The sequence below is a fragment of the Pseudoalteromonas sp. SR43-2 genome, from assembly GCF_014163885.1.
In the GTDB taxonomy this organism is placed as follows: Bacteria; Pseudomonadota; Gammaproteobacteria; order Enterobacterales; family Alteromonadaceae; genus Pseudoalteromonas; species Pseudoalteromonas distincta.
The window spans coordinates 57672-115342 of record NZ_JACJED010000008.1 but is presented as its reverse complement, the minus strand read 5'-3'; the positions used below and the strand labels follow the sequence as shown (position 1 = coordinate 115342).

At 38.6% G+C, this 57671-nt stretch carries 49 protein-coding genes and 1 pseudogene (2 of these 50 cut by a window edge); 35 read left to right on the top strand and 15 right to left on the bottom strand.

Annotated elements, in window-relative coordinates; genetic code table 11:
• On the top strand, positions 1-1496 hold the 3' portion of the coding sequence (locus tag H5120_RS09065; RefSeq protein ID WP_024596305.1) for an EAL domain-containing protein. Its footprint begins 169 nt before the window's first position; 1496 of the gene's 1665 nt are visible here — the last part of the coding sequence; its start codon lies off the left edge, out of view; the stop codon is at positions 1494-1496.
• Here H5120_RS09065 and H5120_RS09060 read toward each other — a convergent pair.
• On the bottom strand, positions 1493-2542 hold the full coding sequence (locus H5120_RS09060) for a formimidoylglutamase (RefSeq protein WP_182674145.1): 1050 nt from the start codon (positions 2540-2542) through the stop codon (positions 1493-1495). The two genes, H5120_RS09065 and H5120_RS09060, sit on opposite strands and share 4 nt — an antisense overlap.
• 1 nt (position 2543) lies before the next feature.
• On the bottom strand, positions 2544-3041 hold the full coding sequence (gene rraA, locus H5120_RS09055; RefSeq protein ID WP_002959955.1) for a ribonuclease E activity regulator RraA: 498 nt from the start codon (positions 3039-3041) through the stop codon (positions 2544-2546).
• Positions 3042-3242: 201 nt separating this feature from the next.
• On the opposite strand from rraA, the gene H5120_RS09050 reads away from it, so the two are divergent.
• The 3 genes from H5120_RS09050 (at position 3243) to H5120_RS09040 (ending at position 6800) form a co-directional block, all read left to right on the top strand.
• Entirely contained in the window at positions 3243-3782 is a 540-nt protein-coding gene (locus H5120_RS09050) for a phosphatase PAP2 family protein (RefSeq protein WP_024596307.1), read from the top strand.
• The gene (locus H5120_RS09045; protein WP_182674144.1) at positions 3779-4810 is read left to right on the top strand and encodes an MJ1255/VC2487 family glycosyltransferase; all 1032 of its coding nucleotides are present in this window, start codon (positions 3779-3781) and stop codon (positions 4808-4810) included. Before H5120_RS09050 ends, H5120_RS09045 begins: the two co-directional genes overlap by 4 nt.
• A gap of 109 nt (positions 4811-4919) precedes the next feature.
• Positions 4920-6800: a methyl-accepting chemotaxis protein gene (locus H5120_RS09040; protein WP_182674143.1), complete on the top strand. Its 1881-nt coding sequence runs from the start codon at positions 4920-4922 to the stop codon at positions 6798-6800.
• 29 nt (positions 6801-6829) lie between these two features.
• Here the strand turns inward: H5120_RS09040 and H5120_RS09035 are convergent, their stop codons facing one another.
• The 5 genes from H5120_RS09035 to priA all read right to left on the bottom strand — a co-directional run bounded on the left by H5120_RS09035 (position 6830) and on the right by priA (position 11939).
• The gene (locus H5120_RS09035) at positions 6830-7204 is read right to left on the bottom strand and encodes a gamma-butyrobetaine hydroxylase-like domain-containing protein (protein WP_024596309.1); all 375 of its coding nucleotides are present in this window, start codon (positions 7202-7204) and stop codon (positions 6830-6832) included.
• A 62-nt stretch (positions 7205-7266) separates the two neighbouring features.
• Complete coding sequence (gene hslU / locus H5120_RS09030; RefSeq protein ID WP_024596310.1) at positions 7267-8595, bottom strand: HslU--HslV peptidase ATPase subunit; 1329 nt, start codon at positions 8593-8595, stop codon at positions 7267-7269.
• An 11-nt stretch (positions 8596-8606) separates the two neighbouring features.
• Positions 8607-9125, bottom strand: a complete 519-nt coding sequence (gene hslV, locus H5120_RS09025; protein ID WP_002958366.1) for an ATP-dependent protease subunit HslV — start codon at positions 9123-9125, stop codon at positions 8607-8609.
• Between the two features lie 79 nt (positions 9126-9204).
• Entirely contained in the window at positions 9205-9732 is a 528-nt protein-coding gene (locus H5120_RS09020) for an SPOR domain-containing protein (RefSeq protein ID WP_182674142.1), read from the bottom strand.
• 20 nt (positions 9733-9752) lie between these two features.
• Positions 9753-11939 carry a primosomal protein N' gene (priA, locus tag H5120_RS09015; RefSeq protein ID WP_182674141.1) on the bottom strand — a complete coding sequence of 729 codons (2187 nt, stop codon included), beginning with the start codon at positions 11937-11939 and terminating at the stop codon, positions 9753-9755.
• A 230-nt stretch (positions 11940-12169) separates the two neighbouring features.
• On the opposite strand from priA, the gene rpmE reads away from it, so the two are divergent.
• Together rpmE and H5120_RS09005 are read left to right on the top strand one after the other, a co-directional pair.
• Positions 12170-12385, top strand: coding sequence for a 50S ribosomal protein L31 (gene rpmE / locus H5120_RS09010; RefSeq protein WP_002958369.1), 216 nt, complete (start codon positions 12170-12172; stop codon positions 12383-12385).
• A gap of 526 nt (positions 12386-12911) precedes the next feature.
• The gene (locus H5120_RS09005; protein WP_182674140.1) at positions 12912-14153 is read left to right on the top strand and encodes a malic enzyme-like NAD(P)-binding protein; all 1242 of its coding nucleotides are present in this window, start codon (positions 12912-12914) and stop codon (positions 14151-14153) included.
• A 63-nt stretch (positions 14154-14216) separates the two neighbouring features.
• On the opposite strand, the gene metJ is transcribed toward H5120_RS09005, so the two are convergent.
• The gene (metJ, locus tag H5120_RS09000) at positions 14217-14537 is read right to left on the bottom strand and encodes a met regulon transcriptional regulator MetJ (protein ID WP_002958371.1); all 321 of its coding nucleotides are present in this window, start codon (positions 14535-14537) and stop codon (positions 14217-14219) included.
• Positions 14538-14826: 289 nt separating this feature from the next.
• Here metJ and metB point away from each other — a divergent pair, with 289 nt between their 5' ends.
• Both metB and metL read left to right on the top strand, forming a co-directional pair.
• Entirely contained in the window at positions 14827-16074 is a 1248-nt protein-coding gene (metB, locus tag H5120_RS08995) for a cystathionine gamma-synthase (protein ID WP_039485856.1), read from the top strand.
• Positions 16075-16509: 435 nt separating this feature from the next.
• Entirely contained in the window at positions 16510-18855 is a 2346-nt protein-coding gene (gene metL / locus H5120_RS08990; RefSeq protein ID WP_182674139.1) for a bifunctional aspartate kinase/homoserine dehydrogenase II, read from the top strand.
• A gap of 63 nt (positions 18856-18918) precedes the next feature.
• Here the strand turns inward: metL and H5120_RS08985 are convergent, their stop codons facing one another.
• Positions 18919-21411 carry a penicillin-binding protein 1A gene (locus H5120_RS08985; protein WP_182674138.1) on the bottom strand — a complete coding sequence of 831 codons (2493 nt, stop codon included), beginning with the start codon at positions 21409-21411 and terminating at the stop codon, positions 18919-18921.
• Between the two features lie 130 nt (positions 21412-21541).
• Here H5120_RS08985 and H5120_RS08980 point away from each other — a divergent pair, with 130 nt between their 5' ends.
• From H5120_RS08980 to H5120_RS08940, 9 genes are all read left to right on the top strand, one after another.
• Positions 21542-22621, top strand: a complete 1080-nt coding sequence (locus H5120_RS08980) for a pilus assembly protein PilM (RefSeq protein ID WP_024596029.1) — start codon at positions 21542-21544, stop codon at positions 22619-22621.
• Positions 22609-23181 (top strand): PilN domain-containing protein, encoded by a 573-nt coding sequence (locus H5120_RS08975; RefSeq protein WP_002958376.1) that lies wholly within the window; start codon positions 22609-22611, stop codon positions 23179-23181. The genes H5120_RS08980 and H5120_RS08975 overlap by 13 nt, the downstream gene beginning before the upstream one ends.
• Positions 23171-23776, top strand: a complete 606-nt coding sequence (locus H5120_RS08970; RefSeq protein WP_024596028.1) for a type 4a pilus biogenesis protein PilO — start codon at positions 23171-23173, stop codon at positions 23774-23776. Before H5120_RS08975 ends, H5120_RS08970 begins: the two co-directional genes overlap by 11 nt.
• Positions 23773-24312, top strand: coding sequence for a pilus assembly protein PilP (locus H5120_RS08965; protein WP_039485843.1), 540 nt, complete (start codon positions 23773-23775; stop codon positions 24310-24312). Before H5120_RS08970 ends, H5120_RS08965 begins: the two co-directional genes overlap by 4 nt.
• Complete coding sequence (locus H5120_RS08960; protein WP_182674137.1) at positions 24299-26404, top strand: type IV pilus secretin PilQ; 2106 nt, start codon at positions 24299-24301, stop codon at positions 26402-26404. The genes H5120_RS08965 and H5120_RS08960 overlap by 14 nt, the downstream gene beginning before the upstream one ends.
• A gap of 184 nt (positions 26405-26588) precedes the next feature.
• Complete coding sequence (aroK, locus tag H5120_RS08955; RefSeq protein WP_004589350.1) at positions 26589-27107, top strand: shikimate kinase AroK; 519 nt, start codon at positions 26589-26591, stop codon at positions 27105-27107.
• Positions 27108-27134: 27 nt separating this feature from the next.
• On the top strand, positions 27135-28205 hold the full coding sequence (aroB, locus tag H5120_RS08950; RefSeq protein ID WP_024596026.1) for a 3-dehydroquinate synthase: 1071 nt from the start codon (positions 27135-27137) through the stop codon (positions 28203-28205).
• Positions 28206-29558: an SPOR domain-containing protein gene (locus H5120_RS08945; RefSeq protein WP_182674136.1), complete on the top strand. Its 1353-nt coding sequence runs from the start codon at positions 28206-28208 to the stop codon at positions 29556-29558.
• A 53-nt stretch (positions 29559-29611) separates the two neighbouring features.
• Positions 29612-30469 carry a Dam family site-specific DNA-(adenine-N6)-methyltransferase gene (locus H5120_RS08940; protein WP_002958383.1) on the top strand — a complete coding sequence of 286 codons (858 nt, stop codon included), beginning with the start codon at positions 29612-29614 and terminating at the stop codon, positions 30467-30469.
• Here H5120_RS08940 and H5120_RS08935 read toward each other — a convergent pair.
• Complete coding sequence (locus tag H5120_RS08935; RefSeq protein WP_002958384.1) at positions 30426-30611, bottom strand: DUF2970 domain-containing protein; 186 nt, start codon at positions 30609-30611, stop codon at positions 30426-30428. The genes H5120_RS08940 and H5120_RS08935 overlap by 44 nt on opposite strands.
• A 3-nt stretch (positions 30612-30614) precedes the next feature.
• Entirely contained in the window at positions 30615-30911 is a 297-nt protein-coding gene (locus H5120_RS08930; RefSeq protein ID WP_002958385.1) for a hypothetical protein, read from the bottom strand.
• Positions 30912-31071: 160 nt separating this feature from the next.
• Here H5120_RS08930 and rpe point away from each other — a divergent pair, with 160 nt between their 5' ends.
• Genes rpe through trpS form a run of 3 tightly spaced genes read left to right on the top strand, consistent with a single transcriptional unit; the run spans position 31072 to position 33457 of the window.
• Positions 31072-31755, top strand: a complete 684-nt coding sequence (rpe, locus tag H5120_RS08925) for a ribulose-phosphate 3-epimerase (protein ID WP_182674135.1) — start codon at positions 31072-31074, stop codon at positions 31753-31755.
• Positions 31755-32420, top strand: coding sequence for a phosphoglycolate phosphatase (locus H5120_RS08920; protein WP_024606487.1), 666 nt, complete (start codon positions 31755-31757; stop codon positions 32418-32420). The genes rpe and H5120_RS08920 overlap by 1 nt, the downstream gene beginning before the upstream one ends.
• 32 nt (positions 32421-32452) lie before the next feature.
• The gene (gene trpS / locus H5120_RS08915; protein ID WP_002958388.1) at positions 32453-33457 is read left to right on the top strand and encodes a tryptophan--tRNA ligase; all 1005 of its coding nucleotides are present in this window, start codon (positions 32453-32455) and stop codon (positions 33455-33457) included.
• A 115-nt stretch (positions 33458-33572) separates the two neighbouring features.
• Here the strand turns inward: trpS and H5120_RS08910 are convergent, their stop codons facing one another.
• Positions 33573-34493, bottom strand: a complete 921-nt coding sequence (locus H5120_RS08910; protein WP_182674134.1) for a TraB/GumN family protein — start codon at positions 34491-34493, stop codon at positions 33573-33575.
• A gap of 36 nt (positions 34494-34529) precedes the next feature.
• Positions 34530-34895 carry a hypothetical protein gene (locus H5120_RS08905; protein ID WP_182671047.1) on the bottom strand — a complete coding sequence of 122 codons (366 nt, stop codon included), beginning with the start codon at positions 34893-34895 and terminating at the stop codon, positions 34530-34532.
• A 282-nt stretch (positions 34896-35177) separates the two neighbouring features.
• Between H5120_RS08905 and H5120_RS08900 the strand changes: the two genes are divergently transcribed.
• A complete protein-coding gene (locus H5120_RS08900) occupies positions 35178-37319 on the top strand; it encodes a transcriptional regulator (RefSeq protein WP_182674133.1) in 2142 nt (713 codons plus the stop codon).
• A gap of 405 nt (positions 37320-37724) precedes the next feature.
• On the opposite strand, the gene uvrA is transcribed toward H5120_RS08900, so the two are convergent.
• Positions 37725-40550, bottom strand: coding sequence for an excinuclease ABC subunit UvrA (gene uvrA / locus H5120_RS08895; RefSeq protein ID WP_182674132.1), 2826 nt, complete (start codon positions 40548-40550; stop codon positions 37725-37727).
• Positions 40551-40712: 162 nt separating this feature from the next.
• Between uvrA and H5120_RS08890 the strand changes: the two genes are divergently transcribed.
• The 5 genes and pseudogenes from H5120_RS08890 to H5120_RS08870 all read left to right on the top strand — a co-directional run bounded on the left by H5120_RS08890 (position 40713) and on the right by H5120_RS08870 (position 48150).
• Positions 40713-42080, top strand: a complete 1368-nt coding sequence (locus H5120_RS08890; protein WP_182674131.1) for an MFS transporter — start codon at positions 40713-40715, stop codon at positions 42078-42080.
• Between the two features lie 20 nt (positions 42081-42100).
• On the top strand, positions 42101-42826 hold the full coding sequence (gene ssb / locus H5120_RS08885; RefSeq protein WP_182674130.1) for a single-stranded DNA-binding protein: 726 nt from the start codon (positions 42101-42103) through the stop codon (positions 42824-42826).
• Positions 42827-43086: 260 nt separating this feature from the next.
• The gene (locus H5120_RS08880; RefSeq protein ID WP_182674129.1) at positions 43087-45816 is read left to right on the top strand and encodes a response regulator; all 2730 of its coding nucleotides are present in this window, start codon (positions 43087-43089) and stop codon (positions 45814-45816) included.
• 183 nt (positions 45817-45999) lie between these two features.
• Positions 46000-46281 (top strand): annotated as a pseudogene (locus H5120_RS08875) (NADPH-dependent FMN reductase); the annotation flags it as partial.
• Positions 46282-46461: 180 nt separating this feature from the next.
• Positions 46462-48150 (top strand): EAL domain-containing protein, encoded by a 1689-nt coding sequence (locus H5120_RS08870; protein ID WP_182674128.1) that lies wholly within the window; start codon positions 46462-46464, stop codon positions 48148-48150.
• 3 nt (positions 48151-48153) lie between these two features.
• Here the strand turns inward: H5120_RS08870 and H5120_RS08865 are convergent, their stop codons facing one another.
• On the bottom strand, positions 48154-49062 hold the full coding sequence (locus H5120_RS08865; RefSeq protein WP_182674127.1) for a 1-aminocyclopropane-1-carboxylate deaminase/D-cysteine desulfhydrase: 909 nt from the start codon (positions 49060-49062) through the stop codon (positions 48154-48156).
• Between the two features lie 77 nt (positions 49063-49139).
• On the opposite strand from H5120_RS08865, the gene H5120_RS08860 reads away from it, so the two are divergent.
• The 9 genes in view from H5120_RS08860 to H5120_RS08820 are tightly spaced (at most 2 nt apart) and all read left to right on the top strand, a layout consistent with a single transcriptional unit that may run on beyond the window.
• The gene (locus tag H5120_RS08860; protein WP_182674126.1) at positions 49140-50063 is read left to right on the top strand and encodes an MSHA biogenesis protein MshI; all 924 of its coding nucleotides are present in this window, start codon (positions 49140-49142) and stop codon (positions 50061-50063) included.
• Positions 50060-50659 (top strand): PilN domain-containing protein, encoded by a 600-nt coding sequence (locus H5120_RS08855; protein WP_223231636.1) that lies wholly within the window; start codon positions 50060-50062, stop codon positions 50657-50659. Before H5120_RS08860 ends, H5120_RS08855 begins: the two co-directional genes overlap by 4 nt.
• Positions 50656-51351: an agglutinin biogenesis protein MshJ gene (locus tag H5120_RS08850; protein ID WP_154904142.1), complete on the top strand. Its 696-nt coding sequence runs from the start codon at positions 50656-50658 to the stop codon at positions 51349-51351. Before H5120_RS08855 ends, H5120_RS08850 begins: the two co-directional genes overlap by 4 nt.
• Positions 51329-51652 carry an agglutinin biogenesis protein MshK gene (locus tag H5120_RS08845; RefSeq protein ID WP_182671040.1) on the top strand — a complete coding sequence of 108 codons (324 nt, stop codon included), beginning with the start codon at positions 51329-51331 and terminating at the stop codon, positions 51650-51652. Before H5120_RS08850 ends, H5120_RS08845 begins: the two co-directional genes overlap by 23 nt.
• A complete protein-coding gene (mshL, locus tag H5120_RS08840) occupies positions 51636-53294 on the top strand; it encodes a pilus (MSHA type) biogenesis protein MshL (RefSeq protein ID WP_182671061.1) in 1659 nt (552 codons plus the stop codon). Before H5120_RS08845 ends, mshL begins: the two co-directional genes overlap by 17 nt.
• Before the next feature lie 2 nt (positions 53295-53296).
• The gene (locus H5120_RS08835; RefSeq protein ID WP_154904144.1) at positions 53297-54199 is read left to right on the top strand and encodes an ExeA family protein; all 903 of its coding nucleotides are present in this window, start codon (positions 53297-53299) and stop codon (positions 54197-54199) included.
• On the top strand, positions 54196-55338 hold the full coding sequence (locus H5120_RS08830; protein ID WP_182671039.1) for a tetratricopeptide repeat protein: 1143 nt from the start codon (positions 54196-54198) through the stop codon (positions 55336-55338). Before H5120_RS08835 ends, H5120_RS08830 begins: the two co-directional genes overlap by 4 nt.
• Positions 55335-57062 (top strand): GspE/PulE family protein, encoded by a 1728-nt coding sequence (locus H5120_RS08825; RefSeq protein ID WP_182671038.1) that lies wholly within the window; start codon positions 55335-55337, stop codon positions 57060-57062. The genes H5120_RS08830 and H5120_RS08825 overlap by 4 nt, the downstream gene beginning before the upstream one ends.
• Positions 57049-57671 carry the 5' portion of a type II secretion system F family protein gene (locus tag H5120_RS08820; RefSeq protein WP_039485775.1) on the top strand. It continues 598 nt past the right edge of the window, so 623 of the gene's 1221 nt are visible here — the first part of the coding sequence; the start codon lies at positions 57049-57051; its stop codon lies off the right edge, out of view. Before H5120_RS08825 ends, H5120_RS08820 begins: the two co-directional genes overlap by 14 nt.

The window sequence follows — 57671 nt, the reverse complement described above, 5'->3', positions numbered from 1 at the left end:
ATTGGAGCATGATAATTACCAGCTCAATGGCTGGTCTTTTATTTGTTGTTCTATTTTCAGCTCATTTATTATTGGAAGTTCCGCTATTTTGGGTTGTGTTAGCAATATTATTATTAGCTATTGTTGGCTTTTTAAATGATGAAAGTGCTGAAATAGAAGTCGTTATAGAGCCAGAACCTGAAGGTGATGCATTTATTGAAGAGTCTCCGCTTTCAGTTTTTGCAGATAGAAAACAGTTACGACAAGGTTACTATGCATGGTGCGACAACAAACAAATAAGCGCAGCGTTAATCGTTATTCGCCTTGAAGGCTTTGAGCAAGTTAACCAGCATATTGGACGCGACTTTGGCGATATACTGTTAGCGCAATCGGCTAATCGAATAAAAGAGCTACTTTCAAGTGACGAAATAGTGACTTTAACTGGACAAGAAAAGCTAGCCCACTTAGGGGGTCTTAACTTTGCATTTATTTGTAGTTTCGCGAATCAAAAACACTTACATGAATTAGTTATTGACCAAATACTGGGTGCAACGCTTAAGCCATTTAATGTTGCTAACTGCACTGTAGAAGTAAAAGCGAGAGCGAGTTATGTTGATTGTAATGAGCAAGATAACAACTTTGATAATTTAATATCGTACGCATATCTGGCACTCGATAGCCACCCAGATCGCAAGGTTGTGCCTTATCATCAACAAATGATGATTGAATTGCGAGAGCAACAAGCGCGACTAAAGGAATTAGCAAATATTGATTTTTCGAGCGAGTTAGAGCTTTATTTTCAGCCTATTATTTGTAACGAAAACGGTCAAATTGAGTTTTTAGAATTACTACTGCGTTGGCAGCACCCTAAGCAAGGGATTTTATCCGCTAACAGGTTTATCGACGACATTAGAATTGCAGGGCTTGGTTATCCACTCGCTAAATTTGTAATAGAGAGAGCTGCTGAGCTTGCAATGGCGCTTAGAATAGAAGGTATTTCTATACCGCTTAGCATTAACGTATTTGGTCCTGAAATGCTTAACGAAGAGTTTATTGAATTTGTTGATGTTGTTTTAAGTGAGCATCACTTGGAAGCTGGCGATTTAATTGTTGAATGCCCTTTGCATATTTTTACGGGACTAGATGATAAAGGCAGAGGCATGATCGCAAGGCTTAATAACATAGGCTTAAAAGTATGTGTTGATGGACTTGGTGATAACCCGGTACTACTTTCTAAGTTACCAAGCTTAGCGGTAGAGTATATTAAGGTTTCACCTTCACTCACTGCTGACTTTAGTAATCAAAACAATATACGCAGTTTAGTTAGCGGAATGGTTGAAATGCATAACCAACAAAAAACAAAAGTGATTTTTGAAGGGGTAGAAACACTTGAGCAACTTAAGTTTGTAAAAAGCTTAAAAGGTTATGCTGCCCAAGGTTATTACTTTGGTCACCCGCTAAGTAGTATTGGTTTAATGAGCTGGCTAAAAGAGTGGCGATTAGTTCAACAGCGCTAAGTGTTTTCTTTGGCTTGTAGATAGCTATTCACAAGTGCACTGATCACTTGCCCTACATGGGCAGCACCGGCCTCAACTCCGCTAGGGTGCTGGCTAGGCGCTGCTTCACATAAATGTAAGTACTTAGAGTGGCGATGGTTTGCTGCTAAATGCACAAAGTGCTCAGTGTCATTCACACTAAATCCGCAACATGTGTACGCACTAACCGGCATGTAAGTAATACTATCTAAATCAACTTCAATACCCAGTGGTAAATCGTTAAAATTACTTAATGCGTTTTCAATTGCCTGAGTGAGTGTAATTTTTTGCTTAACTTGTATTGATTGATAGCTATCAAACGTAAAGTTAGCTTCACTCATTGCATCTATAATTGCTTGATTGTTTTTTATCTCATGTAAGCCAATAACGTGGTAATTACTTAGATGTTGCTCGTTATAAGCGTAGCGAAAGCCATTGCCGCTATGGCGACCTTCACATTCTCTAAAGTCGGCATGAGGGTCAAAGTTGATAGCATTAATAGGTGTATTTTTTGACTTACTCAGGGCACGGATAATTCCCAAGCAATTGTTATGACCTCCGCCAATAACGATTGGCTCAAGCCCCGCTTTAAAAATAAGGCTCAATACCGACTCTACGCGTTCATCAAGCTGTTGGCATAAATCTCGTAATTGAGTTAATTGCTGGCCTTGCTGATTATTAAGCTGGTTGCTTTGCGCCATTAAATCATCAGTATTAACTTCACCCAATAAAAGCACTTTTTGAGTGGCAATAAATTGATTGTGAGGTTGGTTTAAAAAGCGTTTTAAAAAAGCAGGCCATGCTTCGTTTGCACCACCATTTCCTAAGTTTGCTTTTGGGCCGATATCTTCGCAAATACCCAGAAGTACATAGCGGATACCAAATTGAGCAGCGTCAACAAGTGCTTGTTGCAGGTTTACTTGGGTGTCGAGCAAGGCCATTGATTGCCATGCTTTTTTCTCATTTGCGCGAGTAGAGCAAAGTGTTCTAACCGCGCTTTCATCATATACTTTTAAATGGGAGGTCACGTTATACTTCTACAACTTCCAACTCTAATTCTTCTGCAGATAAAACAATGCCTGTGCTATCAGCATAAATAAAGTCGTCATCAAAAAATGATACCCCAGCAAAGTTAACGCCTATAGCATCTTCACCAGCACCTTCGCTGTCGGCTGCAACAGGGATTGAAGCAATTGCTTGAATGCCTAAATCAAGCTCTTCAAGCTCATCAACGTGGCGTACTGCGCCGTAAACAACAATACCATTCCAGTTGTTTTCAAGTGCTAGTTCAGCCAGTTCAATGTCGATTAGTGCGCGACGAGTTGAGCCGCCACCATCAATAAGAAGTACTAGGTCTGTACCATCTTGAGAAAGTAATTCGCGGATGAGTTCATTATTTTCAAAACATTTAACCGTTTTAATGCGGCCACCAAAGCTGTGTCGACCACCAAAGTTGATGAACATAGGCTCTAGCACGTCAACCACGTCAGCAAAGTGGTCGCATAAATCAGAAGTGCTGTAATCCATTATTTTATCCTCAAAAGGTACATTAATTTATATCTCAGTATACCCTCCTTATAAGCAATAACAACGACTTAATCGCAGTAAATTTAGGCAAAACAAGCGCTAAATCATTAATCGCAATAATAGTGTATTAAAAGCGTCACTCAATTGTTATTTACAACACATAAGCTAAACCGGTGTTCATATGTTATGCAATGAGGGATGGTGATGAATAATAATATGCTTAAAAAGGTAACTCAGATAGATGAGCAATTATTTTTAACTTTGTTTAATTGCAATTCACCGAGGTGGTTTAAAACAATGGCCTTTGGTTTGTCTAAAAGCGGTGATGGTGGGCTTTATATATTAATATGCTTAGCAGTGTGGTGGCTTAGTAATAATGAACAGCACCAATTATTGCCTGTCACTATATTAATTGGTTTTGCTATAGAAAGACCTATTTACCTACTAGCTAAAAATAGATTTGCTCGGATCCGTCCATGCGACTGCTTAGTAACAAATGCCTATATAGTACCGAGCGATAAATTTAGTTTACCATCGGGCCACAGTGCTGCTGCCTTTTTAGTGGCAATTATATTAAGCCATTTTTTTCCAGAATATGCATTACTACTATTTAGTTGGGCTACCGGCGTTGCTATGTCTCGTGTGGTATTGGGTGTGCACTTTCCTGCTGATATTATAATAGGCGCAACGATTGGTAGTTTTTGTGGTTTATTTGCGTTAGCACTTGTGGTGCCTGCATGAAAATATTGTATGGAGTGCAAGGTACCGGTAATGGTCATATAACGCGCGCTCGGGTTATGGCAAGCTGCTTTAATAAGCTCGGTATTGATGTTGATTATGTGTTTTCAGGGCGCGCAAATAAAGATTACTTTGATATGCACGAATTCTCAGATTATAAAGCGTATCGCGGTTTGTCGTTTAGCACTGAAAATGGGCAAGTTAAAAATTTAAAAACACTTAAAAACATGCGAATTTGTAAGTTGGTGAGTGATATAAAATCGCTTGAGATAAAACAGTACGATTTTGTACTTAACGATTTTGAGCCTGTGACAGCATGGGCTGCAAAACGGGCAGGTATACCCGTTATTGGCATTAGTCACCAAGCAGCATTTTTGTCAGATAACGTACCTATGTTTGGTCGTGGCGTCCTGAGAAAATCACTTATCAAGCATTATGCACCAGCGACTACCTACTTAGGCGTGCACTGGCAACCATTTGCAAATAATATAATACCGCCTTTTATTGCTCATCATAATCACGACAACCCTGTAGCAGTAATGAACAAGGTATTGGTATATTTACCTTTCGAAAACTTAGATAGCGTTGTTGATTATTTAAAAGACTTTCCCGAAAAAGAATTTTATTGCTATCACCCAAATGCCACCAATCAATCTTTTGGACATATACATTTACGAGCCCCTTCACGCTCTGGTTTTTTAAACGACTTAGCAAACACAAGTGGCGTTATTGGTAATGCGGGATTTGAGCTTGCCAGTGAAGCGCTTAAGTTAGGTAAAAAGTTACTATTAAAGCCTTTAGATGGTCAGTTTGAGCAAGCAGCAAATGCACAAACTTTATTTTCCATGGGCATGGCGCATGTTATGAACTATTTAAACCCTCAAGCCCTTGATGATTGGAATAGCGCGCCGCAAAACAAGCAAATAAATTACCCCAGCGATCCCGCGCCTTTAATTGATTGGTTGGTTAAACAACAATGGAATAACACACAATCGTTACATAAAGGTTTGTGGGATAGTGTCGCCTTATAGCCATCACATTTAAACTGTTTAGAATTACCAATAATAAAAAGTTAAATTAATTAGTCGCTTTTGATCTATTAGCTATAATAAAAATGCATATTCAAAAAAGGCGTTAGCGATGAATTTTTTACAAAACCTAACAATTAAACGACGTTTACAACTAAACGCAGTCGTTGTTGGTTTAGCAATGGTGGTCCTTTTATGCGTGATTATTTTTGAATCACGTACAACCTTGAGCTTAAACAAGACTATTCAATTAGCAGAAGAGCTCAACGTACATGCATTAGCATTGCGTAAACATGAAAAAAACTTTTTGTTTTATAAACAAGAAGACGCGTTAACTGCATTTGAAACGGATTTTGAGCAGTTAAGTGATAAAGTAAAAAAGTTACAACAGTTAATGGCTAACCAAGGTATTGCACAGGAGCAGGTCCAGCGCTTTGAGCAACTAATAAATAGCTATAATAATGATTTTGAAACTGTTGTTAAGCTTCAAAAAGAGATTGGTTTAACCCCGACCGACGGGTTATATGGCAAGCTTAGAAGCTCGGTTCATGAAGTTGAGCAACTATTAAAAGAGCAGCAAAATTACCAACTGCTGTCGTCAATGCTGCAACTAAGACGCTCAGAAAAAGATTTCATGCTGAGATTTGATATTAAGTACCTAGGGCGTTTTAATGAGGGAATTAATACATTTAAGCAGCAGATAGTTGCAGCACAGCTGCCAAGCGACTATAAAGCACAAATTAATCCTTTGATTGATATATACCAAAGCGAATTTCAAACACTTGTGCAGGCCCAAACTAAGCTAGGGCTAGATCTTGAGTCAGGCGCACTTGGAGTAATGCGTGACAGTGTAGATAAAAGCGACGCCATTGTTTCTAAAATCGTTAAAGACACTAAGTTACAAGTAGAGCAAAGTGTAGAGCAGGCTCAATTTTTAGCTATTTTGGTATTTGTGATTGCAGGTGTGGTTGTATTAGCGCTAGTTTATTTTACAAGCCACTCCATTATTGTACCTATTGAGCGGGTTTATCACACTATTAATGATATTCGTCGTAATAATGATTTGAGCGTAATGATAGAGCAAACAGGTAAAGACGAAATTACCACCATGACTGTCGACTTTAATAGCTTAATAGGCGATTTTAAGAACTTAATTAACGAAGTTAATGGTGCTTTAAACACCCTTAATGTAGCAACCGAGCATTTATCACAAAGTACCGCAGCAACAAGCTCTGGTATGCAAGAGCAACTACATGAAGCAGACATGGTAGCGACAGCTGCAACGCAAATGCAGGCAACTATTCAAGATATCTCTCATAATACTGAAGCCGCAGCTAAAAAAGCAGAATCAACCAACTTAAGCGCACAGCAAGGGCGCAGTGAAGTTGACTCAACGGTTAAACATATTAGAGATTTGTCTAGTTCGTTAGGTAATGCATCAAGTGTTGTATCGCAATTAGAAAAAGACGGCGAAACCATTGGCTCAGTGCTTGATGTAATTCGAGGGATTGCAGATCAAACCAACTTATTAGCGCTTAACGCTGCAATTGAAGCGGCTAGAGCTGGAGAGCAAGGGCGTGGTTTTGCAGTAGTGGCAGATGAAGTTCGCTCACTTGCTCAGCGCACGCAAGAATCGACTAGTGAAATAGAGGGGATTATTAATACCCTGCAACAACGCACTCAAGAGGTGGTTAGTATTATGCACCAGTGCCGCTCGCAAGGAGATGAAAGTGCATCGCAGGCTATTAAAGCCGGTGAGCTACTCGGTGATATAACCGAAGATGTACAAACTATCATGGAGATGAGTACTCAAATAGCAGTTGCGATTGATGAGCAAAGTCAGGTAGCGTCTGAGGTAAATAAAAACGTAGTACGTATAAGAGATATTGCACAAGATGCTTCGGGACATGCTGCTAATAATGCGCAGACAAGTGAAGAAGTCTCTGAGCAGGCTCGTGTTCTATTCACTGCAATTGATAAGTTTAAGGTGTAATAACCCCTAATAGTGCGGGTCTATAAAGTTTAAGGAACAAACTTTATAGGCACGCTATCTTTACTTTTTTCGTGTTCAGTTACCCGCACTAAATATTCACTCCACAATGTATCTTGTTGCTGTTGTAGTTTTTCAAAGTAGCGCCAGCTAAATAGTCCGCTGTTATGGCCATCGTCAAAATCTAAACGAAGTGCGTAATGCCCAACAGGTACAATACTTTTAATTCCTACAGCTTGCTTATTAAGTACTAGCTTCATTGGGCCAGAGCCATGGCCCTGCACTTCAGCTGAAGGGGAGTGTACACGTAAAAACTCACAGCTAAATACAGCTTTACTGTCATCATCAAAGTAAACATCTAGATTTTTACTTACACTGTGGTAATGCACTTTTGTTACGTGTTTCATTTAATATATCCCATTAAAAAGCCCCCAATCTGGAGGCTTTTAGTATAACGTTTATATTCGTTTTATAGAATAAAGCGGCTTAAGTCTTCATCTTCAACAAGTGCACCTAAGTGTTTTTCAACATAAGCGGCGTCGATTACTAATGACGAGCCTGCTTTTTCAGAAGCATCGTATGAAATTTCTTCCATCAATCTTTCCATTACAGTGTGTAGACGACGGGCACCGATGTTTTCGGTTTTCTCGTTAACTTGCCAAGCTGCTTTGGCAATACGTTCAATTGCATCGTCGCTAAACTCAATCGATACCTGCTCAGTTTTAAGCAGCTCTCGTTGTTGCTCGGTAAGCGATGCATGAGGCTCTGTAAGGATGCGTTTAAAGTCATCTGCAGTAAGTGCTTCAAGTTCTACTCGAATCGGTAAGCGGCCCTGTAGCTCTGGGATCATATCTGATGGCTTTGCCATCTGAAACGCACCAGAGGCAATAAACAGCATATGGTCAGTTTTAACCATTCCGTGCTTAGTATTTACAGTTGAACCTTCAATTAGCGGTAGTAAGTCGCGCTGAACACCTTCTCGGCTCACATCTGGACCTGAAGAATCGCCGCGCTTACAAATTTTGTCTATTTCATCAATAAACACAATACCGTTTTGCTCTACTGCAAAAATAGCTTGCTCTTTTAGCTCTTCAGGATTTACTAATTTAGCGGCTTCTTCTTCCGTTAATAGTTTGAAGGCTTCTTTGATTTTTAGTTTACGCTTAGTGCGCTTATCGCCGCCCATGTTTTGAAACATGCTTTGTAGCTGGTTGGTCATATCTTCCATACCAGGAGGCGCCATAATTTCTACGTTTGGTTGTGCTTGTGCTAAATCGATTTCAATTTCTTTATCATCTAGCTGACCTTCACGTAGCTTTTTACGGAACGTTTGGCGAGTTGATGAGTTATCATCACGCTGCGTTTCGCCGTATTGATCTTTCGCTGGTGGTAAAAGGGCATCTAAAATGCGCTCTTCTGCTGCTTCTTCGGCGCGATGTTTAAATTTCTTAGTCTGCTGTTCGCGAGTCATTTTAATTGATACATCGACTAAATCGCGGATGATAGTCTCAACTTCTTTACCAACATAGCCAACTTCCGTGAACTTAGTCGCTTCTACTTTAATAAAGGGTGCGTTAGCAAGTTTTGCTAATCGGCGGGCAATTTCTGTTTTACCTACACCGGTTGGACCAATCATTAAAATGTTTTTTGGTGTTACTTCGCTGCGTAAATCTTCTTTGAGTTGCATGCGGCGCCAGCGGTTACGAAGTGCAATAGCCACTGCTTTTTTTGCTTTAGCCTGACCTATAATGTGCTGATCTAGCTCGTGAACAATTTCTCTTGGGGTCATATCAGACATGATAGTTCCTATTATAATTCTTCGATTGTTTGGAAGTTATTAGTAAATACGCAGATGTTGCCTGCAATAGTTAAGCTTTTCTCTACTATTTCACGAGCGCTTAAATCTGTATTTTCTAAAAGGGCGGTTGCAGCTGATTGTGCAAAGTTACCACCACTGCCAATTGCAATTAGGTCGTTTTCAGGTTGAACCACATCGCCATTACCGGTAATAATTAAAGAGGCTGTTTCGTCTGCAACAGCGAGCAGCGCTTCGAGTTTTCGAAGTGCACGGTCGCTGCGCCAATCTTTAGCCATTTCTACTGCGGCTTTAGTTAGGTTTCCTTGGTGCATTTCTAATTTGCTTTCAAAGCGTTCGAAAAGAGTGAAGGCATCAGCAGTACCACCGGCAAAACCAGCGATTACTTTGCCATTATAAAGACGTCGAACTTTACGGGCGTTGCCCTTCATTACGGTATTACCAAGAGACACTTGGCCATCGCCGCCAATTACAACCTTGTCGCCACGGCGTACACTTACGATAGTAGTCATGTTATTCCTCATCATCGAGCTGCAGAGGCAACTCGTAAAAAACGATTATGAAGAGGTTATATGGGTGAATGGTTTATTTTCAAGTCCAGCCCCAAATTCCGCAGCCGACTATTTTTACACGTTTAAGTTTGTTTTTATCACTTTCGGCTTGGCGTTTGGTTTTATAAGGGCCTAAGCGCACTTTATACCAAGTACCATTGCTGCCTTCAGCCTGTTTTATTTCAGAAATGAGGCCTGCAAATGCTATTTTAGCTTTTAGCGATTCCGCTTGTGCGTGGGTTTTAAACGAACCACACTGCATAACGTAAGGGCCTTTTTGCTCAAGTTCTTTCACTTCAACTTGAATCTCGTGTTCTCTTATTTCTTTAATAAACTCTGGTGTGCGTGGAATAACCACTTCTACTTTTGCGGGCGCAGTGGGGTTTGCTTGTTTTTCGACAAGTTTTGGATCTGCATTACTTTTAATAAACCATAATGTATAAGCAAAACCACCGACGAGTAAGATGGCTATGACAGCTAAAAGAATAGGAAATGGTTTTTTAGCGGGTGCGTTTTTTTTACTGTTTCTGCCTGCAGGCTTTTTGTTAATATAATCGTGCTGTGCCATGGTGTTATTTTGGCCTTAACCTAAATCATGTCTATAGGGTCTACGTCTAAGCTCCAGCGTACTTTTTGTGCAAGTTTACTTGAACTTAAATAATCAACCATTTGCGCAAGGTACTGATGTAATATGCGGCGATCTTGCGCTTGAATATGTAATTGAAAACGATACATACCTGCGACTTTTTCAAGTGGAGCAGGGATCGGACCGAGCAATTGTATACCAGATACCCCATTCACAGGAACCAAATCCGTCAAAAAATCGACGACTAGCTTAATGCTGTGTCCTTGTGCACGGACAATAGCCATATTTGTAATGGGTGGTAAGTCTGCATCATCGCGTTCACTCAGTGCAAAGCGAGCAAAATCTTGGTAACCATTATTAACTAAGTCTTGTAAAAGTGGGTGTTCTGGAAAGTGTGTTTGTAATAACACTTGGCCAGGTTCCCCTGAACGCCCAGCTCGCCCCGCGACCTGAGTAACTAACTGTGCTAAATGCTCTGTCGCCCTAAAGTCGCATGAGTATAAGCCGCTATCTACGTCTAAAATTATAACAAGGCTTACATCTGCAAAGTGATGGCCTTTGGCAAGCATTTGTGTGCCTACTAAAATGCGTGCACCGCCTAGGTTTATTTCATCTAGTGCTTTTTCAAGGCTGCCTTTACGGCGAGTTGAATCGCGGTCTATGCGAGTAACGGGTGTATCTGGAAACTCGGTCGATAAAAACTCTTCAATTTGCTCTGTACCTTTGCCATTTGGAAATATTTGCGTACTTCCACAATCAGGACATTGGTGAGGAACAGGGTATTGATCGCCACAGTGGTGACAAATCATTTGCCCAATCGCTTTATGAAATGTGGCGCTGGTACTGCAGCGTTTACATTCACTTAGCCAGCCACATTCATGGCAAATAAGAGTGGGTGAGAAACCTCGACGATTTAAAAACACCATAACCTGTTTACCGCGGTTTAAGTGTTGGCGCATAGTGGCAAGGCTTGCATGTGCAATACCTGCTTGGTCGGGTTGGCCTTTCATATCGAGTAACTTAAATTGGTTATCTGTCGCAGTTTGCGCGCGCTCGGTTAAACTTAGTAGCTGATATTTGTTATTAATTGCTTTGTGAAGTGTTTCAAGTGCGGGTGTAGCACTGCCTAATATAAGTGGTATTTTATGCTGAAAAGCTCTGTATGCGGCCAAATCACGAGCATGGTAACGAAGGGTATCTTGTTGCTTAAATGATGAATCGTGCTCTTCATCGACAACTATCATACCGAGTTTTAAAAATGGCAGAAAAATACTCGAACGTGTGCCTATAACTATTGCACAACTGCCTTTTTCGCAAAAGCGCCATGTTTGCAATCGCTCGTTGTCGGTAAGGGCTGAATGCCAAAGCATAATGGGTGTATCAGGAAAGCGGCGACGAAAACGGTTTACAGTTTGTGGCGTTAAGCCTATTTCTGGCACTAATACTAATGCTTGCTCGCCACGTTTTAATACTTCTTCTAGGCACTGTAAATACACTTCTGTTTTACCACTGCCAGTTACGCCTTCTAATAAAAAGCTGCTAAATCCACTACTTTGATTTATTGCTGTACAAGCAACCGCTTGTTCTTTATTAAGTACAGGTTTACTACCGACAGTTGGTGCAACGCTTTGCCATTGGTTATCATGTTCAATAGTTTGCGTAATGAGTTCTTTATCTATTAGGCTATCTATTGTTTTTTTGCTAAAGCCAAGAGCTTTTAATTCGGTTAACGATGATTTCCCCGATTGCGATAACTGCTTTAATAAATTGAGCTGTGTTTTGGCTTTTAATGGCGGTACTTTTGCGCCTTTTTCTGTCAGAGCAACCATGTTAATACTGGTTTTATCTGGCGATTCACCTTGGCGAAGTGCACTCGGTAGCGCTATGTGAATAGTTTCGCCTAAGGGATAGCAATAATAGCGGGCAGTAAAGCTAAGGAGTTCTAAATGTTGGGCGCTTAAAATAGGGGTATCGTCTATTACCTCTATAATATTCTTAATTTTATCTAAAGGGACGTCGGTACTGTTTTTAATACCCAGAACAACAGCCACTTTTTTTTGATTACCAAAAGGTACTAAAACCCGCATGCCCGGTAGTATGGGTGTTGATAAGCCACTGAGCTGCTCTTCTATTTTATAATCAAAGGTGCGTGGAAGCGGGACTTTAATAGCAACTTCAACAAAACTCATAACAACTCAACCCGTAAAATTAATGCTGTAATGTACTAAAAATACCGCTAAAAACCTACTAGCAATAGTACTTGAGAAAGAGATTGTTCACTTTTTTAGCGAAAAGATAAATAAATACTTGTGCAGGGGAGGGTTGTTGGATAAAATCCGCCACCAACAAATTTGTTTTAACGACGTATGGTGCCAGACTTCGGGTTTGGAGAGCGATGCGGCCTTAACTAGAGGTTCCTATGAAAGAAGGTATTCACCCTAAGTACGAAGTAATTTCTGCAACATGTTCATGCGGAAACAAATTCGAAACTAGCTCAACTCTTTGTAAAGACATTCACTTAGACGTATGTTCTGCGTGTCACCCGTTTTACACTGGTAAGCAAAAGATTTTAGACACTGGCGGCCGTGTTGATCGCTTCAACAAGCGCTTCGGTGCACTTAGCAGCAAGAAGTAATTATTGCTGTTTAGTTAAAAAAAGCACCTTAGGGTGCTTTTTTTGTGTCTAAAATTTACTACTTCTTATCTTATTTAGCTTGCTCGAGCTACATCACACCTTGCATAACTATTTCCTATTCTTATTCTGAGTATGCATAAACCTTTACAGACAAATCGATAGATATTCTCTATATTTTAAATAGTACAAATTTTAACTAGGTTGATAAAAGTAGCTAACGTGGGCTTATCTGTTTTTAAAGTAGTGTAGTAGGCTGTTATTTTAAGTTTGTGATGATGTGTTAAACATACATTTTTTTAATATTTTAATAGACATAAACACACCTCAAAACTTACTTTTTTGGTGAATTTTTATTTATCAAATGTTTATATAATCCTGCAAAGTTACTGAAAAACCTCTTAAAATTAAAGGATATAGCATATAACAGGATAGACCTGATATTGCTTGGAATTTAAAAATAATAAGGGTATCGTACCCCAAGACTCCACCTCTCACTTTAACTTAAATTGCAGGATACCATCGCGTTATGTCTGACTTTCGTGAACAAGCACTACATTATCACTCACATCCCGTACCTGGTAAAATTAGCATTGAGCTAACAAAACCAGCTAAAACAGTTCAAGACTTAGCCCTAGCTTATAGCCCAGGTGTCGCTGAGCCTGTACGTGAAATTGCCGCAGATCCTGCAAATGCATATAAATATACCGGTAAAGGTAACATGGTTGCGGTTATCACTAATGGTACTGCAATTTTGGGCTTGGGTAATTTAGGTCCTTTAGCGTCTAAGCCCGTAATGGAAGGCAAGGCGTTATTGTTTAAACGTTTTGCAGGGCTTGATTCTATTGATATTGAAGTAAAGCACAAAACAACAGAAGACTTTATTAACACGGTTGCCAATATTGCTGACACATTTGGTGGTATTAACCTTGAAGATATTAAAGCACCAGAGTGTTTTGAAATTGAAAAAGCATTAATAGAGCGTTGTAGCATTCCTGTTTTTCATGACGACCAACACGGCACCGCCATTGTGACGGCTGCCGGCATGTTAAATGCGCTAGAAGTACAAGGTAAATCAATTGAAGATGCAATAATTGTATGTTTAGGTGCAGGCGCTGCTGCAGTTGCGTGTATGGAACTGTTAATTAAGTGTGGTGCACTGCGTGAACACATTTATATGCTTGACCGTAAAGGTGTTATTCATACTCGTCGCGATGATTTAAATGAATATAAACAGCTTTTTGCTAACAATACCGATAAACGCACATTGCAAGATGTAATTGCAGATGCTGATGTGTTTGTTGGTGTTTCGGGTCCTAACTTGTTAGCTGCCGAAGATTTAAAACTAATGGCAGAAAAACCGGTCGTGTTTGCATGTTCAAACCCAGATCCAGAGATCGATCCTGCACTTGCTCACGGCGCACGCAACGATTTAATTATGGCAACAGGGCGCTCTGATTACCCTAACCAGGTTAACAATGTTTTATGTTTCCCGTTTATTTTCCGTGGTGCACTTGATGTACGTGCAAGCGCGATTAACGATGAAATGAAAATTGCTGCAGTTGAGGCTATTCGTAGTATTGCCAAAGAGCCTGTACCTGCAGAAGTTTTAAAAGCCGCAGGCGTAGATAAACTAGAGTTTGGTGCGCAGTATATTATTCCAAAACCAATGGATCCGCGTTTACTACCGCGTATAGCTAAAGCTGTAGCACTTGCTGCGGTAGAGTCGGGTGTTGCGCAAATTGATTTGCCTGAAAATTATATGGCGTAATATATAACGCTTAAACAAAAAACCTCAGCAATGCTGAGGTTTTTTGATTAAAAAGGTAACGATTTATTCTTCGTTTAAAATAGGCACTTCTAAACCCATTTCTTGCATTATCTTTTTAACTTCTTCTGGTACTTTTTCTGCGTTGTCTTTACGTAGGTCATCGTCATTTGGTAAAGGTTGACCAGTAAATGCATGCAAAAACGCCTCACATAGCAATTCACTATTTGTTGCATGGCGAAGGTTGTTGATTTGACGACGCGTACGCTCATCCGTTAAAACTTTTAATACATTTAGCGGGATCGAAACGGTGATCTTTTTAACTTGCTCTGATTTTTTCCCGTGTTCTGCGTATGGGTGAATATACTCACCATTCCATTTAGCCATAAGATGTATCGTTGCCTCAGATTATTAATTTCTCACACGGTATAAAAAGCGTGTAAATATGCGTGAAATTCTATCGATTTAAAAAAGATAGTCAAATAATAGATACCGATCTATCTTAATAAGCCTATTTGGGATGTAAAAATAAGCTCACTTTTGTGAGCTAAAATGTGATACTAGCAAACGCCTTTCCTAACTTTAGCCATCTAGAGCTTTAAAATCCTTTGACTTATTAAAACGGATAACTTACTCTTTTAGACGTCTAAACATCCAAATTAATCAGGTGACGAATATGAGCGAAAAAAACAAAGCGACCATTGCTGTACGTAACGGCGTTGATGCTGATAAACATCATGGTGCAGTGGTGCCGCCAATTTATTTATCAACGACTTATTCGTTTGCCGACTTTGATACTAAGCGTGAGTATGATTATGGCCGCAGTGGTAACCCTAATCGTGATATTTTAGCAGAGACGCTTGCTAAGCTTGAAGGCGGCGCTCGTGGCATAATTACGGCCACAGGTATGGCTGCCGTGCATTTAGCTACTCAGCTACTTAACAGTGACGACACGTTAGTAATTCCACATGATTGTTATGGTGGTAGCTATCGTTTATTTACATCGTTACAAAAACGCGGATTATTGAAGCTTGAAGTATTAGATTTAACAAAAGAAGAAAGCCTTCAACAAATTTTAGCAATTAAGCCTAAGCTTATTTGGATAGAGACTCCAAGTAACCCAGTACTTCGTTTAACCGATATTAAAGCGGTTACCGATGTTGCTAAGCAATGCGGTGCATTGGTTGCCGCAGATAACACGTTTTTGTCTCCTGCCTTACAAAACCCTATTAAGTTTGGTGTAGATATTGTGGTGCATTCAACTACTAAATATATTAACGGGCACTCAGATGTAGTGGGCGGCGCTGTTATTGCTGCAACACAAGAGCTTGGTGATGAGCTTGCTTGGTGGGCAAATAATATTGGTATTACGGGCGCGCCTTTTGATAGTTATTTAACGCTTCGTGGTCTACGTACTCTAAATGTGCGTTTAAGGCAGCACCAAGAAAATGCGCTAGCAATAGCTAAGTACCTTGAAAGTTCCAATTTTGTAAGCCAAGTTTACTATCCAGGACTTGAATCGCATCCTCAACATGAGCTTGCTAAAGCACAACAACTTGGCTTTGGTGGCATGGTTAGTTTTGATATTAAAGGCGATATAAACGACGCTGCAGCATTTTTAACTAGTCTTAAAACGTTTAGTTTAGCTGAGTCACTAGGTGGCGTAGAGAGTTTAATTTGTCACCCCGCAACTATGACGCACGCAGGCATGGAGGCAAAGGCACGTTTAGAGGCGGGTGTGGGCGATACGCTTATTCGTATTTCGGTTGGGATTGAAGATATACACGATTTAATAGCTGACTTTGAACGAGTATTTGAACTTGTAAAACCAGGGCAAAATAAAAATGTTGGCCGTGTAGGCAAAGGTGCTGGCACTTCTGGTGGAAACGTTAAATTAAGTGCAGCCCGTCCAGCGCTTTGGTAAGTAATACCAATCCGCAATAATACCTAGGGCGTGTTGATCTTTGGTGGGTGAATTTGCAGTAGTATGTTTGGTTTTTAGGCAAGGCGGAGCCTATGTAGTGTGGTTATTCCCCATGAATAGGCGATAACGCAGCATAAATACCAAACATGCGCTGCCCTTTGGGTTCTTTCTAGGGACGATTAACTCTTTGTTGCTCGGTTTTTACTTAGCCCACTAGGTTACAAACCTCGCGCCGCGATTTAATCGCCCCTAGATTGAACAAATTTCAATCCACAAAGAACAACACGCCCTAATCAATTTGAGGGATTAAACCGCACGATAAAATCGTTAAAAATTCCTAATATAGAACAACTAAATAACGAAATTTTTGCCTTGTTATCGATACGGTTTTCTTTCCTCAAAATAGACAACTTAATTAAGCGAATTGGTATAAATATGGTCAATTGTGTACATAAATTTGGTGGTTCAAGCTTAAGCTCTAGTGAGCGCTATCAAAGCGTAGCTAAAATAATTATTGGGCATACTCAGCCGGGTGACTGTATTGTGGTATCTGCTGCAGGTAAGACTACAGATACACTTGTGTCGTTGTGGCAAAGTTATCAGCTGCAAGACACGCAAGCTGTCGCTGATATTTTACTGCAGTTAAATAACCATCAAAGCGATTTAATTGAGCAGTTATTACAAGCTGATTTAAAGTGCTGCGCACTTAAAACACTAAATACCGAGCTTAGTAATATTGCAGAACTTGCTCAAGCTGAGCAGCTAAAAGAGGCTGCGTTACTTGCGCATGGGGAACTGTGGTCAGCACGTTTACTCGCTACTTATTTACAGCAGCTAAATATTGAGGCGTGTGCTCAAGATGCCCGTAGTCTTTTTACCTTAAACGATGGTGAATTAATGCATGCGCAAAATGCGCAGCAATGTCGACAGTCAATTTTACCTAATAAGATAAATGTTGTTACTGGGTTTATTGCCGCCGATACGAAAGGTGAGACCGTAACACTTGGACGCAACGGTAGCGATTATAGTGCAACACTACTTGCAAATTACTGTAATGCTAAGCAAGTATGTATTTGGACCGATACACAGGGAGTGTTTAGCACTGATCCTCGTAAGGTTAAAAAAGCGATTAAATACGGCAAAATTTGTCGCGGGCAAGCTAATTTATTAGCTCGTTTGGGTAACCCTGTATTACACGCAAAAACACTATCGCCACTTAAAAACAGCGATATTAAGCTAGCTGTTCGTAGTAGTTTTGATGTGCAAGCAAGCCCAACAGATATAGTAAAAGAAGGTTCAGCAAAGAAAAAGCGCTTTATAACCACGCTGCAAAATGTTGATTTGTTAATGGTTGAAGGATTAAGTGAAGGTGAGGTCGCAAGCGTTAGTCAGCTTATTCAGCATAGCCTTCATCATTTTAACCATAATGGTGAAGTGTATTTAGTAGTACCGGCTGCACAAACATATCAAGTTATTAATTACTTTGCTGGTAGAGCTAATATTAGTGAGTCAAATTTAAATGGCTGTGCAATTATTGCCCCTGAGCAAGACGTTAGCGTACTAAAACTGCAAGCTTTAGAGGTATTAGCTGAGCAGACTATAAAGCCGCGTTTTGTGCATCAAGATAATGGTTATGTTTTATTACTAACAGACCAATTTATAGATAGCGATATACAAAGCGCCTTACACGATAAGCTAATCAATAAAGGCCAAGAAATAGCCGTTATAGTTGCGGGCCTTGGCAATGTAGGCGATGCTTTTATTGAGCAGTTATCGGCACAATTTGAGCGTTTATCAGACGACTTTAGTATTAAATTGGTAGCGCTGGTTCGCTCTAAACATATGTTATTTAATGCAAGTGGCATAAATATATCGCAATGGAAAACTCAATGGCAGCATGAGGCGAATAGCTATGAAGCTGCGGATTTACTTAATGCGATAAGCGAGCTTGACTACGAACATAAAGTTTTAATTGATATTACTGCAAGTGAGCAGTTTAGCTTTTTATATACAGATTTTGTAGACCGAGATTGTCATTTAATTAGTGCTAACAAATATGCAGGTACAGCACCTACTTCTTGGTATAAAGCACTTCGTAGTAACCTTGGCGAACGTAATTTACATTGGCGATATAATACAAGTGTAGGTGCAGGCTTACCTATCAATTTTGCTTTGGCTGATTTGCAAAATAGTGGTGATAAAATTACGCGTATTGAAGGCGTGTTCTCGGGTACACTTTCGTGGTTATGTAGTAAGTATGATGGTACCACTGCTTTTTCTGAGTTGGTATTAGAAGCACAGAAAATGGGGTTCACAGAGCCTGACCCTCGCGAGGATTTATCTGGACGAGATATGCAGCGTAAGTTACTTATTTTAGCCCGAGAGTTAGGTATAGAGCTTGAGCTTGATGATATTAGCTTATCGGCATTAATGCCCGGTGAGCTTGCGCTAGGAAGTTGGGAAGACTTTCTAAACAATAAAGCCCAGCTAGATGCGTTCATTGAAGAGCATGCTGATACAGCAAAAGCTAATAACTCAGTACTGAGATACACAGGCCTATTAGATATAACAAAAACTGAAGTTATCGCTAAAGTAGGAATTACGTATGTGCCCAATGGGGATGCGTTAGCAAACCTTACACCTGGCGATAATATTTTTGTAATTAATAGCAAATGGTATAGTGATAACGCGCTTGTGATTCAGGGGCCAGGGGCTGGGAAAGAAGTAACCGCTGCGGGTGTACACTCTGACTTATATTGGCTTGTTCAAAACTTAAAATAAGCGATTATTTAAATTAAAACGGCAGCTTAAATAAGCTGCCGTTTTTGTATTACAGAGGTATTATTAAAATAGCTCTTCTTCGGTTTTTGTGTCTTCTTCAAATATATCGTTTGGCTGAGATAGCACATACTTTGTCGGTGCAGTGCCTTTTTCGAAGTATTCAAAGCGGCTGGTGTAGTCATTTTTGTGGCTTAGCAAACCAGTGGCTAAATCAATACGAATCGAAACAAGCCCTTCAGGTGGCTCAATTGGCGCTTCAGGTGTTCCCTCAAGTGCGGCTTTCATAAATTCAATCCATGCAGGCTGCGCTGTTTTAGCCCCCGATTCAGCACCAGATATTTGGCTGCTATCTAAGTTGTTATTGTACGTAGAACGACCAAGAGCGTTACCTGGGTTATCAAAGCCCACCCACACAGAAGTCATTACTTTACTGTTAAAACCACTAAACCAGGTGTCTACAGAATCGTTAGTTGTGCCTGTTTTACCCGAAAGATCACGACGTTCTAAAGCTTGTGCGCGCCAACCTGTACCACTCCAACCCGTTTTATGGGCCCAACTACCGCCGCCCCAAATACCACTGTGCATTGCATCAGCAATTAAAAAAGCATTCTGCTTAGAAATAATTCTCGGTGCACATTTTTTTGTTGGCTCCACTTCATCACTACTATTATGAAGTGAGAATTCATTATGTGTTGGTAAAGACTCTTCATCACAGGCTAGGGCAGGGTTTGCTTTGAACAATACATTACCGTAAGCATCTTGAATTTCTGAAATAAAGTAAGGTTCAATTAAGTGGCCACCATTGGCAAATGCACTCATGCCACGGGCAAGTTCAAGTGGAGTAATGGAAGCACTACCCAGTGCTAGTGATTCACTGCGATTAATGTCTGAATCTTTAAAGCCAAACTTTAATAAATGATCAGCTGTACGTTGTAATCCAACGCCGCGTAGTAAGCGCACCGAAATAACGTTTTTAGATTGTGCTAAAGCACGGCGAATTCTTATCGGACCATTATATACAGCAGGGCTGTTTTTAGGGCGCCATGCTACGCCTTGGCTTTTATCCCATTGGTTTATAGGAGCATCGTTTAATATAGACGCAAGCGTGTAACCTTTTTCAAGTGCTGCTGAATATATAAAAGGTTTTATATTAGAACCTACTTGACGCTTTGCTTGTACCGCTCGGTTATATTGACTTTGCTCAAAGCTGTAACCACCTACAATAGCTTTAATTCTTCCATCTTGTGGGTCGAGTGACACAATAGCACTTGATGCTTCTGGTATTTGGCTTAGTAAGTAGCTGTCATCTTCATTTTTACGCACCCATATTTGCATTCCTGACGTTAAAATATCTGTAGCTGCTTTTGGAGCAAAACTTTGGCGGTAACGAGTAATATATTTACGCGCCCATTTTAAGTTATCCCAAGTAAGAGTTGTGCGCTCGCCACTTTTAAGTAATACCGACGCTGTTTTATCATTAACACTAAGCACGGCTGCTGCTTTCAAAGTACCCAACTCATTTACGCTTTGTAATTTATTGAGTATTTGTTGCTCAGTTAAAGCTGGTTGTGTTTCAGGGTCCCATAAAACATCTGTTGGTCCTCTAAAACCATGGCGCATATCATAATTATGTAAGTTGTTTACAAGTGCGTTTTGCGCTGCTTTTTGAACTTTAGACTCTACCGAGGTGAAAATTTTAAAACCTGAGTTGTAAGCTTTATCTATTCCATAACGCGAGACCATTTCAGCGCGCACCATTTCAGAAATATACGGGGCGTATAAATTTATTTCAGCACCATGAAAATAAGCGGTGATAGGTTGGCTCGTTGCTTCGTTATATTCTTCTTGAGTAATATAATTTTCAGTTAATAAACGCCCTAAAACAACATTTCGGCGTGCTTTTGCACGCGTTGGGTTACGAATTGGGTTTAAAGCTGAAGGGGCCTTGGGTAAACCTGCAATCATCGCCATTTGTGCAAGTGTTAAATCTTTTAACTCCTTACCGTAATAAACTTGTGCTGCAGCACCAATACCAAAAGCGCGATTACCTAATTCTATTTTATTAAGGTAAAGCTCTAAAATTTCGTCTTTTGTTAATACACCTTCGATATGTAGCGCTATAAATATTTCTTTAACTTTACGAATATATGCTTTTTCGCGAGTTAAAAAGAAATTACGAGCAAGCTGCATAGTAATAGTACTTGCGCCTTGTTTTTTCTCGCCGGTAGATATAAGAACAATAGCCGAACGTACAATACCTATAGGATCTATGCCTATATGATCGTAAAATCGATTATCTTCTGTCGCTAAAAATGCATTAATGAGGGTTTGAGGAATTTCATCAATAGTCACTGGAATACGACGCTTTTCACCAAATTGATTGATTAAAAGCCCATCTTTTGTGAATACTTGCATAGGAGTTTGTAATTGCACGTCTTTTAAAACTTGCACACTGGGGATATCAGGTTTAACGTAGTAATAAAGACTGACCAAAGTGATCAGACCAATTAACACACAAATGATAAAAAATTGTAAAGTTCGTTTTAATAAAATCACTTATATTTCCCTAAATGGACTCCCAATTGCGAGTTTTGACTGCTAGTATATATTGATTAAAAAATGAATAATATTTTTTCAGATAAAAATTATAACTTGTTTATTATTAAAACAAAGGCCAAGTTGAAACATGCTAAGTCAACTATTTCAAAAACCGTCCCCGATGATGGTAGGAATTGATATTGGATCGCACTCTATCAAAGCGGTGCTTTTACGTGAAATTGAAACTGGATTTCGACTAGAAGCACTTGCAATTGAGCCGATGCCAAAAGGTGCGATGAGTGAGCGCACAATTCAAGATATTGAAGCGATTGGTAACGTTATTACAAAATTAAGAAAAAAATTACCGAAGTCGTTAAAATCTGCTGCAGTGGCTGTTTCTGGCCAAACAGTTATTACAAAAGTGATCTTCATGGATGTATCGTTAACAGATGCTGAACTTGAATCGCAAATTGAAATTGAAGCTGATAGTTTAATCCCTTACCCACTTGATGAAGTGAGCCTCGATTTTGAGAAGCTTTCGACGAATGAGGCCGATCCTAGCAAAATGAATGTTTTGCTTTCGGCTGCTCGTACAGAGAGTGTTGAAGCACGGGTGGGCGCTTTAGAAGCCGCAAATTTAGAAGCCAAAATAGTAGATGTAGAAAGCTACGCATTGAGCCGTGCTATGGACGTTTACTATCAACAATTACCTAGCGATGCATTTAATAAGTGTGTGGCTGTGGTCGATATTGGCGCAGTTTTAATGCTTGTGAGTGTTGTGCAAGCTGGGGAAACCATTTATACCCGTGACCAAGTTTTTGGTGGCGATCAATATACAAATAGTATTGTTGCTTATTATAATAAAGGCTTTGATGAAGCCGAAATAGGCAAAACATCAGGTGATTTACCGCCAAACTATACCTTTGAAGTATTAGCCCCTTTTCAAACTTCGTTACTTCAACAAGTTCGCAGAGCTGTGCAAATGTTTTTAACAACCAGCGGTAAAGAGCAAATAGATTATATTGTATTAACGGGCGGTACATCGATGATAAAAGGTATCGACCGATTGCTTATTGAAGAACTCGGTATCCACTCAGTTGTTGCAGAGCCTTTTGTAAATATGGAAATTTCCCCAAAGGTAGACCGTAATATAATGCAGCGTCACAAAACGCAGTTTGCAATTGCAACAGGGTTGGCATTAAGGAGCTTTTCAACATGCCACATATAAATCTACTGCCTTGGCGTGAATCACAACGCGAAGAATCGAAAAAGAAATTTGTAACTATACTTGTTGGTGTCGTTATACTTTGTTTTGCAAGTATGTATTTATTAAGCTCTTTTTATAGTGCTTTAAAAGACGGTCAAAACTTAAAGAATAATTATTTAAGCTCAGAAATTAGCATGCTAGATAAAAAAATAAGTGAAATACGAAGCTTAGATAAAAGAAAGGAAAATTTACAACAGCGTATGAGGCTCATTGAAGAATTGCAAAGCAGCCGTAACTTGGGTACGCAAATAATGGATGAAGTTGCCAAAATAGTGCCTGGCGGTGTTTATTTAACAAAACTGGAGCGCAAAGGCAGCCAAATACATGTTTTAGGACGTAGTGAATCTAATAACCGCCTATCAACAATGCTCCGCCAAGTACAAAGCTCATATTTACTAGAGAATCCTTCAATGCAGGGCATTGTTGCAGGCGATCAATCTTCGCGTTTACTTAGTGATTTTAATATGGAATTTTATGTAAAACCATTTGATAAAATTGGTGAGGTTAGCGATGAACCTTGATTTTAAAGCACTGAGTGAAATTGATTGGAATGAAATAGAGCTTGATAACATTGGTGATTGGCCAATTGCTGTTAAAGCAATTTGCTGCACATTTGTTGCGGGCCTTGTATTGTTTTTTAGTTATAGCCTATTAGTTTCTGATGAAATTGACAGCTACCATAGTGCCGTGGCAAAAGAAGTTGAACTACGAACAACTTATCGAACTAAGTATGCAGTAGCGAGCAAGCTTGAAATATATCGTCAACAAATGATTGAAATGGAAGATAAGTTTTCACAGCTATTAAAGCGTCTACCCACTTCGAACGAAACTCCTGGTTTACTTGATGATTTATCATATGTTGGGACAACGAGTGGTCTGACTTTTTTAAAAATAGGTTGGCTGCCAGAAGTTGAGAAAGAATTTTATACCGAGCTGCCGATTAAAATCGAAGTAATAGGTAGCTACCATGAGTTTGGTGAGTTTGTAGGTAAAGTGGCCCAGTTACCCCGGATTGTAAGCTTACATGACTTTTCTATTTTATCATCGGGCGATAAACAGTTAACATTCAGTGTTGTTGCAAAAACATATCGTTATGAAGAAGGGGTTAAAAAATGAAACTCCTTCGCGTAGTACCTTTAGCTATAGCATTTGTTTTAGCGGGTTGTAATGATGACACTTCTGAGCAAAAAGAATTTATTGATCAGGTAAAAGCAAGCACAACTCCAAGGGTTGAGTCGATCCCTGAGCTGACAAAGTTTGAAATATTTGAGTACAGTGCTGGTCAGCTACGCAGCCCGTTTGTAGCGCCTCAGCCTGAGATTATTCAAAATAAACTAACGCAAGTAAAAAACTGTTTGCACCCAGATCAAGAGCGTCGCCGCGAACCGTTAGAGAAATACCCGCTAGATAATTTAGCAATGAAAGGCACAATTGGCTCTAGTGGACAAATATGGGCATTAATTACAGCAACAGATGACACTTTGCACCGCGTAACGGTAGGGAATTATCTTGGAAGTTATGATGGCAAAGTAAAAAGAGTAAGCAACGACTATATAGAATTAGTGGAATTAATCCCTGATGGGTCTGGCTGTTGGAAAGAGCGCCTGACGAAATTAGAAATGTTAGAGGCGGCAACAGATGGCGCAAATTAATAATAAAAAAGGTAAAAATAGGATGCATAAGGATGTACTTTGGCTTCATCGTATTTCACGGACATTACTGGCTGCTGTTGCTTTAGTCACTGTAAACTCAGCCATAGCTGGGCCATTGCTTTATGATGTTCGTTATAATCCATTACTTAAAGGCGAAACTGAATTACAGCTTGTTTTTGATGAAGAGTTAACCTTTGAACCAAAAGTTCAAGTGTTTAATAGCCCAGCCCGAATCGAAATGTTTTTTGATACTGCAGAGTTAGAGGTTGGTTTAAATGATGTTGAAGTTAATCAAGCAGGAATTAGCAGTGTTACTAATGTTTTAACTAACAGTGGTTTAAAGGTAACGGTAAACTTAGATAGATTAAAAATTTATGAGACTGAAGTTCATAACAATTTAGTATCGATACGTGTCTCTGATAACCCTCTTACAGAATCTGAAAATGAAGATGTAGTGATGGACTCAGGTGATGTAAGTGGAAATTACATTAACCGTATCCAGTCCATTGATTTTAGACGTGGTGAGAAGGGTGAAGCAAAAGTACTTGTATTTTTACAAGACACTCAAGCTGCAATTGAAGTCCATGAAAGTGGCGGGAAAATTTACGCTGACTTTCATCACACCGATATTTTAGACGATCTACTTTATGAATTAGATGTATTAGATTTTGGAACTGTTGTCAGTAATATCGAGACTTTTAAAGAAGATGGTTTAAGTCGTGTTGTTATCGAACCTAATGCTCAGTTCACGTTTACGTATCAGCAAATAGATAATATTTTAACGTTGACAGTAGAAAAAGATGAAACGCAAAATGCGTACTTAGATGGTGGGGTTGAGTATCAAGGTCGCCCTATGACCTTAAATTTTCAAGATATCTCTGTGCGTGCAGCACTGCAAATTATCGCGGGTTACAACGACTTTAACTTAGTAACCAGTGATTCAGTAACGGGCAATATAACGCTGCGTCTAGATGGTGTACCGTGGGATCAAGCGCTTGACGTAGTACTACGTATTAAAGGGCTAGATAAGCGCATGGATGGCTCTATATTAATGGTAGCGCCTGCAGAAGAACTTGCAGCACGTGAAGCCAAAGATTTAAAAGCTAAACAGCAAGTTGAAGACTTAGAGCCTCTATATAGTGAATACATCCGATTAAACTATGCTAAAGCCGAAAATTTTGCTGACTTATTAAAAACAGATACTAACAGTATTATAACTGCCCGTGGTAGTGTATCTGTTGATCAACGTACAAATACTTTGTTAGTAAAAGATACTGTTAAGAGTATAGAAAATATTCGTCGCATGATTGAAACGCTCGATATTCCAGTGCAGCAGGTTGTAATAGAATCTCGAATGGTAACGGTACGCGATAACGTTACTGAAGACTTAGGCGTACGTTGGGGCTTTAGTGACCAAGGCAGTAGTGTTGGTATTTCAGGCTCTCTTGAAGGCGCAGAAGGTATTTATAATGCGACATCTACTTCAAATGCACCAAGTATTTCAGACCGATTAAATGTAAATTTACCTATCACTAACCCTGCGGCTAGCATTGGCTTACACATAGCAAAACTGGCTAACGGTACGCTGATTGATTTAGAACTAAGTGCGCTTGAAGAAGAGAATAAAGGCGAGATTATTGCTAGCCCACGTATCATAGCGGCAAATCAGCAAAAAGCGCGAATAGAGCAAGGTACTGAAATTCCTTATACAGAGTCAGCTTCAAGCGGTGCTACTACCATAAGCTTTAAAAAAGCGGTACTGAGCTTAGAAGTTACACCTCATATCACACCTGATAATAAAGTAATTCTAGATTTAATTATTACTCAAGATACACGTGGTGATACTGTTCAAACAGGTACTGGTGAAGCGGTGTCTATTGATACTCAAGAAATTCAAACACAAGTGTTAGTCGAGAATGGCCAAACCGTAGTACTCGGTGGTATTTTCCAACAGCAGATCATTAATACTACGAGTAAAGTGCCAATTTTAGGTGACATTCCTTACGTAGGAAGACTATTTAAAACCACAAGTGAGTTTAATGAAAAGCGTGAATTACTTATTTTCGTGACACCGAAAATACAAATTGATTAAAATACAGTGGTTTTATGTTAACCAACGGGTGATTATTTAGATTAATTGCTCGTTATATGGCTTTTTATTCTAATTGACTTGAAATACCCCTGCAATTACTGAGATAATCCCCTCCTTAATTTTGGGGCCAGGTCGTTAGGCGGGGTTTTATTTCAAATTTTAGAGTTTGTTTGTACTAAAAGATATGGCTGAGAAACGTAATATATTTCTAGTTGGCCCCATGGGGGCTGGCAAAAGCACGATTGGTCGTCACATCGCTGACCAATTACACCTTGAATTTGTTGATTCTGATCAAGAAATCGAACGCCGCACAGGTGCAGATATTGCATGGGTATTCGATCTTGAAGGTGAAGAAGGCTTTAGACTTCGAGAAGAGTCTGTTATTGGCGATTTAACCGAGATGCAAGGTATTGTACTTGCTACCGGTGGTGGTTCAGTAATGAGCAAAGAAGTTCGAAACAAGCTTTCGGCTCGAGGTATCGTTGTATACCTAGAGACACCTATAGAAAAGCAAGTTGCACGCACGCAACGCGACAAGCGTCGCCCATTACTGCAAACTGAAGAAGCACCTCGTAACGTACTAGAGCGCTTAGCAGAAGAACGCGAGCCCCTATACAAAGAAGTTGCCGATTTTGTTGTACGTACCGATGAGCAAAGCGCTAAAGTTGTTGCTAACCAAATCATCGAGAAATTAGATTTTTAAAAACCAATAATAAGGAAATAACTAAGCATGCTTAAATTAACAGTTAATTTGGACGAGCGAAGTTATCCTATTTATATTGGGCAATCTGCACTTCAAGATAATGGCCGCCTGGTTCACCACATTGGTGATTGTCGGCCTATCATCATTACTAATGACACAATAGCGCCTTTATATTTACAAGCGTTACTTGACTCATTAGCAGATCAAAATCCGCTATCTTTTATTATTCCTGACGGTGAACAATATAAATCACTTGAATGGTTTGAAAAAATATCAGCATTTTTACTCCAAAATAACTGTGGCCGAGATACGTGCTTAATTGCGTTAGGTGGCGGTGTTATAGGTGATCTAACTGGTTTTGTAGCGGCGTGTTATCAGCGCGGCGTACCGTTTATTCAAATACCAACGACAGTGCTTTCACAGGTTGACTCATCGGTAGGTGGTAAAACGGCAGTAAATCATCCTTTAGGTAAAAATATGATAGGGGCATTTTATCAGCCTCAAGCGGTTTTTATTGATACACAAACATTACACACCCTACCAGCAAGAGAGTTTGCAGCAGGTATGGCTGAAGTAATTAAGTATGGTCTGATTTACGATACCGAATTATTTGCATACTTAGAGCGAAACGTAGCTAATTTGCAGCAACTAGATGAAACATGTTTACAGCATATTATTTTTAGATGTTGTGAAATAAAAGCACTTATAGTTGCGCAAGATGAAAAAGAGCATGGTTTACGTGCTTTATTAAACTTAGGTCATACATTTGCCCATGCAATTGAGGCAGAAATGGGCTACGGCGTTTGGTTACATGGCGAAGCTGTTGCAACAGGCATGGTATTAGCAGCTAAACTTGCCAAGACACGCCAAGATTTAAGCGCAAGTGAAGTTGATCGAATTATTAAGCTGCTTGAGCTATATAATTTACCAACAGAAATTCCAAAGCAAATGACTAGCGAGCAGTTCCTAACGCATATGCGTAAAGACAAAAAGAATAAAAGAGGCACTATACGCTTTATTCTACCTACCCAATTTGGCCAGTGTGCATTAGTTGATGATGTTTCTGATGACCAAGTTAGAGACTTAATCGAGCAGTAAATGCAGTCACAAATTTTACCAAGCCGTGCGGCTTTGGTGGATAGAATCGCACTGCAATTTGAGTACGGACAAAATTTAATAGTTTTACTTGGCACATCGGGGCTAGGTAAAAGTTATATGCTCGAAACCTTCATTACAGATAAATACAATGACTTTAATAAAGCGTTTGTGCAAGTAAGTGCACAAATGACTGACGCTCAGCTAATGAGCGATTTATTAGAGCAAAGCTTTAATTCCCCTTTGGTTGATCATAATTTAAGTTTACCTGAAAACTATTACCAGCTGCTTGAGCAACAGCAGTGCGGACCTTGTTTATGGGTGCTTGATGGCGGTAGGCAACTATCTGAAGAGATACTAATTGAGCTTGAGTTACTTTCTAAAAATAGCCCTAATACGTTGTATATCATAATTGCATCACAGTCTAAACTTGCTTTAAATGACGCTGTCGAAATTTACTTGGAGCCACTGACGCTTCGAGAAAGCAAGATGTTATTGCAGTGGTACTTTACTGATTTACCTTATGATGAAGACCCTGTTTTTAGTACTTTTTTAGCTGAGGCTCATGGTAACCCCAGTTTATTGCTTGCTTGGCAACCTAGCGAGCACATAGCCGATATTATCGTTAAAGATAAAGTATCTTGGCGATTGCACTTATTGATTTTGATGTTGTTAATTATGCTTTTAATTATTGGTCTGCTTTATAAGTCTGATATGACGCAGTGGTGGCAACAATATTATCAGCAGGAAGAAACACAAGTCCTAAATACAGCAATATCTGTAGAGCAAGTAAGTGAGCCGGTTATAAAGCAAAATGACTCAGTAGTTACCTTAAATGACCCTGAAGGAGTTGAGCCAGATATTGAGCCAAAGAGCGTACACATTAATGATGTGCCTGCTATCATGCAAAGTCTTAGCGAACCTGCAAATACCGTTAAGGTATTAGACAATGCTATTAATAATAGCGCTAAAAACAAAAGCAGTGAAGCAGGTGACGTTGTATCTAAAGCTCTAGAAGTAGAGAAAGTAAATACAGCAGAGCAAGCTCAGAGTAGCCAAGATAATATTTGGTACATGCAGCAAACAGATACAAATAGTGTTATTCAATTATTAGCGGTAACTCAGCAGGAGGTTCGCGATAATTTCATTGCTCAATTCAATCTACAGCAGCAAACTCATACTTACCAAACGAAGAGAAATAATCAAATATGGTGGGTTGTCACATTTGGCAGCTTTGAGAGTATAAACGAGGCAAAATCAGCAATGGGTACTTTACCCCCTGGGGTTAGAAAAAATAAACCTTTCTATAAAAAAATTAGTAAAATAAAGCAAGAAATAGCAGTCGTTGATCAGTAAAACACACTGCTTTAGTGTAAAATCGCGCAACACCAGATTGAAGTAAAGAGCCAATGCAGCAAAAAAGTAGAGCCTTCCTTAAATGGGCCGGCGGAAAATACAGCCTAGTTGAAAACATTAATGCGCGATTAAACCAAGCTAGCAAGCATGCTGATACTTTGGTTGAACCTTTTGTTGGTGCAGGCTCTGTGTTTTTAAATAGTGACTTTAAGCACTATATCCTCAACGATATCAATGCAGACTTAATTAACTTATATAAAGAGCTTAAAAGCTCTCCAGATGAGCTTATTAGTGACGCTAAAAAGCTATTTGTTGATTTGAATAATCACGCAGATGCGTATTACGAATATCGTGTGCAGTTTAATCAAAGCCGTGATGTATACGAACGTTCAATCTTGTTTTTATACATGAACCGCCATGGTTACAACGGACTGTGTAGGTATAATTTAAAAGGCATTTTTAATGTGCCTTTTGGTAAGTATAAAAAGCCTTACTTTCCTGAAAAAGAAATGTATTTTTTTGCTGAAAAAGCACAAAAAGCAACGTTCACTTGTTTAGATTACGATGACGTTTTTAAGTTAGTACCTAACAATGCTGTTATTTATTGCGACCCACCTTATGTGCCATTAAGTAAAACGGCTTCTTTTACGTCATACGCAAAAGGGGGGTTTAATTTAGATGATCAGGCTAACTTAGCTAATTTGGCAGAACAAGCCGCATTTGAAAATAACACGCCTGTGCTTATTTCAAACCACGATACCGTGTGGACGCGTAAAATTTATAGCCAAGCATCGCTTGAGCAAATTCAAGTAAAGCGCACTATTAGCCCCAAAGGTGGCTCTAGAAATAAAGTTGACGAGTTGATGGCTATGTATTTAGCACCCAAGCAACCACTGCGTAAATTGCGATAACAAAAGCAACAAATAGTACAATCGCAATTAAAATGATGGATAAAGGGGAATGTTGTTTAAAATCGACTTGGCGTTTATTTTCAGATTGAACACCAAAAAATGCAGCTAGCACACTTTGCAACGCGCTAAAAAATTGTAGCATTATTTAAAATAAAGGTTTTAAAGAAGGAGCGTTTTTAGAATCTTCAGAACTAGTAAGTAGTTCCAGTAAATCAAGGTAATGAAACTGAGCACTACGGCTATCGCCAGTTAACCACGAAAACCATGATGACTCTTCTTCAGCTTTAATACACGCAGTTAAAGTGTTTTGAGCACTTACCACTTGTGTATTATGACAATTACTCACTGAGCTTAATTCTTGCTCAGAGCTTGAACCAAAGCTAAACGCCCCGATAAGCAGTAATGCCGACGCAATTAATATCCCAATTTTAAAAGCACGCATGATGAAATCCAATAATTTGTTACTTTTTTAATCATAGCAAATATTGGTTAAATATCAAACTTAAAGTTACCTAAAATGGGGGCTATTACGCCATATTACTTGGGTAACATCTTCAATTAAGTTACATTAACGCAATCACTATTTATTGATGGAGTTAATCATGTTTAACCCAGAGCAAAAATATTTAATAGCCCCTTCTATTTTGTCTGCTGATTTTGCAAAGCTAGGCGAAGATGTTGATAAAGTTCTCGAAGCGGGTGCTGACGTGGTTCACTTTGATGTAATGGATAATCACTATGTACCTAATCTCACAATTGGTCCTATGGTGTGTAAAGCACTAAGAGATTACGGTATTACAGCACCTATCGACGTACATTTAATGGTTAAGCCTGTAGATAGCATAATACCTTTATTTGCTGAGGCTGGTGCTTCTATTATTACTTTTCATCCTGAAGCCAGCGAGCACGTCGATCGTACAATACAGTTAATTAAAGATCACGGCTGTAAAGCAGGATTAGTGTTTAACCCAGCAACAAGCCTAAGTTATTTAGACCATGTTATTGATAAGCTAGATACCATTTTACTAATGTCGGTAAATCCTGGGTTTGGCGGGCAAAGCTTTATCCCTCATACGCTTGAAAAATTACGCCAAGCAAAACAGCGTATTATTGAATCAGGCCGAAATATTCGCTTAGAGGTTGATGGTGGTATTAAAGTCGATAATATTGCAGCAGCGGCTCGAGCGGGTGCTGATATGTTTGTTGCAGGTTCAGCTATTTTTAATCAACCTGATTACAAAGTGGTGATTGATCAAATGCGTGAGCAGCTTGGAAGTGTTAAGTAATGAAGTACGATGTCGCCTTATTTGATTTAGATGGTACTTTGGTTGATAGCGTTTACGACTTGTATATCGCTATTAATTTAACCTTGAGCGATTTTGCTTTTCCTATTGTTAGTCAACGCTTGGTTGAAAGTTGGATTGGTAATGGGGTTGAAGTCCTTGTTAAACGCGCTTTGAGTGGCGATATGCAAGTGAGTGAAAATTTAGATGAGTCACTTAGTGGCAAAGCAATATTACAGTTCTATAAGTATTATGAACAGCAAGTTGGTGAGTATAGTGTTTTGTACCAACATGTAGAAACAGGGCTTGCAGCACTTCGCGGTATGCCTAAAGCATTAATCACTAATAAGTCTCGAATTTTTACAGAGAAACTACTCGAAAAATTGGCACTAACGAGTCATTTTGATGTGGTTGTATGCGGTGACGACATGGCAAAAAAACCATCGCCAGAACCTTTGCTATTTGCCTGCAAAAAACTAAATGCGGAGCCTAATAAAGCAATAATGATAGGTGATTCTAAAAGCGATATACTTGCAGCTAAAGCCGCTAATATAGACGTAATTGCACTTAGTTATGGCTATAACCAAGGTGAAAGTCTTGAGGATTATAATCCGCAGTACCTATGCGATAACTTCTTAGATATAATACCTGTTCTAACGCAGCGTTAAATATTATTCATTAAGCAAAATAAAGGAAAATCATGAGTAAACCAGTAGTTTTAAGCGGCATTCAGCCAACCGGTGGTATGACAATAGGCAACTATGTTGGCGCTATTAACCAGTGGCTAAAGTTACAGGAAGACCACGAAAGTTTCTTTATGTTAGTAGACTTACACGCTATTACGGTTCGCCAAGAGCCTGAACTACTGCGCTCTCGAGTGTTAGATGGTATTGCTCTTTATGCGGCATGTGGCATTGATCCAGAAAAATCTGCGTTATTTGTACAATCGCAAGTACCTGAGCATGCACAATTAGCGTGGGTATTAAATTGTTACGCGCAAATGGGTGAGCTTAATCGAATGACTCAGTTTAAAGACAAGTCATCTAAGCACGCAAATAACGTAAACGTGGGCTTATTTTCATATCCGGTATTGCAAGCTGCAGATATTTTATTATACCAAGCTGATCAAGTACCAGTAGGGGATGATCAAAAGCAACACTTAGAGCTGACTCGCGATATAGCCACACGCTTTAATAATTTATATGGCGACGTATTTAAATTACCAGAGCCGTACATCCCTGAGTTTGGTGCACGCGTAATGAGCTTGCAAGATCCACTTAAAAAAATGTCTAAGTCTGACGAAAACCCAAATGGTTACATCATGTTATTAGATGAGCCTAAGCAAATTGTGAAAAAGCTTAAAAAAGCAGTAACTGATTCAGATGAACAAGCACGTATTTATTTTGATCGCACAGAAAAGCCTGGCGTATCAAACTTGCTTACTTTATTGAGTGTTGCAACTAAGCGCTCAATTGAAGACCTAGTTCCTGAGTATGAAGATAAAATGTATGGCCATTTAAAGAAAGATACAGCAGATGCAGTTGTAAATATGATTGAGCCTATTCAAGCACGCTTTAAAGAGATCAGAGAAGATCAAAACCTACTTGATGGCATAATGAAGTCAGGTGCTGAAAAAGCAAGTGTACGTGCTGAGAAAACATTGAAATCGGTATACGATGCGCTTGGTTTTATTCCTCGCGGGTAAGTTTATTAAAATAAAAAAATGCCGCTTGTTAGCGGCATTTTTTATATAGCACATATCAACATGATGGACCCAAATAGAAACAGTAGCGATATAGCTAGTTTGTCTGTTTTATCCATTATTCAGCCCCTCTTACTGTTATATCTGCCGTGCTATCAATATCAACTAAAGAAACTTTATAGCCCTTATTTTCAAGTAAGGTAAGTAAACTATCTTGTCCTGCAAGATGGGCAACTCCAACAAGTACAAACTCATTTTTGTCGTTGTTAAACATGGCTTCTACTTTTGGTAACCAATCATTATTTCTATCTGTAATGATTTGTTTGTAGCTATTCGGATCATTTTGCTGCATATCTTCAAGTGCTACTTTATTTAGGGTGTCTGTATCACCTTTGCGCCAGGCAGCTAAAAGTCCTTTAAACATATCGCCATAGTTGTGAAGCTCGGCTAAGTTACGTTTAATGAAATCGTTTTCGTTGCCTTGACCCATTGTTTTAAAAAGCTCTAACTGAAATTCGATTGTTTCTAAGTAATTTTTTGTTTTGTTATCTTCAGTCGCTTTTTTAGTAAAGTAAGCATCAACCCCTTCACCCATTAAATTTTGCTTTTGAAGCTCCATCGACATTAAGACAATACTAACCATAGCAGGGCGAAAACCATCTAACTTAGCGAGGTTAGCGCCAAACTCGCTAAGCTTATTTTCAAGTGATGCCTTAATCTCGGGTTCAAGTTTTTGACTTAACGTTTCGTTATTTGTATACGATAGTGCGCCTAACATTTGCATTTGTGCATTAGTATCGGCTGGGTCAGTTATCGGTGCTTCTAAAATAATTGTATCCGCTTGTTCATAAGCATGGTTAAACTCAGCGGGTAGTGGCATTTCAGCTTTAGGTAGTATGTGAACTGTACCGCCAATAAATAGTGAGTCATTACCATTGCTTACTTGCCATACAGAGCTTTGGGCCTGTGCTGTATTTGCTAAAAGACTACAACTAAGTAATACGCTGGCAGATACTAATTTTTTTGTGAATTTTTTCATGATAATTCCTTTATGTAACTTTTAATTTTATTGTTTTTAGTTCGATAACACAGTGCTGAAATATGCAGTGATTGAGGATGTTACCTTTGAAAGGTTTTTATCAATTTGCGAGTTTATTTTGCTCATTGAAGAGTCAAGCTCAGCTGATATTTTTTCATCTATCGAAGAAAGTAACGTTTGTGTATCAACATTACTTTTTAAAGACTCAGTGGCGTCTATGTTGTTTGTTTCTTGCTGCTTTTTATTAGCTGGGTTAATCGCCTCTACGCTTTCACCAATTATGCATTGATTAAAATTACTTTGAACGGTGTGTTGTTTAGCGTCAGCTGCAATAACTGAAGTTGTATTAAAAGCAGTTGCTAGTAGTAAAGCCGGTAGTACTTTTTTCATTGTGCTATTCATAATTAAACCTTTTATATTTTTAATTGCAGCCAATTTAGAATCACAAATGTTTTTTTACTAAGCTGCTTGTTGATGACGGTTTAAAGAATATCGCTGAATTTATTGAGAGTCGCTTATCTAGTTATGAGCAATTAATAGATAAGGTTTTTAAATTAAATAATTGTTTTAATTTAGAGGGTTAGCCTTAAACCTTATAATGCTAATATAAGGTTTAAAATGCTTTTTCTATAAAAGAAAGTGTAGATGTGATACGGTTTATAAAAATAAAAATACGTAAAGACTATGAATTATCAAATCGGACCTTGGCAATTTATTAGTAATCGCTGTGTGATTACTTCAAACCATTTAGAAAGGGAATTAGATCCACTTTTAGTAAAGCTATTACTTCACTTTATAGACAAGCCTCAACAAATTGTTTCCCGCCAAGAGCTTATTGAGAGTGTGTGGCAACAGAGCTTTGTTGATGATAATGCGATTAACCGTGCAATCTCAGAGTTAAGAAAGCAGCTTGCCCATCCAATTGAAAAAGCGCCGCTTTTAAAAACGCATTACCGTAAAGGATATAGCCTAACAGTAATACCTGAGCGTTTAACACAAGCAAACATTTTGAAAGAGCCTGCAAACATTCTGCCTGACTCACCAGGTATTTCTGCCAAAAATGAAGAGATAGCTACTGCAACTACTTCTCAACCAGTTCAAAAAAAGAACAGTAAAAAGTTTTTGATTTATTCTTTACTCGTCATTATTTGCCTGTGCTCTTTAGTATGGTTTGGGTTGTTTTTTATTAATGCACCTTCTAGTGAAAAGATTAAACAGATCACGGTTAATAAAGTAGCAAGCACGTGGAATATAGGCAGTGAGGTTCACCCTGAGATGTCCTCAGATAAACAATATTTAGCTTATACAAATGTTGAACCTGAAAATGACATAATGCATGCATTTGTAAAGCGACTGTCTGATCAAAGGGAGGTTGAAATTACCTATCCTGGCTTTCAAGTATCTATTTTATCGTGGCAGTTAAATCAGCACGCAGTGCTTATACAAGCTACAAACTTAAAACAACAGCAGTGCGAAATGGTACTGGTTGATTTAAGCCAGTTTCCTATTGTTGGTGAGGCTACATTAATTAAAAAGTGTGACCTTAGATACACCGGCTACGCACAAGTAGACGAAAATAGTGAATATATTTATTACACTGAATATAAAAATGAGCAAGATGGCTCAGGTTTATATAAATTTGATTTAGAGTTACAAAAAGAGTCCATTGTTATTCCACCACCAGGTGTAATGTATGGCGTAATAATGCCGCGCTTATCTTCTTCAGGTAATAAAATAGCATATATACTTAGTCAAAAAGGTCAGCCTTTTTCGGTGTTCAGCTACGACTTTTCTACGCGTGAGACTAAGCGGTTATTTAAAGCAAACAAAAGTATAATTAGCTTCGCGTTTGACTGGCTTGCAGACGATAAAGGCGTGATTGTTTTTGAAGACTCTGACCTTTCAACCATTGTGTTTGATGAAAATAATATTATTAAACGCACACTAACGGTTACCCCAGCAATTTCACCTTATTATATTGCAGTTCAATCTGCTAATAGCCTCTTTTACTCAGCAAATAAAACACAAGCATTTTCGTTAATTAAAGCGACTAATCTTTTTAGCGATGTTCCTGAGTATGAAGCACTCTACAAAAGTGATGAAGACGACTACCACATTGTAGAAGTCATTAATGAGAAAGGGCCAGCGCATATTTTTGTATCCGAGCGCTCTGGCAGCAGTCAGTTGTGGTTATCTCAAAATGGACTTACAAAGCAACTTAGTAACTTTACTTATGAAGGGAAATCTACCTTTGCTATTGGCGGGCTAAGAGTATCGAGTAAGCAAGATCGTGTTTTATTAAGAGTTAATAGCGATATTGCATTTTTTGACGTTATGTCGAACAAACTCTATACCATAGCTGAGTTTAAAGGGCGAAAAATACTAAACTATGTATGGTCTAAAGATAATGAAAGTATAATTTATTTAGAGCGAAGTGGTTCAGAAAACCTATTTGCTCAGTTTAATTTATTAACGCGAGACACAACTATATTAGAGGATATTAAAGCCAACAAATTAATTTCAGGCGCTGACGGTACTAATTATGCAATTACTAATAATCAGTTAATTAAACTATCAAATAAACAGAGTTGGGAATTACCCAAAGACGCGCGACAAGCACAACTTTTTGCTATTAATGGTAATTACCTCTACTACTCTGATGCTATTTCAAGAGTTGCTCGGCTTAATTTAGAAGATAAAACAGTAAAAGATGTGCACGTGGATTTTAAACCTGTCGCATTTTTTATTAGTGATAACAATCAAATTTTCTTTACAGAATCAAAATATAAAGACATGCAAATAATACAGATAAGTTGGAATGACTAGGGTCTGTTTATCTTTCAAGGTTAAATTTGCAGCAGTGTGTTGTTTTTCTTTAATAACATTTTCGATTGTTATACCAATTCGCTTAATTAAATAAGCTATTTTGAGGCTGGAAAAACGTGTTGGTAGCTAGGCAAAAAATTCGCTATTTAGTTGTTCTCGGCAATAGCTCCTGCATTGCTCTACCTTCTGCATCCATGCAGTCGCAAATGAGAATTTTTTAACACAGGTAGCGACACGTTTAGCCCCGCAAAATGATTAAGTATTATTGCGGATTGGTATTATGTTGATAAAAGAAAAATTAGAGCCAAAAAATAGCGAGAAATGAATCTTCTCGCCATTTTTAATTAAGTGCAATCTCGACAGTTAAATAACCTCAAAGCCGATTAATTTGTCACAACTGAACCTCTATTTATTTAATAGAGGTTTTAAGTAATGCCCAGTATGTGAACGCTCACACTCAGCTACTTCTTCTGGCGTACCTGCAATGAGTATTTCACCACCGCCAGCTCCGCCTTCAGGTCCTAAATCGATCACCCAATCTGCTGTTTTAATTACATCGAGGTTGTGCTCAATAACCACAATGGTGTTACCGTGATCGCGCAGGCGATGTAATACAACAAGCAGTTGTTCAATATCGGCAAAATGTAGGCCGGTTGTGGGCTCATCTAATATGTAGAGTGTTTTACCTGTATCACGTTTAGAAAGCTCACGGGCAAGTTTTACACGCTGAGCTTCACCACCTGAAAGCGTGGTAGCGGCTTGACCTAAGCGGACATACGATAAACCAACGTCCATTAGGGTTTTAAGCTTGCGGGCAATAGCCGGTATTTTGTCAAAATACTCATGCGCGTCTTCAACAGTCATCTCAAGTACTTGGTGTATGTTTTTACCTTTGTATTGGACTTCGAGCGTTTCACGGTTATAGCGTTTGCTCTTACACACATCACACGGTACATACACATCAGGTAAAAAGTGCATTTCAACTTTAATTAAGCCGTCACCTTGGCACGCTTCACAGCGTCCGCCTTTAACGTTAAAGCTAAAGCGACCTACTTTGTAGCCACGTGAGCGCGCTTCTTGTGTACCTGCAAATAATTCACGAATGCCGGTAAATATACCTGTGTAGGTTGCCGGATTTGAACGAGGAGTACGACCAATTGGGCTTTGATCAATATCGATCACTTTATCAAAATGATCTAAACCGCTAATTGATTTATACGGTGCCGCTTCGGCAGTGGTTGCGCCATTTAGCTCTGTATGAGCAAGTTTAAATAAAGTATCGTTTATTAGCGTTGATTTACCCGAGCCAGATACACCTGTCACACAGGTCATTAAACCAAATGGGATTTTTAAATCCACATTTTTAAGGTTATTACCCGTTGCGCCAAATAGCTCTAGCCATTTGTCGTTCGTTGGGTGACGCTCTTTTGGTATTTCTATTTTACGTACGCCTGATAAAAATTGGCCCGTAACAGACTCTTTACTTGCTAAAATATCGTCGCGCGTACCTTGAGCAATAATATGCCCACCATGAACACCCGCACCTGGGCCAATATCAATAATATGATCTGCAGCACGAATAGCATCTTCATCGTGCTCTACCACAATAACGGTGTTACCTAAGTCGCGCAAATGGACCAATGTTTGTAATAAACGGTCGTTATCGCGTTGATGCAGCCCAATAGATGGCTCATCTAGTACGTACATTACACCTACAAGACCGGCACCAATTTGACTGGCTAAGCGGATACGCTGCGCCTCACCACCTGATAATGTATCGGCACTACGTTCAAGTGATAAGTAATTTAGGCCAACGTTAATTAAAAACGATAAACGGTCGCGAATTTCTTTTAATATTTTTTCAGCTATTTGGCCTTTTTGTCCGGTTAACTCTAAACCTTCAAAAAATTCCATGGCTTCACCAATACTCATGCATGTGATTGCAGGTAAGTTGGTTTGTCCAATAAATACATTTCGAGACTCTTCGCGTAAGCGCGAGCCATGACAGCTAGGACACGCTTGGCTTGTTTGGTATTTAGCAAGTTCTTCGCGTACAGAGTTTGACTCGGTCTCGCGGTAGCGGCGATTCATGTTATTTAAAACGCCTTCAAACTCATGGTTACGCGTAATTAAATCGCCACGGTCGTTACGGTAATTAAACGCAATTTTAGTGCTACCAGAGCCATCTAAAATAATTTTTTTCGATTCGCTGTCTAAATCTTGATAAGGCACGTCTAAATCAAAATTGTAATGATCTGCAACCGCTTGCAGCATTTGATAGTAATAAAAGCTGCGTTTATCCCAGCCTTTAATTGCACCGCCAGCAAGGCTTAACTCTGGGTTATGCACTACGCGATTAGGATCAAAATATTGACGAATACCTAAGCCATCACAGGTTTGACAAGCACCAGCTGGGTTATTAAACGAAAACAAACGCGGTTCAAGTTCAGTCATTGCATAGCCACAAGTAGGGCAGGCAAAATTTGCTGAAAATAGAATTTCTTCAGCGCTGCTATCGTCCATGTATGCTACATGTGCAACGCCATTAGACATTTCAAGTGCAGTTTCGAATGATTCTGCTAAGCGTTGTTGTAAGCCATCTTTTACTTTAAATCTGTCTACAACAACTTCTATTGTATGTTTTTTATGAAGCTCAAGTGTTGGTGGATCAGACAAGTCACATACTTCACCGTCTATACGGGCGCGAATATAACCTTGGCTAGATAGCTGTTCTAATAACTTAACATGCTCACCTTTACGCTCTTTTACTATTGGCGCAAGCAGCATTAATTTACTGCCCTCAGGTAGAGCCAAAACAGTATCTACCATTTGGCTAACGGTTTGCGCAGCAAGAGGTAAATCATGTGTAGGACATCGTGGTTCGCCAACGCGGGCAAACATAAGTCGTAAGTAATCGTAAATTTCGGTAATAGTACCTACGGTTGAACGCGGGTTATGAGACGTTGACTTTTGCTCAATAGAAATGGCAGGAGAGAGGCCTTCGATGTGATCCACATCAGGCTTTTCCATGAGCGATAAAAATTGTCTTGCGTACGCAGAGAGTGATTCAACATATCGGCGTTGTCCTTCTGCATAAAGCGTATCAAATGCAAGTGATGACTTCCCCGAACCAGATAGACCCGTAATAACTATTAATTTATCACGTGGGATGGTTAGGCTGATGTCTTTTAAATTGTGCGTTCGGGCGCCTCGGACTTCAATGTTTTCCATGCTATCTCGTTTGTTACCAAAATTATTTACTCAGTATCGCATAATACGAAGCAATATTAATCCTTGATCAATGAAAAATCCTTACTTATAGGCGATTAATTATTGCCAAGCTTATGGTAGAATCCCAACCTCAATTTTTCATAGAGTAAGATCACGCAGATAATGACCGCATCTTCACTTAATTCACGAGAAAAACGCGCCGCTGTATCACTGGCGAGTGTGTTTGCATTTAGAATGCTCGGCTTGTTTATGCTGATGCCTGTATTGGCTATTTATGGACAATCGCTTGAAGGTTTTTCGCCTATTTGGATTGGTTTTGCCATTGGTGCGTATGGTTTAACGCAAGCTCTACTACAAATACCTATGGGTCGATTATCCGATAAGATTGGTCGTAAAAAGGTTATTGTTGGTGGCTTAGTTGTATTTGCTATTGGCTCTGTAGTTGCTGCATTAGCTGACTCTATCCAAATGGTTACCGTAGGCCGTGCTTTACAAGGTATGGGCGCAATAGCCAGTGCGCTACTCGCGTTTGCTTCAGATTTAAGCCGCGATGAGCAACGACCAAAAGTAATGGCCGTTATTGGTATGAGCATAGGAATGAGCTTTGCCTTTGCTATGTTACTTGGGCCAATTGTTGCAGCTTCATGGGGTATTGCAGGTGTATTTTGGTTGACTGCTATTTTAGCTGTCTTTGGTATATTTATAGTGACCATGCTAGTGCCAAATGCGGTAAATAAAGCGCCCAAAGGCGATACATTAGCAAGCTTCAGCGACATTAAAAAATTAATTAAACACCCTCAGTTAGCACGATTAAATGCAGGTGTATTGTTATTGCATTTAACGCTAACCACAATTTTTGTGGTACTGCCGAGTCAATTAATTAAAGATGGCTTAGTTGCCGACCATCACTGGTATTTGTATATTCCAGTGCTATTTTTAGCATTTTTATTAATGGTACCAATAATGATTGTGGCCATTAAAAAAGAGAAAGAAAAACAAGCATTTATTGGCTCGGTAGCCTTGTTAACTATTAGTATGTTAGCAATGTCGGTATGGGTTAATAGTGTAGTAGGCATTGCTGTGTGTATGCTGCTTTATTTTGTGGCGTTTAACTTTTTAGAAGCCACTATGCCTGCGCTTGTATCGCGAATAGCACCTGCAAGCCAAAAAGGTTCAGCAATGGGAGGCTACTCATCTAGTCAGTTTTTAGGCGCCTTTTTAGGCGGTATGTTAGGTGGCTATGTAGCACAAACTACAACGACGCAAGCTGTGTTTGCGGCAGCGGCACTTGTTGGGTTAATATGGCTTATTATTGCGTGGAAAATGCAAGTCCCACCCAAAAGTAAAGTTATTAGTTTAATGACCAAATTAGATTCTGAAGAGCATGCTCAAGTACTTGCTTCTCAGTTAGTTGCTTTACCAGGTGTAATAGAAGCAACTGTAGTTCGCGATGAAAGTCGCAGCTATTTAAAGATTAATGATAAAGAATTTGACCTAGACCAAGCGCGTAAAGTCGCTGGTTTAATCTAACATTTATAGGAGATGGTTCCATGGCACGCGGTGTGAACAAAGTAATTTTGGTTGGTAATTTAGGGCAAGATCCTGAAGTTCGTTATATGCCTAACGGTAACGGTGTAGCAAATATTACCCTAGCAACTTCGGATAGCTATAAAGATAAGAACACTGGCCAAATGGTTGATAAAACTGAGTGGCACCGTGTTGTATTTTTTGGCAAGTTAGCTGAAATTGTTGGTGAATATTGTCGTAAAGGTTCACAAATTTATGTTGAAGGTAAACTTCAAACTCGTAAGTGGACCGATCAACAAGGCCAAGAAAAATACACTACAGAAATAGTTGTAGATGGCTTTACTGGTCAAATGCAAATGTTAGGCGCACGTGGTGGCGATCAACAAAGTGGTGGTTACCAAGGTAATCAATCACAAGGTGGGCAACAAGGTGGTGGTTACCAAGGTAATCAAGCGCAAAGTGCTCAACAAAGCGGTGGTTACGGTCAAAATAATCAAGGCCAAAATAACCAGCAACAAGGTGGTTATGCTCCACAACAGCAAGCAGCACCTGCAGCGCAGCCAAAACCGGCTCCAGCACCACAGCAGCAAAGTAATCAATACCAGCCGCAAGGCGGCTTTGCACCACAACAAAATAGTGCACCGCAGCAGCAAGGTGGTTTCGCTCCTAAACCACAAAGTGCTCCGCAAGGTGGTGCATCAAACCCAATGGAACCAACCATTGATTTTGATGACGATATCCCATTTTAGTTTTCCAAATTTTACAGTGTAAAGATAATTGATTCTTTACACTTTTTACTCTAAACCCAGTATTCGTACTGGGTTTTTTATGCGTATTGCGCTGTGATGATAATCCAAAAACTATCAATACAAGACCTCATTAGGCTGTAAAGTGAAATAGTTTTGTTGGTAATGTTAAATTGCAGTAAATTTTATCTTGTATTTAATTGATATATATATCGTTAATACTTACCATTAAACTACTTTCCCCTGATTACACAATGAGAAACATGAAAACTAATATCTTATTTTTATTTCTTGTTTTTCAATTCTTGAGCCCTAGTTCACACGCTCAAACTCCTTCAGACGTTACTCATATTTTATTTATAAATTCAACAAATCAAGATATGCCTTGGTATAAAAGTGTTGAGCTTGGACTGCGTACAGAGCTTAAAAAACGTTCTTTTAGTTATGAACTATTTGTCGAAAATATGGATGTAAATCGCTTTGATGAAGTTAATCAAAAGCAGTTAATGAAAGACTACCTCAAACAAAAATATAAAAATAAGCACATCGATATCATCGTTACTCAGTCGCCTTCTGCAGCGACGTTACTATCTCAATTAGACGATTTTTTTATAAATGCTCCACGAATATACTTAGAGCCAGGCGCCCAGTTTAATCTACCAAAAAAGACCAGCGGAGCTGTGATCCAAGCTAAATTAGATTACGCGCAAGCAACAGCAAATGCTGTTAATTTAATGAAACCTAAAAAATTGATCGTAATTTTAGATACAAAAAACGATATTGGTATGAGCTTTCATCGAGGACTCTTTCCGGTTATTAACCGTGATTTTTCGTATTTAAATGTAGAAAAGTGGTTTGATCTTCCATTACCAGAATTACTCACCAGAGTAAGAAATGCCCCAGCGGATTCGATTATTTTATTTACCCCCATTTTTAGGCGTTACGATAATAAATCACTTAGTCCTTATCAGCTAGTAGAGCGATTAACAAAAGAAAGTCCGGCGCCAGTGTTTAGCTATTGGGAAGTACTATTAGGCTCAGGTGTTGTTGGTGGGTATGTATTGTCGGGTGAAAAAATAGGTAAACGTATTGCCGATTCAATAGTTTTTTATAATGAAAATAAAGCTTTAAATGAAATTAGTGGTGAAGGGCTTAGTACATACTCATATGATTGGCGACAATTAAGTAAGTTTAACATTGCTCCGCAGAGCTTGCCAGAAGAGTCAATTATCTCTTATTACGAGCCAACTTACTTTGAGAAAAATAAAATATTAATTTACAGCGCTACTGCAATTATTTTTATTCTTAGCAGTTTTTTAGTTTTTGTTTTATTTTTAAACCAACGCCGCATTCAACTTTTAAAAGAGCTTGATGAAGAAAAGCAAAGATTAGAGTCGCGCGTTGAAGAGCGCACTGAAGAGCTTTTGCACGCCAAGGAGGAAGCTGAGCATCTGACATCCGCTAAGTCTGAGTTTTTAGCAAATATGAGTCATGAAATTAGAACCCCTATGAGTGGGATTATTGGTTTGACTAATATTTTGCTCGAAAAAGGTTTACCTGGTGAGTATGAGTATTATTTAGATAAAATTAAATACTCCTCAGATCAACTTCTGGTGGTTATTAACGATATTTTAGACTTTTCAAAAATTGAGTCTGGAAACATTAACCTTGAAGAATTTCCTTTTTCTGTAAATTCGGTTGTTGATTATATCAAAGCAACCTTCAATGAATTGGCCCAAAGTAAAGGAGTCACATTTGATATTGTCATTGATGAGACAGTTAAGCTGGACTTAATCGGCGATGTAGTGCGAATAAATCAGGTGCTGTTAAATTTATGCTCTAACGCAATTAAATTCACCCCTCACGGCACTGTATCGGTTTTAATTGAGTCAAGAAAGTTATTAGACGATCCGCAAAGTGTTTGCTTATATTTTACAGTTAAAGACTCAGGTATTGGCATTGCTGAGGATAATCTTAGCAATTTATTTGAATCATTTACTCAGGCAGATAGTTCTACAACTAGGAAGTTTGGTGGTACAGGGTTAGGTTTAACAATTAGTAAGCGTTTATGCCAATTGATGGGTGGTGATATAACGGTACACAGCACTCAAGGTGTGGGTAGTGAGTTTGTTGCTTCGGTGGAAGTTAAATTGAACAACCAAGCGTTGATTGATGATACGCCTAACCTAATCTTTACTGATCCGTTTGATGTATTAATTATAGATGATAATGAAGAGGACCTTAAAGTAATTGAAAATCAGCTTACAGCTATGGGTTTAGCATGTACTGCGTGCTCGTCTGCTAAGCAAGCTATTGATATTATTGAACAGAATAAAGAAAAATTTAAAGTCATTATTGTCGATTGGATAATGCCAGCGATGAGTAGTGAAACATTTTTAACGCGTATTTATAATATTAATCCCCAGCTTTGCAATAATATAATTGTACTTACAAGGGATCATGAGGTTTTACTTAATGATGTGGCTAACAAAATAAATATAAACACAATTTTGCAAAAACCTGTTCATTCGAGTGTCTTGTATGAGGAGGTGAAAAGTAGAGTAGTCGGCTCTTTTCATGAAGTGCCTAAAGTAAATGCTGTGAGTGAACAGTCGCTGGCGGGTATTAGAGTATTAGTTGTGGAAGACAATTCAATCAATCGACTCATAGTTACCAACATACTAGAAAATAGCGACGCTCAGGTTTACTTAGTTGATAATGGATTAGAGTGTATCCAAACAGTAAAATTAGAGCCGTTTGATATAATTTTAATGGATATTCATATGCCTATCATGGACGGTGTTGAGGCGACTCAAATTATTCGTAATGATAGTGATGAAACTATCGCAAATATTCCAATAATTGCCTTAACAGCTAATGTTATGAAAGATGATATTACACGATACTTATCCATTGGCATGAATGCCCATGTTGCAAAACCCATTAAAACGCAAAAACTACGTGAAACTATAATTCGCTGTTTAAATAAATAGTTGCGCTATACATATAATTTAATATTTTTATCAAATGCCTACCGCAATCCCTTCCATTCGCTTGAGCCGATTTTTTAATAACTTAAAAAAATTTATAAAATAGAATTTGACTAACGTGTTTTATATGTGAAATTTCATATGTTCGATTTTTCGTATATTCACTTGGCAAAGGTTGAGTTATAAATGTTAGAAGTTAATGGGTTACCAAGTACAAATAAAACACACAGTGTTGTTCCATACACTAAAAATTTTAATGTTAGTTTTTCTGAGCACAAACCTAAAATTTTATTGTTATATGGATCATTAAGAGCGCGTTCTTATAGCAAGTTGGTAATAGAGGAGAGTGCACGTTTATTAACGTATTTTGGTGCTGAGGTTAAAATTTTTAATCCTGAAGGTTTACCTCAAACTGATAGTGAAGATGAATCACACCCTAAAGTACAAGAGTTACGAGATTTAATGCTTTGTCGATGGCTTTCATCTATTTACAGAATAAAGGGCATAGCTGTTTATTTTTGTAAGCTCTCGTTTATTTGAGTGTTTTTTGTTTAGTGCTATTAATAAAAGTTTAAACTTAGTTTGCAACCTTGTGCTTCTATAGATATTGAACAACACTTTAGTTATTAATATAACGAGTGGCAGGCTATGCAAAAGAGTAAACTCTGGCTTTTAAAGTACTTCAAAGGTATCTCTTTTGTTCTGTTTCTGGTGATACTTATTAGTTTTAATTTCATTTTAAATGATGCATTACATCAAAAAGCACATGGTTCTGGACAGCAGTTCGTTAAGCGTGTTTATGAATTAAATTTATCTCCCTCTATAAATAATGAAGTGTTGGTCGCATTAGCTAAAAATGAAGGCTTTAAGTTAGAGGTGCAAAACTCTTCAGATCACTTTAGGAACTTAGTCAATTTAGAACGCGAAGTTTTTACTTTTAAAACGTTAAGTTTGAGCCTTTATCACTATCCAGTGTGGGTAACACAAAGCTACTTATTTATATTCTTAAATCTGATTATATTAGGCGCTGCTAATTGGTCTTATCGCTGGTGGAGCCTGTTAAAAGTAAACCGTAAAGTAATGCTTAAAAATACAGTTATACAGCCGACTAAAATTATTCAACAAAGGCATAAAAATACTCAACTAATCGAACAGGCAAAAAAATGTGATTTAAGTTCTTTGTATGGAGTTAATACTGCATCACATAACTTATTTTTACTTATTGAGTGTGATTGTAGCTTTAATAAAAAAACGGATATAGAAGCCAATTTTAAAGTCTTAATTACTAAAAAATTAGCCGAACTTAAAGGTGTGTCGGTAAAAGTACTAAACTCTAATTACTTAGCGGTTACCTTACCAAATATTTCTATTAGCGAGTTGAATAGCTACGTTGAAAAGCTTCATAAAAATGTGTTTTTAATATGTCAAAATCATCAAAAAAATATTACTCATAAAAATATTAAAATAGGTGCGTGTGATTATCAATTAGGCGCTGAACAAGTGGCTGTTTATAAGTTAGCAAAATCAGCACTCGCGCTATCACAAAGCAGCCTATTACAGCATTGCCATCGTTTAACGTTAAATCACTGCCAAGAAAAACACCTCTCTAGCAAACAGGTTATAGAAAACATTAAAAAGAATAAGTTTATATTATTCTTTCAGCCTGTATTTGAACTCTCTAGTGGAGATATCCTGCAGCATGAAGCTCTTATTCGGGTTAGGCATAGCCAACTTGGTTTACTGGCCGCTCGTTATTTTATTAAGCAGGTTTATAGTGATCAAGATGCTTTAATATTAGATAAAGCTGTAATAACACAAGTCAAAAAGCTAATGCTCAGTGAGTCTTCGGCTTTAACAGTTAGTGTAAATTTACACCCTAAAAATTGGTTTAATACTGTATTTTGGGAGTGGTTAGCCAATCAAATGGCAGAGCTTAAGTTAAATACTAAATTACAATTTGAAATAAGTGAGGCAGAATTTTTTACTCATAGAGAGTCGATAACTAATGCACTTAATGTTATTAAAAAAGGGCATTCACACATTGTGATTGATAATGTAAAAAGCAGTGAGAAAGTAGCCATGCTAGTTGATTATAACCAAGTATGTGGGCTTAAGTTATCTTACGAACTGGTTCATTTATTAAATGAAAAAATTCAAAATCAAAAGAAAATAAAAAAGATAGTCGAAGCCGCTAGTCTTTTAAATCTACCCGTATACGCGGTGGGCGTAGAGACTCAAAAAGAGCTACTTACGCTTACCAAATTGGGAGTGGTAGGGGCTCAAGGTTTTTACTTTTCAGAGCCACTCCAAGAGTTTACGCAAGCGGTATTTAATTAAGGTCTAAATTAACCCTCTATATTTAAGCCCATTTAAGCCTTGAAGCCCGCCGGTATGAACAGCAATAATTTTACTCCCAGGTGGGAAATAATCTTGCTCAATAAGCTGCCACAATGCATACATCATTTTTCCGCTATAAATAGGCTCAAGTGGCAGATTATAAGTGTGACTCATATCTTGGCAAAACTGCCATAACTCAGGTGAAAACTTACCATAACCCCCATCATGAAACTCTGTGAGTAACTGCCAGTTAGTTTGGTTATTAGCTTTAGCGCTCAGCTTTTTTATTTCTTCATTTAAATATTCAGCTTGTTTTAATACCGCTATACCAATAACTTGTGTTGTTGAAGCACTGCCTTCTATTAGTCCAGCAAGCGTGCCACCACTACCTGTAGGACAAACTAAGTAGTTATGTTCGGGTAAGCTTTGTACTAACTCTTGACACCCTAATAAAGCATGTTCATTTGTGCCACCTTCAGGGATGATATAAGCGTTTGGAAAACGCTCTTGCAGAGCATTAAGGTATTCGGTGTCGTGACGTTTTCGATACTCTATACGATTAACAACATGTAGATTCATACCACAATGTTTTGCAAACTGAATTGTCGGATTGTTGTTATCAAGTTCTGGCCCGCGGATAATTGCATGAGTTGTTATATTAAATTCTTTTCCCGCAGCTGCGCAGGCGTGAATATGGTTTGAAAATGCACCACCAAAAGTCAGAAGTTCTGTCTTATTTATCTTTTGCATGTACGCTAAATTATATTTTAATTTACGCCATTTATTGCCACTTATTAACGGATGATGCAAATCATCACGTTTTACACCTAAATAAATATTTCTCTTTTTTAGAAACGTTGTATCTATTTGTTGAATATGGTTATTTTCTTTTATTTTGAATGATTTATGCATATTTATTAGTTTTCAACTTGGCAAAATAATTAAAATGTACGACACTTGGTTAATACATAATTAACAATAGTAGCTATATGAAAGAAAAGCTGTTTTCTTGGTTAAATCGTAGTTTAGATCCTAATACAGCTATTGGTGTTGCAGCTTACGCAGATACTGTAAACGCAGTATGTTTAAAAAAACAACGCGACCAATGGATGGTTCACAGTTCTCACAGTGTAAATGTGTCTGAGCAAACCGATTATACCGCTGCAATTGTTGCTTGTACAAATGAGGTTTCTACTGATATTTGTGCCGTTAATTTAGTCATACCGCACTACTTTTATCAAATAGTGCAAATGGATAAACCAAACCTTAGTGACGAAGAAATCATTCAGTCACTCCCTTGGACTACAAAAGATTTAGTTGATATAGCGCCTGAAAATATTGTGGCTGACTTTATCGATTATCCAATAACATTACCGATGCAAAGCAGCAAAATGAATGTGTTTATTACGAATAAGCTGCAACTACTTCCGTTTATAGACAGTTTTGAACAAACTAAACCTGTTTTGCGTGCAATGACATCTGAAGAAATGGTTTTAGTTACCTTGTTTGGCTCATACAAAGAGGCGCATATGCTGATTGTGCAACATGCTAATCATGAACCTCGAATCTTAATTATTCGTGATGGGCAATTAGTATTAGCTAGGCGATTAAATGGTTTTTTAGGCATTTCTGATAAAGATCAAAATCAAGAATTGGTAGAAGCGTTAGGATTAGAAATTCAGCGTTCTATGGACTTTTTTGAAAGCCAGCTCAAGCAACCACCAATTCGCAGCATTCAGTTACAGTGCGATGATTTATCTTCATTAACTCTTAGAGCAGGGCTTGCAGAGTTTTTACAAGTAAAAGTTGTAGATTTTGAGCCTAACTTAGAATTAGCGCAGCAATTAGAGCCAAATTTTTATTATGCGCTTGGGGCAGCCTATCAATTAACAGATCCTGAGTCTGTGCTATGAAAACCCGGATTAACTTTTATCAAAAAACCTTACGCGTACGGCGAGACCCAGTCCCTTTGTCTGGAATGATCACGTTGTGGTTAGGTGCGCTATTAATTATTGCAATCACGTGGGCTTTTTACAGTTATAAAACATATTCTAGTGAGCTTGATTTAGAACAAAATAGGCAATACCTCAAACAAGGAAAAGCTCAGTTAGAAGTTGTAAAACAGCAGTTAGCAGAGAAACAAAATAAAACACTCTTTATTAATGAGCTAAAAACACTTCAGCAAGAGGTTTTGCACAAGCAGCAAATATTTAGCTATTTAGAGCAAAGTTCAGAGCAGTCTGCAACCGACTACGCTCAGGTAATGCACGATTTAGCTAAGTATCATGAACCTAATATTTGGCTGACCCACATTAAGTTTGTAGGGCAAAGTGTGACGCTTCAAGGTCAAACATCGCAATCAAAATTCTTACCAATTTGGTTTGATAATTTAAAACAGTCGCCATTTTTTATTGATAAAGAGTTTTCAGTTTTAGAGTTATCTACGCAAGCAGGTGTGAGTGAATTTAATGTAGCGACAGACCTTAGTGATGAGGGCGATAAACCATGAGCCAAACAACAAGTAGCCAGAATAATAAAAATAAAGGTTGGCCATTATGGGTCAAATACCAAGCTCAGTTTGCATCGCTGCAAAAACGTGAGAAGTATTCCACCTTATTTGTTGGTTTGTTTATAGTGATTTACCTCGGTCTTTGGTTCGTTATTTTTCCACAGCAAGATGAAGTTGCCAACATACGTTCAAAGCACAATACAACGCTGCAAGAGTTACAGCAGATAAATGCGCAACTCTCCATGTTAAACCAAGCACTAAACTACGACTACACTAAGGTTTTACGCGGCCAAATTGCACAAACCAGAGATGAATTAGCCGAAATAAATAATCAACTTAATAGTTTTAGCCAAGGCTTTGTAGCTGCTAAAAATGTACCTGCCGTTTTAAAAGATTTGCTTGTAGATAGTAGCGACGTAAAAGTGAGTAGCTTTAATGTAAAACCAGCACGGGCTATCGATGTAGAAAAACTAGGTGAACATGATACGCAAACATTATTTTTTGAGCATCAGATGGTAGTTACTTTGCAAGGTAGCTACTTTAGCTTACAAAAATATTTAGCCGCATTAAAAAACAATCAAAATAAGTTATTAATACAAGAGTTTAGTTATCAGGTACTAGAGTACCCTCAAGCTGAACTCGTCCTACATATAGCTACAGTGAGCGCTAATGAAAAATTTATCGCGTTATAGTATTTGTACTTTGGCTCTTTACATTATTGCGCCGAGTGCGCTTGCGCAACTTCGCGATCCGACTCAGCCAAATATGTTTGTGAGTAACAATAGTCCAGTTAAGCAAAGTACAGAACTTAAATTGCAATCTATTATTAAAAACAGTACAGCATTTAAGGCCATTATTTCAGGCCATATTTATCGAGTTGGTGATGCTGTAGATGATTTTCGGGTGCTAAGCATTAACTCAAAACACGTTGTGCTAGCAAATGATGATAAACAAATAAAATTAGAATTATATGACTATGAAATTAAAAAATAATTTATCTCACCCGTGGCTTGTTCTCTTTTTGTTGCCTACGTTTTTAACGGCTTGCCATAGCTTTAAACCAGGTAAAGAGATTAAAACTCATATAGAGCAAGAGTTAGCAGAAAAACCAACAAAGCCTAAAGTCATTGCGCCTCTACAAATGCCAAGCGAACTTACACAAAGCTTATTGTCATCTATAAATAATGAGCAAACGATAAGTGATGATTTATCTATCAAGCGTTTTGATGTTGCTGCAAATGATGTTGAAATAGGCGCTTTTTTTGCAGGCTTAACAGACGATACTCCTTTTAGTGTTGCTGTACACCCAGAAGTAAATGGCACAATTAGTTTAAACCTAAAAAGCGTTACGTTTAACGAAGTCATTGCTGTTATTAAGCGTATGTACCCTTTAGATATTGTAAATGAAGGGCGAATTGTACAAGTATTACCAGCCAAAATGCGCACAGAAACGATACCTGTAAATTATTTGATGATGCAACGTCATGGTCAATCTACAGTGAGTGTTGTTGCTGGTGGGGTTAGTCAGTTTGCACAAAGTGGTAATGGATCGAGTAGTTCAAATTCAGGCAGTGGTAACCAACAAAATAGTAGCTCTGGTGGTGACAACCAAAGCTTAGATTTAAATGGTTCTCGAATCCAAACAATTAATAAAAATGATTTTTGGCAAGAATTAGAAGTTGCTCTTAAGTCCTTAATTGGCGCAGGCGATGGGCGCTATGTTGTTGCAAGCCCACAAGCTAGTTTGGTTACAGTAAATGCATTGCCCAGTGAAATTAGTCAGCTCAAAGAGTTTTTACGTCAAAGCCAAGAAAACCTGCAACGCCAAGTTATTCTAGAAGCAAAAATAATAGAAGTAACTTTAAAAGATGAGTATCAACAAGGAGTTAACTGGGAGCGTATAGCCAGTGGTTTAGAAGGTGGGATTTCGTTTGCTACAACAGCGGGTTCTACAATTAGTAATAGTATTTCGGCTGCAATTGGCGGAGCGTCATCGCTAACCATTCAAAAAGGTGACTTTAATGGGGTTATTAATTTGCTAGAAACCCAAGGCGATGTGCAAATGTTATCTAACCCTCGCGTTACGGCTACAAACAATCAAAAAGCAGTTATAAAAGTAGGGCAGGACGAATATTTTGTTACTAACGTATCAAGTACAACGGTAACAGGTACTGCTACAACCACCTCGCCTGAGATAGATTTAACACCGTTCTTTTCTGGTATTGCGCTTGATGTAACGCCGCAGATTGATAAGTATGGCTCAGTCATTTTACATGTTCATCCTTCAGTAACTGAGACAGAGGAGCAACTAAAGGTAATTACTTTGGACGATCAACGTTTTGAGTTACCTCTAGCGCAAAGCAACATTCGAGAGTCAGATACCGTTATTCGCGCTCAAAGTGGCGAAATAGTGGTTATTGGTGGCTTGATGCAAACGTCAACTCAGGATGAAGAATCTAAAACACCGGTGCTGGGTGATATCCCGCTATTTGGCAATTTATTCAAAAGTATTCGTAAACGCCAAGAGAAAAAAGAACTGATTATCTTAATTAAACCAACCGTTGTTATGCCCGACACTTGGAAAAAACAACAAGGTGAAAGCCGTCAGCTTTTAAAAACATGGTATGAAAACTAACTATGTATTTAAGCTTTTTTAATTTAAGTGAAATGCCTTTCACGTTAACCCCTAACACACAATTTTTTTGTGCACTTGAGCCGCACCACGAAGCGATGCAAGTGCTAACAACAGCCATTGAAATGGGGGAGGGGTTTATTAAGGTTACCGGTGAAGTTGGGACAGGTAAAACGTTGCTTTGTAGAAAGTTATTAAATCAACTTGAGCCAGATTACATTGTGGCCTATTTACCTAACTCTTATTTAAGCCCAGAAGAGCTTAGATGGGCGATTGCAATTGAGCTGGGCATGGATGTAGATAAAGCATTGGACCAACAAGCACTAGGGCAGCTTATAAATCATCATCTACTCGACTTACAAGAAGACAATGAGCGCGTAGTACTTTTGATAGATGAAGCGCAATGCTTGAGCTGGGAGACTCTAGAAGCGCTTAGATTATTTACAAACTTAGAAACAGAAAGCGAAAAGCTGATTCAAGTAGTGCTATTTGGACAACCAGAACTTGATGAAAAACTGGCAAATAATAAAGTAAGGCAGTTACGCCAGCGTATCAGTTTTTCGTATAAATTAAGGGCGATGACTGGCGCAGAGGTTGTTTATTATATTAATCATCGCTTACAAATTGCAGGGTTTAATCGGCCTCCTTTATTTAATAATAGTATGGGGCTTAAGATTGCCAGAGCAAGCCGTGGTATTCCTAGATTAGTTAATATTTTATGCCACAAAGCACTATTACAAGCGTACGGTGAAGGATTAAATACAATAACAAATCGCCATATTCAGCTTGCCATAAAAGATACTGAAGACTGCGCAAAATACCGGACAGGCCAATATTGGAGTTACAGCGCGTTAATGTTTAGTGTTTTAGTTGTTGCTGCCATATGGGTTTGGAGGCAGTGGTTATGAGCGTTATAAATAATATGCTTAAAAATATTGAGCAACGTGAAGCTAAGCAAGTAAGTATTCAAGAAGGTGTAAGCGTAAAGCCAATATATGATGTAAGAAACATTGTATTTAAAGCCGTAATTTTACTTATTATGCTAAGTGTCATTTTTTTAGCATACCTGTATTTACCTATCGCCGACAAAAAAGAGACCCAACGTGAGGCTGTGTTACCAAAGCAAAAAATGGTCGCGGTTATAACCTCTAATTTATCTGACTCCCAAGATGAAAACAGTCCTGCAGAACCTATGGTTGAGCAAGAAGCTGTAAAGGCAGTTATGCCTATTGAGCAAATAAAGCCAAAAGTGAATGATTTAGCTGAACCCAAGTTGAGTGAAGCTACATTATTAGTTTCTCAGCCAATAGTTGAGCCGGTTGTAATTGCCGAGGTTAAACAAAGCTCTGCACTAGCTAATAATAAAGAGTTAACCGCTAGTGAAGTTACTGTGAGTAAGCCAAAAATTACGCCAGTGACTAAAGCTAAGCCTCAAAATACTATGTTTAAAAGCGTGGCAGAAGCTAAGTCGCCACAGGCTTTATTGGTTGAGCAATTAGCGGCAGCTAAGCAGGCAATACAGTTTGGCTTATACAACGAAGCTATAAGTGATTTAAACGTGATTTTAGCGCAATCGCCTTTACATGTTGAGGCTCGAAACTTACTGGCTGCAACTTACTTTAAACAACAAGATATAAATTCTGCACAGCAGGTTTTGCAAGCGGGTATTCGCCAAAATCCTAGTGTGCTTGAATGGCGTGTAATGCTAAGCAAAATACTTATTATGCAACAACAGTATGAAGAGGTATTGCTGCTTTTAAGTGATGAATTTGAGCCTCAAGCGAATCTTGATTTTTGGGTGCTGCAAGGGACTGCCGCGCAAAGTGCAAGTAAGCACCATAAAGCACTTGAAAGCTTTAAACATCTTACAAAGCTTCAGCCTAGTCAAGCCAAGTGGTGGCTTGCACTTGCAACCTCAAAAGATGCACTGGGAGAATATCTGGATGCTAAACAACTTTACAAAGTAGCTCTAGATTTAGGTGGATTAAATACTGTTATGACTCAGCATGCATTACAACGTTTAGTTGCGCTAAAGGAGGCCGTATGAGACCTAGTTTAAAAATGCGCTTAGGCGATTTACTGGTTCATGAACACATGATCACCGAAGCGCAACTAAGTGAAGCATTAAATGTTCAAGCAGCGACAGGTCGTAAATTAGGTTCGACACTTATTAGCCTTGAGCTTATTAGTGAGCCACAACTATTACGCTTTTTAGCGCAGCAATTACAGGTACCTTTTTTAGATATATCACAGCGAAAAATATCACATGATGTATCTAAGCTTTTATCTGAAGTATATGCGCGTCGTTACAGAGCATTAGTAATTGAAGATAATGGTGACTCTGTTTTGCTCGCGATGAGCGATCCTGCTGATTTAAGGAGCCTTGATCAACTTGCGACTATGCTTGCTCCTAAACGAATAGATTTAGCTGTTGTTCAAGAAAGCCAAATTATGGCTGCGTTTGACAACGTGTATCGCCGTACAGATGAAATTACCAATTTTGCAGCACAACTTCATGAAGAATATCAAGACGTAGAAGAGTTTGATTTAAATTCTTTAGGTGATGAGACATCAGATGCAACCGTTGTAAAGTTACTGCAATCAATATTTGAGGATGCAGTGCAAGTTCGTGCATCCGATATTCACATTGAGCCAGATGAAGGTTTGCTTCGCATTCGTCAACGTGTAGATGGCATATTACAAGAGCACACTCTTAACCAAGTAAAAATAGCATCGGCATTAGTGTTACGTTTAAAGCTTATGTCGGGATTAGATATATCTGAAAAACGCCTCCCTCAAGATGGCCGGTTTAATATAAAAGTACGCAGCCATAGTATTGATGTGCGTTTATCTACCATGCCGGTTCAGCATGGTGAGTCAGTTGTAATGCGCCTGCTTGACCAATCCGCAGGATTACTATCGTTAGATGAAACGGGTATGCCTGTACACATATTAAAACGTGTGCGCAGCATTATAAAACGTCCACATGGCATGGTTTTAGTTACCGGGCCAACAGGTTCGGGTAAAACAACCACACTATACGGTGCACTAAGTGAGCTGAATCAACAAGAAAGTAAAATTATTACAGTAGAGGATCCTGTTGAGTATCGTATCGGTCGTATTAACCAGGTACAAATAAATAATAAAATAGGGCTGAGCTTTGCCAGTATTTTACGGACCGCTTTAAGGCAAGATCCTGACATTATAATGGTTGGCGAAATGCGGGACCAAGAAACCGTAGATATTGGGTTAAGAGCCGCTTTAACAGGTCATCTTGTGTTATCAACGCTACATACTAATGATGCAATCACTAGTGCTATGCGGCTAATTGATATGGGGGCACCGGCTTACTTAGTGGCAAGTTCACTGCGCGCTATTATTGCCCAACGATTAGTAAGACGAATATGTAATGACTGTAGAGTACCGTACTTGCCAGATCATCAAGAAATAAGCTGGCTAAAATATTTAGGCGAAGATGTTACTGAAGCTCAATTCTCTAAAGGGCAAGGTTGCACAGCATGTAACCATAGTGGTTATAAAGGGCGTGTAGGTATTTTTGAGTTGCTCGAAATGGATGATGCAATGATGGATGCATTACGAGTTAACGACACGCAAGGTTTTGCAAAAGCCGCTAAAAATAGCGCGAATTTTTCGCCGCTCTCAACAATGGCATTAAACTACGCCAAGCAAGGTGTTACCTCTTTAGATGAAGTATTTAAAGTGGCTGAATATATCCCAGAAATAGTAGGGGATATTGATGCAACTATATAGCTACAAAGCTAAAGACAGCAAAGGTATGTTGGTTAAAGGGCAATTAGAAGCGAGTAACCAAGCTGGCGTAGCTGATAGTTTAATGAAGCGTCAATTTATACCAATATCAATCTCTTTAGTTGAAACAAAAAATAACATCAAAATTTTTGATAATTTATTTGTCGAAAAAATAACGCTAGACGACATGATTATGTTTTCTAGGCAAATGTATTCGCTATTAAAAGCAGGTATACCAATTATACGAGCAATGGTTGGGTTGGCAGATACAACACAAAATAAAAAATTTAAAAATGTACTAATAGAAGTTACCAAGCAGCTCGAACAAGGCCGCGACTTATCCAGTGCAATGGCGATACATAACGAGGTATTTAGCCGTTTAACAGTATCAATGGTAATGGTTGGTGAAGGCTCTGGACGATTAGAAGATGCGTTTTATCAACTCGCTATTTATTTTGAGAAAGAACAAGAAACCCGAAAGCGTATAAAAGCAGCTATGCGCTACCCTACTTTTGTTATTTTGGCTCTAGTAGCGGCTATGATTATTTTGAATATTTTTGTTATTCCTACCTTTGCCAGTATGTTCGAAAAATTTGATGCCGAATTGCCATT

Bases quoted from the DNA above. Each gene is read 5' to 3' on its own strand.
- metB (WP_039485856.1), top strand. From the start codon at position 14,827: ATGAGCGAAAAAAACAAAGCGACCATTGCTGTACGTAACGGCGTTGAT.
- H5120_RS08920 (WP_024606487.1), top strand. From the start codon at position 31,755: ATGAAGTACGATGTCGCCTTATTTGATTTAGATGGTACTTTGGTTGAT.
- mshL (WP_182671061.1), top strand. From the start codon at position 51,636: ATGAAATTAAAAAATAATTTATCTCACCCGTGGCTTGTTCTCTTTTTG.
- H5120_RS08850 (WP_154904142.1), top strand. From the start codon at position 50,656: ATGAGCCAAACAACAAGTAGCCAGAATAATAAAAATAAAGGTTGGCCA.
- aroK (WP_004589350.1), top strand. From the start codon at position 26,589: ATGGCTGAGAAACGTAATATATTTCTAGTTGGCCCCATGGGGGCTGGC.
- H5120_RS08825 (WP_182671038.1), top strand. From the start codon at position 55,335: ATGAGACCTAGTTTAAAAATGCGCTTAGGCGATTTACTGGTTCATGAA.
- H5120_RS09020 (WP_182674142.1), bottom strand. From the start codon at position 9,732: ATGGCACAGCACGATTATATTAACAAAAAGCCTGCAGGCAGAAACAGT.
- H5120_RS08960 (WP_182674137.1), top strand. From the start codon at position 24,299: ATGGCGCAAATTAATAATAAAAAAGGTAAAAATAGGATGCATAAGGAT.
- H5120_RS09040 (WP_182674143.1), top strand. From the start codon at position 4,920: ATGAATTTTTTACAAAACCTAACAATTAAACGACGTTTACAACTAAAC.
- rraA (WP_002959955.1), bottom strand. From the start codon at position 3,041: ATGGATTACAGCACTTCTGATTTATGCGACCACTTTGCTGACGTGGTT.
- hslV (WP_002958366.1), bottom strand. From the start codon at position 9,125: ATGACTACTATCGTAAGTGTACGCCGTGGCGACAAGGTTGTAATTGGC.
- H5120_RS08880 (WP_182674129.1), top strand. From the start codon at position 43,087: ATGAAAACTAATATCTTATTTTTATTTCTTGTTTTTCAATTCTTGAGC.
- H5120_RS09045 (WP_182674144.1), top strand. From the start codon at position 3,779: ATGAAAATATTGTATGGAGTGCAAGGTACCGGTAATGGTCATATAACG.
- H5120_RS08940 (WP_002958383.1), top strand. From the start codon at position 29,612: ATGCAGCAAAAAAGTAGAGCCTTCCTTAAATGGGCCGGCGGAAAATAC.
- H5120_RS08890 (WP_182674131.1), top strand. From the start codon at position 40,713: ATGACCGCATCTTCACTTAATTCACGAGAAAAACGCGCCGCTGTATCA.
- H5120_RS08830 (WP_182671039.1), top strand. From the start codon at position 54,196: ATGAGCGTTATAAATAATATGCTTAAAAATATTGAGCAACGTGAAGCT.
- H5120_RS08860 (WP_182674126.1), top strand. From the start codon at position 49,140: ATGAAAGAAAAGCTGTTTTCTTGGTTAAATCGTAGTTTAGATCCTAAT.
- rpmE (WP_002958369.1), top strand. From the start codon at position 12,170: ATGAAAGAAGGTATTCACCCTAAGTACGAAGTAATTTCTGCAACATGT.
- H5120_RS08845 (WP_182671040.1), top strand. From the start codon at position 51,329: ATGAAAAATTTATCGCGTTATAGTATTTGTACTTTGGCTCTTTACATT.
- H5120_RS08980 (WP_024596029.1), top strand. From the start codon at position 21,542: ATGCTAAGTCAACTATTTCAAAAACCGTCCCCGATGATGGTAGGAATT.
- H5120_RS08965 (WP_039485843.1), top strand. From the start codon at position 23,773: ATGAAACTCCTTCGCGTAGTACCTTTAGCTATAGCATTTGTTTTAGCG.
- trpS (WP_002958388.1), top strand. From the start codon at position 32,453: ATGAGTAAACCAGTAGTTTTAAGCGGCATTCAGCCAACCGGTGGTATG.
- H5120_RS08900 (WP_182674133.1), top strand. From the start codon at position 35,178: ATGAATTATCAAATCGGACCTTGGCAATTTATTAGTAATCGCTGTGTG.
- H5120_RS08975 (WP_002958376.1), top strand. From the start codon at position 22,609: ATGCCACATATAAATCTACTGCCTTGGCGTGAATCACAACGCGAAGAA.
- aroB (WP_024596026.1), top strand. From the start codon at position 27,135: ATGCTTAAATTAACAGTTAATTTGGACGAGCGAAGTTATCCTATTTAT.
- metJ (WP_002958371.1), bottom strand. From the start codon at position 14,537: ATGGCTAAATGGAATGGTGAGTATATTCACCCATACGCAGAACACGGG.
- H5120_RS09035 (WP_024596309.1), bottom strand. From the start codon at position 7,204: ATGAAACACGTAACAAAAGTGCATTACCACAGTGTAAGTAAAAATCTA.
- priA (WP_182674141.1), bottom strand. From the start codon at position 11,939: ATGAGTTTTGTTGAAGTTGCTATTAAAGTCCCGCTTCCACGCACCTTT.
- H5120_RS08905 (WP_182671047.1), bottom strand. From the start codon at position 34,895: ATGAATAGCACAATGAAAAAAGTACTACCGGCTTTACTACTAGCAACT.
- H5120_RS08935 (WP_002958384.1), bottom strand. From the start codon at position 30,611: ATGCTACAATTTTTTAGCGCGTTGCAAAGTGTGCTAGCTGCATTTTTT.
- H5120_RS08945 (WP_182674136.1), top strand. From the start codon at position 28,206: ATGCAGTCACAAATTTTACCAAGCCGTGCGGCTTTGGTGGATAGAATC.
- H5120_RS08855 (WP_223231636.1), top strand. From the start codon at position 50,060: ATGAAAACCCGGATTAACTTTTATCAAAAAACCTTACGCGTACGGCGA.
- H5120_RS08835 (WP_154904144.1), top strand. From the start codon at position 53,297: ATGTATTTAAGCTTTTTTAATTTAAGTGAAATGCCTTTCACGTTAACC.
- H5120_RS08930 (WP_002958385.1), bottom strand. From the start codon at position 30,911: ATGCGTGCTTTTAAAATTGGGATATTAATTGCGTCGGCATTACTGCTT.
- uvrA (WP_182674132.1), bottom strand. From the start codon at position 40,550: ATGGAAAACATTGAAGTCCGAGGCGCCCGAACGCACAATTTAAAAGAC.
- metL (WP_182674139.1), top strand. From the start codon at position 16,510: ATGGTCAATTGTGTACATAAATTTGGTGGTTCAAGCTTAAGCTCTAGT.
- H5120_RS08865 (WP_182674127.1), bottom strand. From the start codon at position 49,062: ATGCATAAATCATTCAAAATAAAAGAAAATAACCATATTCAACAAATA.
- H5120_RS08870 (WP_182674128.1), top strand. From the start codon at position 46,462: ATGCAAAAGAGTAAACTCTGGCTTTTAAAGTACTTCAAAGGTATCTCT.
- H5120_RS09005 (WP_182674140.1), top strand. From the start codon at position 12,912: ATGTCTGACTTTCGTGAACAAGCACTACATTATCACTCACATCCCGTA.
- ssb (WP_182674130.1), top strand. From the start codon at position 42,101: ATGGCACGCGGTGTGAACAAAGTAATTTTGGTTGGTAATTTAGGGCAA.
- hslU (WP_024596310.1), bottom strand. From the start codon at position 8,595: ATGTCTGATATGACCCCAAGAGAAATTGTTCACGAGCTAGATCAGCAC.
- H5120_RS08910 (WP_182674134.1), bottom strand. From the start codon at position 34,493: ATGAAAAAATTCACAAAAAAATTAGTATCTGCCAGCGTATTACTTAGT.
- rpe (WP_182674135.1), top strand. From the start codon at position 31,072: ATGTTTAACCCAGAGCAAAAATATTTAATAGCCCCTTCTATTTTGTCT.
- H5120_RS08970 (WP_024596028.1), top strand. From the start codon at position 23,171: ATGAACCTTGATTTTAAAGCACTGAGTGAAATTGATTGGAATGAAATA.